The organism is Micromonospora pattaloongensis (assembly GCF_900107255.1).
Classification (GTDB): Bacteria; Actinomycetota; Actinomycetes; order Mycobacteriales; family Micromonosporaceae; genus Micromonospora_I; species Micromonospora_I pattaloongensis.
The window spans coordinates 57672-114781 of record NZ_FNPH01000007.1; the positions used below are offsets into that span (position 1 = coordinate 57672).

Consider the following 57110-nt stretch of genomic DNA (forward strand, 5'->3'; position numbering starts at 1 on the left):
TCACGTGTGGCCACGGGCCCGCCGTGCGGCGGGGTCCCTGGTGTGCGCGACTCAGGCAGCGACGGTTGGCGCCGCGGCTCCACGAGGCTGCGCCGAGGGGCTCGGCTTGCGTCCGTTGCTCAGCCGCACCCCGGCGAAGTGCACGTCGACGGGCTGGGCGTACCGGCGGCCGTTGACCGGGTCGTGCCGCATGAACTGGGCGGGTCCGACGCGGACGGTGACGTCGTAGGGGCCCGTGTCCGGCACCCGGGCGTTGGCGCCGTAGTGGTGCAGGAACGGGTGCCACAGGAAGGGCAGTTCGGCGTGGAGCACTGCACCGCCGTCGCGGGCCAGCTCCACGGACACCGACAGCCCTGGCACGAACCGGCCGTCTCCGGCGTCGGCCACCGCCACCTCGAGGTGGACGTTCGCCTCCTCGGCCGCCTCACGCCAGACGAGCCGATCGCCCTCGAGCGCGTACATGCCCTCGGCCTCCTCGTTGACGAAGGCGATGACGAGATCACCGGCGCGCGCCGTCTCGGCACCGTCCTCCTCGGCCATCGCCTGCATCGCGCGCCCGTACGCGTCGCCCTGCGATCGCGCCACCTCAAGCTGCTCGGCGGTGGCCTCGTTGCTCGGGCGCATCGGCGGTTGCTGCTGTGCGGTCATGACTCCTCCTGTCCTGACGGAGGCCGGAGCCGTGGCCGCCACCGAAGCGGCCGCCACGGAAGGGCCCTGAGTCGGACGTGCCGGCAGGGTCAGCTCGGGTTACCGGGCACGTCCTTCCACTGCTGCTGCAAGCTGGTGCCCTTGGGCTTTCGCGTGTCGCACTTACCACCGCCACGGCCGGGCGCGCCCAGCCCCTCGCGGCTCATCGCATCGGATCATCTCGTCCTTGTTCATCCGGTCGACGTTGTCGACGCCGGCCTTGCGAGCCTGCTTGGCGACCTCGCCGGTCTTCATCTGGTTGAGTTTCTGGTGTGCCATGACCGTCTCCTCGTCGTGTCGTTCCGGGCCTGGCAGCCCGCCTACCCAGGCCCGCCCGGGTGACACGTCCGTTCGCGAAGCGGATCCGTCCCACCGCGTGATGTCCGACCTGCGCCGCTTCGCCTGGTATCCGGCCACGCTGAAGCTGAACTGGGCGCTGTCGGGTCCGGTGCCGTGGACCGCCGAGGAGGTACGCGGCGCGGGCACGGTCCACCTCGGCAGCGGTCTGGACGGGTTGACCCACTACGCGGCGGACCTGGCCACCGACCGGCGGCCCCGGCAGCCGTTCCTCCTGCTCGGGCAGATGACCGCCGCCGACCCCACCCGGTCACCGGAGGGCACGGAGGTGGTGTGGGCGTACACGCACCTGCCCCGGCGGATCGCGGGCGACCCCGAAGTGGTGCGGCGGCAGGTGGCGGCCGTGGAGGAGCTGCTGGAGCAGCACGCGCCGGGCTTCGGCGGCCGGGTGCTCAACCGGGTGTGCAGGCGCCCGGTGATCTGGCGTCGGCCGACGGGACGGTGACGATCAGCCGCCGGCCGCGCGCACCTCCTCGGCCGCCGCCTCCAGTCCCACTCTTCCCCCCGCCAGCAGTGCGATGGCGACGCCCGGTCGGGCCAGCAGCCGCACGGTGGCTGGCCGACTCCCGCACTCGCCCCGGTCACCACCGCCACGTCGATCCGGTGTTCCTTCCGCATGGTCCCTCCCGTCAGGTCGCGTCCGGGGCTCTACCCGGCGCGTGACGGCCCAGTCGCCGAGGGACGGCCAGAACTGTGGCGAGCGCACGGTGTCGCGTGGGCGGGAAAGGGTAGACCGACGCCCGGGCGGCTTCACGATGCGGGAGGCAGCAGACATGGCGAACGCCGAGCGGGCGGCGATCCACCTCGGTGACGAGGCCGAGCGCACTGGCTGCGGCATGCTCACGAGGTGAGGCGGCCGTGTCCGGCGGAAGTCCCGACGTCGGCACCCCGGCGGTGCTGCGCGACTACGCGCTGCTCGCCGACGGCTACCGGGGAGCTCTGGTAGGGCCGGCCGGGGACGTGGGCTGGCTCTGCGCGCCCGGCTGGTCCGACCCCGCGGTGTTCGGCGCGCTCCTCGGCGCTCCGGGCGGCTTCCTGGTTGCTCCCGCCACCGACCGGTTCGTCTGGGGCGGGCACTACGAACCGGGCTCGCTGATCTGGCGCAGCAGGTGGGTGACCGGGGAGGGGATCATCGAGTCGCGGGAGGCTCTGGTCGCACCCGGCGAGGCGGACCGTCTGGTGCTGGTGCGCCAGATCCGGGCCGTCGACCGGCCGGCCCGGGTGCGGGTGGTCGTGGACCCTCGCGCCGGGTTCGGACGGGACCGCGTCCGCGACGCCCGCGGCGACGGCGATCAGTGGCACGCCCGCACCGGTGAGCTGTGGTTGCGTCTCGACGGCGGCGGCGAGCTCCACCGTCAGGAGGAGGGGTTCCTCGTCGGGGAGCTCACGGTGCCGGCCGGCGGACGGCACGATCTCGTCCTGGAGCTGGCGTCCCGGCCGCTGGAGCAGCCGTGCCAGCCGCCCGGTGAACTGTGGCGGACCACCGAGCACCACTGGGGCTCGGCCGTCCCGCAGCTGTCGGGGCCCGCCGCGCGTGACGCCGTCCTGGCGTACGCGGTGCTGCGCGGCATGACGCGGCCCGGAGGGGGGATGGTCGCGGCGGTGACCAGCGCCCTGCCGGAGCGGGCGATGGCCGGACGCAACTACGACTACCGGTACGCGTGGATCCGGGACCAGTCGTTCGCCGGGCACGCCGCCGCGCTGGTCGGCCGCTACGATCTGCTCGACGACGCCGTCGCCTTTCTCACCGATCGGGTGCTCGCCGACGGCGACCGCCTCGCGCCGGCGTACACCGTCTCGGGCGCCACGGTGCCTGACGAGCGTCCGCTGCGCGACCTGCCGGGGTACCCGGGGGCGCACCCGCGCACCGGCAACTGGGTACGCGGCCAGTTCCAGCTCGACGCCTTCGGCGAGGTGCTGATGGTGTTGGCCGCCGCGCAGCACCACGACCGGCTGGGCGATGACGGGCGCCGGGCGATGGAGGTGGCGGCGGCCGCCGTGGCCGGCCGCTGGTCGGAAGCGGACTCCGGGATCTGGGAGCTCCCGCGACGGCAGTGGACGCATTCCAAGCTGACCTGTGTGGCCGGCTTACGGGCCGCCGCCCGCGTCGCCTCCCCCGGTGCGGCCGCCCGCTGGTCGGGCCTGGCGGACCGGATCCTCGCCGACGCCGCCGCGCACGCGCTCGCGCCCGGGGGGCACTGGCAGCGTGCCTACGACGACGTCCGCGTAGACGCCGCGCTGCTGCTGCCCGGCATCCGCGGTGCGCTGCCCCCGCAGGACCCCCGCACCGCGTCGACCCATCGGGCGGTGCTGGCCCAGCTGGCCGAGGACGGCTATCTGTACCGGTTCCGGCCGGACCGGCGGCCGCTCGGTGACGCCGAGGGTGCGTTTCTGCTCTGCGGCTTCGCCGCGGCTCTGACGGCCTGGCAGGCCGGAGACACGGTGGGGGCCAATCGCTGGTTCGAGCGCAACCGGGCCGCGTGCGGGCCGCCGGGGCTCTACACCGAGGAGTACGACGTGCGGCAGCGGCAGCTGCGGGGCAACCTGCCGGAGGGCTTCGTGCACGCACTGATGCTGGAGACGGCGGTGACCCTCGGCCAGGTGGACCCCTGTCACTGACCGGATCAGTCGCCCGGTCCCGCGATCAGCGCCAGCCCGGTCTCCGGATCCACGCGCTTGGCCAGTTCGGGAGCGACCTCGGTGACGATCACCTCCAGCGTCGGCCACACCCGGGCGGACAGCAGGTGGCCGCCCACCGTGCTGCCGTCGCACCGACCGAGCACGGCGTGGACGTGCAGCGCCGGCTGTTCGTCGCGGGCGGCGACGTCGCCGACCAGTGACAGCACCTCCACCTGTTCCCGCACCGGGATCCGCCGGTAGTCCCGCCGCTCGCGGTCGAACCACCCGATCTCGGTCTCCTGGAAACCCCCGACCGCGGTGACCCGTCCCGCCGTCACGTGCTGCCGGCGCAGCGCCTCGCCGATCGCCGTCACCGGCTCCTCGCCCTTGTCGCAGACGAGTACGAGCATCCGGCCGGTCGTCCGGTGGATCTCCTGAACCTTCATCGATCCTCCTGGTGTGCGGCGATGACGACGCCCAGCACCGCCAGCGCGGCGGCGACGGCGGCGTCCAGCGCGGCGGACCGCCGCTGCCGCCGGTCGACAGCGGCCAGGGCGAGCGCCGCCATCGAGTGGATGCCGTCGACCGCGGCGCCGGTGGCGAAGACAACCGATCCGTGCCAGCGGATCGTGGTGGCGGCCTGCACGAGATGCCGCGCACCGAGGACGCGCAGCGTCGCCACGGCTGGGCTCGTCGGCGGCGCCACCGGCCGTGTCAGCCGGCCGGGCGTGAGCAGCAACAGGCCACCCCAGCCCAGCCGGGCAGCGACCACCAGGCCGGGTAGCAGCGGGTGGACCGGGCGGGGCATGTCAGGCCACCCGGTACCGCTGGGCACCGTCCGCGCGGAACTCCAGGCCGTTGCCGGGTCGGTCCAGGGGCACCCGCAACCGTCCGCCGTCGGCGGGGCCCGCCCCGTCGAACAGCATCGACTCGATGCGGACGTGGTCGTGGAACCACTCCAGATGCCGCAGATTGGGTGTGGTGGCGGCGACGGCCAGGTGCTGGTGCGGCGCGCAGTGACCGGAGACCTCCAGGCCGGCGGCGTCCGCGACGGCCGCCGCCCGCAGGAAGGCGCTGATCCCGCCGCACCGGGTGACGTCGGCCTGCAGGCAGTCGACGTACGGCGCCATCCGGTGGAAGTACACCAGGTCGTAGCCGTACTCGCCGGCGGCGACGTCGGGCCGGACCCGGTCGCGGACCAGACCCAGGCCCGGCAGGTCGTCGGAGCTGACCGGCTCCTCGTACCAGCGCACGTCCAGGTCCGCCGCGGCGTGCGCCACCCGGACGGCCTGCTTGCGCTGGTAGGCGCCGTTGGCGTCGACGTATAGCTCCGCGTCGTCGCCGATCGTGCGTCGGGCCGCCGACATCCGGGCGAGATCCCGCCGCACGTCGGAGCCGAACGACTCGCCGATCTTGATTTTTACGCGTGGAATGCCCTGCTCGTGCACCCAGCCGGCGAGCTGCCGGTGCTGTCGCTCGTCGTCGTAGGTGGTGAAGCCGCCGCTGCCGTAGACGGGCACCTCGTGGCGTACGGTCCCGAGCAGCCGGGACAGGGAGAGTTCGTGCCGGCGGGCCTTGAGGTCCCACAGGGCGCAGTCGGCGGCCGAGAGCGCCAGGCCGGCGATGCCGGGGCGCCCGGCGTTGCGCAGCCTGCGCCGCATCGCCGTCCATGCGGCCGGCACGTCGTCCGGATCGACGGTGGCGACCACCGGCGCCAGCAGTCCCGTCGCCACCGGCACCACCGCTGGCGGTCCGTAGGTCCAGCCGATCCCGGCACGCCCGTCGGCCTCAACCCGGACCAGCACCAGGGTGGTGCTGGTCCAGGCCAGGGTGCCGTCGGCCTCGGGCGCGTCGGTCGGCACCTCGTACGCCTCCGCGGTGAGCCGGATCCCGGTCACCGTGACCGTTCCCGGCGGGGCAGTGCCACCGCGGCGGACGGCGCGCGGGCACAGCCGCCGAGCGCGGGCAGCCCGGCCATGACCGCCACGCAGACGGCGCTCGGGCCCCGGCGTCGCCGGCCGGAGCGCGTCGTCGAGTGCCGCCTCGCGTCCATCGGGACCGACGATAGCCAGTCGCGATGCTTATGCGGCTCATAGGGCAGAAATGGCGATTACTCCCGCTTAACTGGCTAGAGTCGGGGCGACGGCCAGCGCCGACGACGCAGACGGGACGACGATGCGAACCTCCACCGTGGACCTGACCGCGAACACACCACGGGGCGCCGCCGCGCGGCGGACCACGGCCTGGGTCGCGGGCGGCCTCGCCACGGCGGCCGGCCTGGCCGGCGGCCTGCTCGCTCCCGCCGACGCCCTGCAGGGCCCGGCACAACGCCTGATGTACGTGCACGTACCCGCCGCCTGGGTGGCGTACCTGGCGTTCGCCGTCGTCCTGGCCACCAGCTGGGCCTACCTCGTCACGGGTGACGGCCAGTGGGACCGCATCGCCCTGGTCGCCACGGAGATCGGCGTGGTGCTGACCGCCCTGACCCTCGTCACCGGCTCGCTCTGGGGGCGGCTGGTGTGGGGGACCTGGTGGGATTGGGACCCGCGCCTGGTCAGCACCGCCCTGATGCTGCTGGTGTACGCCGCCGCGCTGGCACTTCGCCGGGCCCTGGCCGAGCGCTCCGGCACACCGCACCACGGTGACCGCCGCGTGGCCCACCCCGTGGCCCGCCTCGGCGTCGGCGGCTTCCTGCTCGTGCCTGTGGTGCACTTCTCCGTGGTCTGGTGGCGTTCGCTGCACCAGCAGGCGACGATCCTCGCCCCCGGGCGGCCGCCGATCGACCCGCGGATGGCGGCGGCCCTGCTGCTGGCCGTCGCAGCGGCGACCGTCACGGCGACGTGGGTGCTCGCGCACCGGGTGACCCGCCTCCAACCCCCATCCACCTCCACAGCGGAAACGCGGGAGACCGCCGCCGGGCCGGCACGGGTGCGATGATCCGCCGCCCGGGCCGCCTCGCGCTGGTCGCGGTGCTGCTAGCCGCCGGCGGGCTGCTCGTGGCCAGTGCCCTGCGTGGCACCCTCACCTACTACCGCAGCCCCACCGACATGCTCGCCCGCTCCGACGACTCCCGCGACCGCATCCGGCTCGGGGGCGAGGTCGTCCCCGGTTCCGTGCGCCACGACGGTGAGCTCGTGACGTTCCGCCTCTCCGACGACCGACGGGAGGTCACCGTCCGCCAGCGTGGCGTGCCGCCGGAGACGTTCCGGGAGGGCGTGGACGCCGTCGTCGAGGGGCGCCTCGGCACCGACGGCGTGTTCGACGCCGACCACGTGCTGGTGCGGCACGGCAACGAATACCGGCCCGCGCCGGCCGCGGAGCCCACCGGTGCTCGCTGACCTCGGTACCGCGAGTCTCGCCGCCGGACTGCTCACCGCTCCCCTGGCCGCACTGCTCTGGCTGCGGGTGGCCCTGGCCGGGCCTGCGGCACGGCCCGCCCGGCTGGCCAGTGCCGCCGCGCTGCTCGCCGCCGCCACCGCCGTCGTGGCCCTCGAGACGGCTCTGCTGACCCACGACTTCAGCGTCCGGTTCGTCGCCGAGAACGGCGGCCGCCACGTGCCCGTCTACTACACGGTCACCAGCCTGTGGTCGGCCATGGACGGCTCCCTGCTGCTGTGGCTGCTGGTCCTCGCCGCCTACGCCGCCCTGCTCGCCCGGGGACGGCCCGACCGGCTGCGGGCGTACGCGATGGTCGTCGTCAGCGTGGTCACGACGTTCTTCTTCGCGCTCTCGGTCTTCGCGGCCAACCCCTTCCGGGCCGTGACGCCCGCCCCCGCCGACGGGCCCGGCCCCAATCCCCTGCTGCAGCAGCACCCGGCGATGGGCGTGCACCCGCCCCTGCTGTACGCGGGCTACCTCGGCACGGTCGTACCCTTCGCGCTGGCGCTGGCCGCCCCGCTGGCCGGTCCGGCCGGCCGGCGGTGGCTGCGGGTGGCCCGCCCCTGGGCGCTGGTGTCGTGGTGCACGCTCACCGCCGGCATCGTGCTCGGCGCCTGGTGGTCGTACGCGGTGCTCGGCTGGGGCGGCTACTGGGCCTGGGACCCGGTGGAGAACGCCTCTCTGCTGCCCTGGCTCACGACGACCGCGTTCCTGCACACCACCCTGGGCGGCGGGCGCGGCCGGGAGCGGTGGAACAGCGTGCTGGCCTGCGCCGGGTTCCTGCTGGTGCTGCTCGGCACGTTCCTCACCCGCTCCGGGGCGGTGGCGAGCGTGCACGCCTTCACCGACTCGCCGCTGGGCCCACTGCTCCTCGGCTTCGTCCTGCTGGCCGTGCTGACGGCCACCGTCCTCACCGGCCGCCCCCGCACGGCGCCGGCGCCGGCGCCCGCGTCCCCGCTCCGCTCCCGGGGCACCGCCGTGCTCGGCAACGCCGCGCTCCTGCTCACTATCGCCGCCACCGTGCTCACCGGAACCGTCCTGCCGCTGCTCGCCGAGCCGGTCACGGGCAGCCGGGCGGCCGTCGGGGCCGGGTACTACCACCGCACCGCCGTACCACTGGCCGTGCTGGTGCTGCTGCTGGCCGGTGTCACCCCGGCGTTGCGCGTCCGCGGCCGGGCCGAGGCACTGCGTCGCCTCGTCCTGCCCGGTGCGGCGGGGCTGGCCACCGTGGCGTGCGTAGGCCTGTCGAGCCGGCCGGGCACGGCGGCCCTGACCGGGTTCGGTGCGGCCGCCTTCGTCCTCGCCGGCCTCGCCACCGCGCGGCCCCTGCTCCGGCCGGCGGTGCTCGGGCACGCCGGGCTCGCCCTGCTCGCCCTCGGCGTGGCTGCCTCCACCGCCTACGGGCGGGCGGAGGAGCGGACCCTGCGGGTCGGCGAGACGCTGCGCGTGTCGGACGTCTCTGTCCGCCTCGTGTCGGTGCAGCGCAGCGCTCCCGCCGGCCGGATGGCCGTGCGGGCGCGGCTGGCAGTGTCGTCGGCCGGCACGACACGCACGGCGGTGCCCGCCCTGCGGTACGACCCCGCGCGGGAAACCGCCGTGACCGTCCCGGCGATCGACGGCGGCGTCCGCCGCGACGTCTACCTCACTCTCCTCGCGGTCTCCGCCGACAGCGGCACCGCGACGGTACGCCTGGCCGTGAACCCCCTCGTCGGCGTCATCTGGGCCGGCGGGGCCGTGGCCACCGCCGGCGGGGTGCTCGCCCTGGCCCGGGCGGTCCGGCGGCACCGGCACCGACGGCCGGAGCCGGCGGGGGCTCGGACAGCGGTGGCCGCCGGGGCACCGGCATGAGCGCCCCGGACCGGCGTGCCTGGCGGCGGAGATCGCGGGTGGCCCCCGCCACCATCCTCCTGCTCACCCTGGGCGTCGGCGTCGTCCTCGCCGCCGGGGAGCGGCCCGGGCCGGGTGTCGCGCACCGCCCGAGGGCCGCGCCCGCTCTGGCGGGCACCACGCTGCCCGGCCAGCGGTACGACCTGGCCGCGGCGCGCGGACACGTCGTCCTGGTGAACGTCTTCGCCTCCTGGTGCGGCCCCTGCCGCGACGAACTGCCCCTGCTGGTCGGGACCGGCCGGCGCTGGGCGCCCCAGGGGCTACAGGTGGTGGGCCTCAACCTGCGCGACGGCCCGGACGCGGTCCGGGCGCTGCTGGCGGAGGCCCGCGCCGAGGACCTGACCGTGGTGCCCGACCCGGAGGGCGTCCGGGCGGTGGAGTGGGGCGTACGCGGCGTGCCCGAGACGTTCGTGGTGGACCGGGACGGCCGCATCGTCGCGCACCAACCCGGTGTCGTCACCGCGAAGTGGCTGGAACAGCACCTCGCTCCCCTGCTGGGCACGCCATGACCCGCAGGCGGCTCCTCGTCGTGCTGGGCCTGGGTGTGCTCGTCACGGCGGCGCTGGCCGGGCTGCTGCGCTCGGCCGGGCCGGCGGGCCGGGCCGACCCGGTCGCCGAGGTCGCGGCCGGGCTCCGCTGCCCGGCGTGCCAGGGCGAGTCGCTGGCCGAGTCCCGGTCCCCGATCGCGGCCTCCATGCGGCAGGTGATCGCCGACCAGGTGGCGCAGGGCCGCGAGCCCGAACAGATCCACCGGTGGTTCGTCCAGCGATACGGCGACGAGGTGCTCGCCCAGCCGCCCACACGAGGCCCGGGGCTGCTGCTGTGGGTCGTGCCGGCCGTCGCGCTGCTCGGCGGCGGCCTCGCCGCGGCGCGTACGCTGCGACCCGGACGGCGGGAGGCCGCCGGCCCCACGGTGCCCCACGGTCGCCCGCGGTCGTCGCGGATCGTCTGGTGGCTCACCGCGGCGGGCCTGGTCGCCCTGGTGGCGACGGTGGCCGTGGCCGCCGACCGGCTCACGCCGCCCGCGACGCGGCCTCCGCCCGCCGACCCCGCGGTGGTCTCCCTGCGGCTCGCTCAGGACCTCGAGGGACAGCAGCGCTACGGTGCCGCGGCGCAGCTGTACCGGGAGGCCCTGACGGCGCGTCCGGACGACGACGCGATCCGGCTGCGTCTCGCCTTCGCCCTGCTGCGAGCGGCTGACGCCCCCGGCGCCGAACGCAGCGCTCGGGAGGTCCTCGGTCACACCCCCGACTCGCCCGACGGGCTGCTGGTGCTCGGCCTGGCCCAACGCACCACCCGGCCCGCCGAGGCACCCGTCACGCTGCGGCGGTTCCTCGCCGTCGCCCCGGGGCACCCGGCCGCGACGGAGATCCGCCGGCTGCTCGGCTCGTGACTGGAATCGGCGGCGCCCCGGCGAACCGCCGGGTCCCGGCGAGCGCTCCGCCGAGATGCGCGGCGATCAGTCGGTCGGTACCGGTCACTCCCCCCGGGTCCCGTAGCGCTGGTCCCGGTCACCCGTCGCCCCGGCTGCCTGCCGCGGCGTACCAGCGTCGGCCCGGCATCGCCGTGGCCCCGTGCAGCACGATGCTCAGCACGACCACGAGGCTGCCGGCGTTCCAGAGCAAGGGATCCCGTGCGCCTTCGTCGGCGCTGAAGGTCAGGTAGAACAGCGCCGACACCCCGATGGGGCCGAACCAGCCGAGGAAGACCACCTCACGCCAGCCCAGTCTGAGCGGGGCCCTGAGTCCGGCCACCACCGGCAGCCGCCGCACCAGCAGCACCGCCACCGCGAAGAGCGGGAGCCGCCAGCCGGCGTCAAGCCAGTCACGCCACGGCAGTTCGACGCCGAGCATGAAAAACAGGGGAAGTACCAGGTAGCGGGTCAGGGCGTCGTCGAGCTTCTGCTCGGCGATCCGGGGCTGGTCGCCGATGACCCGGTTGTAGGCCAACCCGGTGACGAACACGGCCAGGATATCGTCAGTGTGGAACACCTGGCCGATCCCGAGCGCGGCGATGCCGAGCAGAATGGCGAAGACCACGAGTGAGCCCCGGTCCAGGGTTTCTCGCCGGCTGGCGGCGCGCACTGCCCGACCGGCGAGCCAGCCGAGCAGGACGCCCACGACCACCGCCCCGAGCACGCCCCAGACCGCCACGACGAGCTGATCGGCCCACGGCCTCGCGCCGACTGCGGCCAGTGCGAGGACGACGAGGGGAAAGGCGAGGCCGTCGTTGCCGCCCGACTCGCCGCTGATCACCTGCCGCAGCCGGGCAGGCAGCTGCCGCTCGGCCGGGCCCCCGGACACGATGCCGGACGCCAGAACCGGGTCGGTCGGCGACAGGCAGCTTCCCAGCAGGGCGGCCAGGCTCAGCGGTACCCCGAGCAGCAGCCAGGCCAGCCCCGCGCTGAGCACCGCCATGCCCACCATCCCTGCCGTGAGCAGCACGAGCACCGGACGGAGCACCCTCCGGTAGCCGGCCAGCGGGAAACGCAGGGCGACCGCCATCAGCGAGACCGCCAGCAGTGCACGGCTCACCTCGCGCATCAGCGCCGCGCCCAGCCGGTCGTCGAGGTCGAGGAGACCGAGCACCGGACCGGCGAGCACCCCGAGGAAAAGGGCCAACATGGGTTCCGTGAACGGGGTACGACGGATGGCACTCGATCCGAGCGCGAGCAGGACGGCCAGTGCGCCGACGAGTGCGTAGCCGAGCAGGAGGCTGTTCACCTCGACGCGCTACCCGGTACCCCCGCCGCCATGCGGAGGGACGGGCCGCACGGTCCGGACAGTGACCAGGGTGCGGTGGGCTGGAGCACGGCCTCCCGCAGGGCGACCGTGCTCCAGCCGCGTCACCCGCTGGTAGTCCGGGTCGGCGACCAGGCCGCAGACCCGCCGGCTGGGGTAGCGAACCCGTAGCACCGCGTCCCACGCCTGCACGGCACGGCTCGTCACTCGGCATCCACGCCGACGCTGCGGTACCGACAATGGCGCGGCTCGTGCAGGGGCGTGCCCGGCGACACCGTGCGAATGGACCGACACCCGTTGACGCGCGGATCGGTGGCGGTGTGAACGGCCGGGGCCTGGGTAGTCGGGGCGCGTCGACCACAACGCGACCGGAGGCTCGTTGCGGTTCTCCAACCGCAAACCGTCACCGCACGCCATGGAGAGTGAGCCGGGGCAATGAAGACCCAACAGGTGAAAGAACGGGCGACCAAGGCCGCCGGCACCCTGGCGGGAACCGCCGCCGACCCGAAGACTGGGTGGTCGCACCTGAAGTCGAAGGTGACCCCGAGCCTCGCTGTGGTGATCGGCGGGGCGCTGGTGGCCGTGTACCTGGCCGGTCGCCGGGCGGGTGGCGATTGACCGCTTGGACGTGCACGCGTTCACGATCCCCACCGACGGGCCCGACGGGTCGAGCAGGACACCACCCAGACCCGGGACTCAACCACCATGGTTCTGGTACGGGGCACGCCGGTGACGTGTGGGCGCTGGGGTAACCGTACGGCGATGTGTCGGTGGCGTCGTTTGTCGAGTCCAAGCTCGCGTCGGTGTGATTTCACCAATCTGATCGAGCACCGGACGGTAGATTGCCTGCAGGCCGATGTGACCCGCTGCGGCGGGATCACCGCGTAGTGCAGATCGGTGGGCTGGCTGCGGGCCATTGTCTGGACCTGTCCGGGCACCGCGCGCCGACGGTCTCCACGCACGCGTTCTGTGCGGTGCAGCGGCTGCGGCACCTCGAGTACTTCCACGACCACGTGCGCATCGAGCACTCGGCGTTCGACGGCCTTCCGGTGCTGCGCGACAGCGCTCTGTGGCCGGACCCGGACCGTCCCGGTCTGGGCCTGGAGGTGCGCTGGTCGGATCTGGAGCAGTACCGGGCGTATGCGCAGCGCCCCTAACCCCCCTTCGATGACGGCTTCGCCGGCCCGCTTGACAGCTGGCACAGCCGTTCATGGCGCTTCACCCGCGTAGATGGCGCGATCATCTTGCGTGACGAGTTGGGGGATTCCATGCAAGCGAAGGTTTCCGACTTTGTGCTCAGCCGGCTGCGGGAGTGGGGTGTGCACCGCGTATTCGCCTATCCCGGGGACGGGGTCAACGGCATGCTCGGCGCGTTCGAGCGGGCCAAGGGCGATCCGGAGTTCATCCAGCCGCCACACGAGGAGCTGGGTGCCTTCATGGCCTGCGCCCACGCGAAGTTCACCGGCCAGGTGGGCTGCTGCATGGCAACCTCCGGACCAGGCGCGGTCCACCTGCTCAACGGCCTCTATGACGCGAAGCTGGATCACCAGCCGGTGGTGGCGATCATCGGGCAGCAGAAGCGGATGTCGCTGGGCGCTCGTTACCAGCAGGAGATCGCGCTGGAGTGCCTGTTTTCCGATGTCTCCGCGTACTGTCACGCGATCGTGCATCCGGCGCAGGCCCGGCACGTGGTGGACTTCGCGTTCAAGCACGCGCTGACCGAGCGTTCGGTAGCGACCATCGTCATTCCCGAGGACGTCCAGGAGGAGCCGGCCGAGACGTCGCCGCCGAAAATTCACGGGGCGGTCTACAGCAGCGTCGGCTGGTGCCAGCCGCGGATCCTGCCGCGGGACGAGGACCTGCGGCGCGCCGCTGACATCCTCAACCAGAGCAGCCGGGTGGCGATTCTGATCGGCCAGGGCGCAGCCCGGGCCGGAGCCGAGGTGGTCGAGGTCGCCGAACTGCTCGGCGCGGGCGTGGCCAAGGCGCTGCTGGGACGCGACGCGGTGCCCGACGACCTGCCGTTCGTAACCGGCCCGATCGGGCTGTTGGGCAGTAAGCCCAGCGACGAGATGATGAAGAACTGCGACACCCTGTTCATGATCGGGACCAGCTTCCCGTACGGGGAGTGGCTGCCCGAGGAGGGCACGGCCCGGGGCGTCGAGATCAACATTGACGGCCGGCTGATCGGCGCCCGGTTCCCCATCGACGCCCCGCTGATCGGCGACTCCGCCGAGACGCTGCGCGCGCTGATCCCGATGCTGAAGCGCAAGTCGGACCGCAGTTGGCGCGAGAAGATCGAAGACAACGTCCGGGAATGGCACCGGATCCTGGGCGACCGCGCCGGACAGCACTTCGGCGGGAGGATCAACCCTCAGTCGGTCGCGATGGAGTTGGGGCGCCGGCTGCCCGACAACTGCATCCTGACCGCCGACTCGGGATCATCGACCAACTGGTGGGCCCGCTACGTCGGGCTGCGGGAGGGCATGCAGGCCTCACTGTCCGGGACCCTGGCGACAATGGGGCCGGCGGTGCCGTATGCGATCGCGGCCAGGTTCGCCTACCCGGACCGGCCGGTGATCGCGTTCGTCGGTGACGGCGCATTCCAGATGAACGGCATGAACGGGATGCTCACCGTCAAGCGGTACGCCGACCGCCTTGGCAGCCCTTCCCCGCTGGTGTTCTGCGTGTTCAACAACCAGGACCTCAACCAGGTGACCTGGGAGCAGCGGGCGCTCGCTGGCGACGCCCGGTTCGCCGGCTCGCAGGCCGTGCCAGACATGCCGTACGCCAAATACGCCGAACTGTTGGGGCTGCGCGGCATCTACTGCGACGACCCGACGCGGGTCGGTCAGGCCTGGGACGAGGCACTTGGCGGCTCCGGGCCGGTGCTGCTGGAGTTCCGGGTGGACAGCGAGATCCCACCCATCCCGCCGCACGTGATGTACGAGCAGGCGCAGAAGACCACCGAGGCAATGATCAAGGACCCGGAGCGGGTCAGCATCGGGATGCGCGGCTTCCGGCAGAAGCTCAGCGACTTCTACCAGGCGCTCCCCACTCGCGAGCAGGGTTGAGGAGGAGGCAGCGGTGGCGATCGGAGCCAAGACGGTGCAGCAGGTGCCGGCCAAGACCCGGCCGGACAGTTCCGGGCCACCGCGGGGGCGGCAGGCGATCCCGGTCGGCAAGCTGGAGCGGGACCTGGCGCGGGCCATCGAGGGCGAGGTGCGCTTCGACCCGGGCTCGCGGGCGATGTACGCCCATGACGCGTCGAACTTCCGGCAGGTGCCGATCGGCGTGGTGGTGCCGCGGACGCTGGAGGACGTGGTGGCCACGCACAAGGTGTGTCACCGCTACGGCGCGCCCGTCGTGAACCGGGGCGGCGGCACCAGCCTGTCCGGTGAGACGGTCAACTACGCGGTGGCGATCGACCATTCCAAGTACCTGACCGCGGTCGGCTCGGTGGACCCGCAGGCCCGCCTGGTCACCTGCCAGAACGGCATCGTCAACGAGCAGCTCAACGTGGTGACCGGACAGCACAACCTGATCTTCGGGCCGGACCCGTCGTCGCACTCGCGGTGCACCATCGGCGGCAACATCGGCAACAACTCGTGCGGCATCCACTCCGTGCAGTCCCAGCTGTACGGACCCGGGCCGCGTACCTCCGACAACGTGCACGCCCTCGAGGTGGTCACCTACGACGGGCAGCGGTTCTGGGTCGGGGTCAACGAGGAGGACCAGCTCGACGACATCATCGCCGCCGGCGGCCGCAAGGGTGAGATCTACGCGAAGCTGCGCGACCTACGCGACCGATACGCCGACGAGATCCGCGCCGGCTACCCGTCGGTGGACGCGATGCCCCGCTGGGTCTCCGGATACAACCTCGCCGAGCTGCTGCCGGAGAACGGGTTCAACGTCGCCCGAGCGGTCACCGGCACCGAGGGCACCTGCGTGACGGTGCTGCAGGCGACGCTCATGCTCACCCCGGCCATGCTGCAACGCGCCACCGTGGTAATCGCCTACCTCGACCTGCCCGACGCCGCCGAACACACCCAGGAAATCCTGGACCGGTGGCGGCCGATCGGGCTGGAGGCGATCGACCGCGTCCTCATCGAGGACCAGCAGGCGCTGCAGATGAACCTGAGCGACCTCACCGAGCTGCCGTGGCGGAAGCATGCCGGCGCCTGGCTGCTCGTGCAGTTCGGCGCCGACGAGGCCGATCAGGTAGTCGACACCGCCCGGCGGTTCACCGACTGGGCGACCGAGACGAAGGGGTACGGCCAGGATCGGGTACGCCGGCTGCTAAGTGCGCAGGATGGCGGCCAGAGCGAAACGGTGTGGACGATCCGGGAAGGCGGGCTCGGTTCGACCGCGTTCCCGCACAGCCTCGACCACTGGCCCGGCTGGGAAGACTCGGCCGTGCCACCCAACCGGGCCGGCGACTACGTGCGTGACCTGCGGGCGCTACTGAACAAGCACGGGCTACGCGGCGCCCTCTACGGCCACTTCGGACAGGGCTGCCTGCACGGCCGGTTCAGCTTCGACCTGCGCAGCGCCACCGGCATCGCCAACTACCGGGCATTCCTGGAGTCCGCGGCCGACCTGGCCGCCTCCTACGGCGGCTCCATCTCCGGCGAGCACGGCGACGGCCAGCAGCGCGCCGAACTACTGGGCAAGCAGTACAGCCCGGCGCTGATGCAGGCGATGCGCGAGTTCAAGCTGATCTGGGACCCGGACGCCAAGATGAACCCGGGCAAGGTCGTCGACGCCTACCGCTTCGACGAGGACCTCAACCTCGGCACCGACTACAACCCCGCCCGGCCGAGCACCGTCTTCGCCTACGCCGAGGACGGCAACGACTTCGCCCACGCCACCCTGCGCTGCGTCGGCGTCGGCAAGTGCCGCGAACCGGTCGCGAAGGACACCATCTGCCCCAGCTTCCAGGCCACCCACGAGGAGAAATACACCACCCGCGGCCGGGCCCGACTGCTGTTCGAAATGCTCCGCGGCGACGTGATCACCGACGGCTGGCAGTCCCGCGAGGTCGCCGACGGGCTGGACCTCTGCCTGGCCTGCAAGGGCTGCACCAAGGACTGCCCCGTCAACGTGGACATCCCCACCTACAAGGCGGAGTTCCGCTACCACCACTACAAGTCGCTGCGACGCTGGCGGCCACGCTACGCGTATTCGTTCGGCTTGATCGACCAGTTCGCCCGGCTGGCGGCGGCCGTGCCGGAGCTGGTCAACCTCGCCACGCAGACCCCCGGCCTGGCCCACCTGGTACGCGCGGTCGGCGGCATCGACCAGAACCGGCCGTTGCCCCGCTTCGCCCCGATGACGCTGCAGCAGTGGTTCAAGCGGCGCGGCGGCACCCGCAACCCGAACGGCCGGCCGGTGGTGCTGTTCCCGGACACCTTCAACAACCACCTGCACACCGACGTCGGCGTCGCCTGCGTGGAGGCGATCGAGGCTGCCGGCTGGCAGGTCATCATGCCGCAAGGACACATCTGCTGCGGCCGGCCGCTCTACGATTACGGCTTCCTCGACCTCGCCCGCCGGTACCTGCACAACGTCCTGGACATGCTGCGCGAACACATCCGGGCCGGCACTCCCGTGGTCGGCATGGAACCCAGCTGCCTGGCCGTCTTCAAGGACGAACTCACCAAGATCCTTCCGCACGACGACGACGCGGCCCGACTGCACGCCAACGCGTACCACTTCGCCGACTTCTTCCGAACCTTCGACATCGCGCCGCCGCCGCTGCACCGGCAGGCGTTGCTGTGGGGCCACTGCCACCACCGGGCCACCGGCGGGGTCGATCCCGAACTCGAACTGCTCAAGCAGATGGGCGCCACCGTTGACAACGTGGCGGGCGGCTGCTGTGGGCTCGCCGGCTCCTGGGGATTCGAGAAAGGCAAGTGGCAGATCTCGCTGGACTGCGGTGAGCAGAAGCTCCTGCCAGCGGTACGCGCGGCAGAGCCGGAGAAGCTCATCGTGGCCAACGGCTTCTCCTGTAAGACACAGATCGCCGACGCCGGCACCGGCCGCCGAGGGCTGCACATCGGGCAGGTCCTGACGATGGCCCGCCAGCACGGCCCCGACGGTTACCGGGACGGACGCCCGGAGGACGGCGTGCCGCGCCCGCCGCAGCCGCCACTGCACCGACGCGTTGCCCGGGTCGGCGCCGTCCTGCTCGCCGCCGCCCTTGCTGGCGGCGCTTCAGCGGCCGCCGCCCACCTGCTACGGCGCAGCGCGTAACCGGCCCCTGCCGTGCCCTGCACTCCGGCCACATCGCCGACTACGTGGCATGGCTGATCTTCGGGGCCGCGATCCTCGCCGCGCTGATCGGGCTGCCGGTCCTCGCCTGACGACGCCGGAACCGGGTTCGAGAGCTCCGGATCTGGCCTACTGCGCTGCCTCCGCGCGCTCGCGCTGCGGCAGCACGGTGTACTTGGGATCGGCCGCGGAAGCGGTGCCGGCATGGAAGTAGCCGAACTTGGTCAGCGCGGATTCGGCGGCGAGCGCCAGTCCGCCGGCCACGTCCAGTGCCCGGCTGTGGCGCATCGCCGACGCCGCGAGCAGAGCCGTCCCGGCACGGGCACACCAGCGGGAGGCGCGCAGCAGCCGGCCCGGTCGCCCGCCGGTCAGCGGTTCGGCCACCATCCCGAGCCGGCGGTGGATGGCCCGGTCGAACACCTGCGCCGCGACGGACCCGACGATGCCGGCCAGCCGGGCCGGCGCCGCTTCGCGCGCCGGGGTGGTGGCCGTCACCAGGCCACCAGCGGCGGCGAGGGCGCTCGCCCCGAACAGGTACGGCAACTCCCGGTGCGACTCGTGCCAGACCGGGACGGCCGTGTTGGCGATCAGGGCGCCGGTGTAGGTGGTAATCGCGGGGGCGACGGCCGTGGCGGCCAACCCGCTGGGGCGGGCCAGGAGCCCGACGAGGTCCGCCGCGCGGCGTGGCAACGCGGCCGACATCTCGCCGAGCGCCGCGACCGCCACGAGCGGGCTGAAACCGCCGAGCAGCCAGGTGCCGATCGACATCGGCGAGGTCGGCTTGACGACGCGCAGCATGTGCACGGCACGCTCCGGCCGACCGAGGTCACGGGTCAGCACGCTGAGCGACAGCCCGGTCGCGCTGGCGGAGATGAGCCGGGCGGCGCGGCGCATGCCCGGGCGGCCGGTGAGGTCGGCGCCGGCGGCCAGCAGGGCCGCGCCGCCGGCGACGCCGCCGAGAAAGAGGTATCCGGCGATGTTGTGCGCCTTCCAGACCGGCGGTTTGATGACCGCTCGGCCGTAGTACGACCGGAACTCCGCCGGTGGCACGACCTCACCGCCGCGGCTCGGTCGTCGGCCGCCCCGAGACCCGATCAGGGCCTCGCGGCCCGGTGCGACGTGGTGGAGGCCGTCCCGGCGCACCTCGCTGCCGGTTTCCTGCGCGGCGCTCACCGACGGGCTCCCGCGAACGCGGCGAGCGCGGTCGCCGCCACCGCCACGGCCGCGAACAGCGTGTGCCGCCACATGGCCGGCAGGTCGCGGGTGGTCACGACCGGGTCAGGTGGGAAGCCGTACACCTCCGGCTTGTCGAGCAGCAGGAAGAACGCGCCCGTCCCGCCGACGCCGTCGTCGGGGTCGGCCCCGTACAGCCGGGCGTCGGCCACTCCGGCGTCGTGCAGCCGCGCGACCCGGTGGGCGGCACGCTCGCGTAGCTCGTCCAGAGGGCCGTACTGGATGGACTCGGTGGGGCACGCCTTCGCGCACGCCGGCTCTTGCCCGTCGCTCATCCGGTCGTAGCAGAGCGTGCACTTCCACACGCGGCCGTCGTCCTTGCGCTGGTCGATCACCCCGTACGGGCAGGCGGGCACGCAGTAGCCGCAGCCGTTGCAGATGTCCTCCTGCACCACGACGGTGCCGAACTCGGTGCGGAACAGGCTGCCCGTGGGGCACACGTCCAGGCAGGCGGCGTGTGTGCAGTGTTTGCACACGTCACTGGCCATCAGCCAGCGCAACTCGGTGCGGCCGTCCGCGCTGACCGGCTGCCGTGGTTTTCCGTCCGTGTTCGGTTCCAGCTGGATGGCGCCGGTCTCCGTGCCGAGACGGGCCCCGTGCTCCTCGCCCAAGCCGGCTGCCACCATCAGTGCGTTGGGCGCGCTCGCGGACGGGCCGGTCGGCATAAGGGCGACGGCGTTGTTCTGCCGGCCGAGCGGGCGGTCCTGCTCGATGAACGCGACGTGTCGCCAGGTGTCGGCGCCGAGCATGCCGGTGTTGTCGTAGGACATGCCGAGCAGGGAGAAGCCGTCGTCCGGGATCAGGTTCCACTCCTTGCAGGCGACCTCGCACGCCTTGCAGCCGATGCACACGGACGTGTCGGTGAAGAATCCCATCCGCCGCGGCGGCTGCGGATAGCCGGAGTCGGGCGCGGGATCCTTTGTACCCTCCAGCAGCTTTTCGGTCATGCTGGCTCCCCGTGCCTTTCCGTGGTGCGGTGCGCGGTGCCGGTCGCGGCGACAAGCCCCGCTTGCTGCTGGTACTCCGCGATCAGGCGCCGCCGGTCCGGGCCGCGGGGACGGCGGCCGGGCCGAATGTCGCAGGTGAGCGCCTTGACCTCCTGGATGTGCACGTCCGGGTCGAGGGACATGTGGGTGAGGTCGTTGGCGGAGTCGCCGGTGGTGATGCCGTTGCGGCCCCAGTGGTAGGGCAGCCCGACCTGATGGACGATCCGGTCGTGCACCCGCACCGGCACCATCCGATCGGTGACCAGCACCCGCGCCTCGATGGCGCTGCGGGCCGTCACGATCGTCGCCCAGCCGAGGTGGTCCAGCCCGACCGCGGCGGCCAACTCCGGTGACACCTCGCAGAACATCTCCGGTTGCAGTTCGGACAGGTACGGCAGCCACCGGCTCATCCCCCCGGCCGTGTGGTGCTCGGTGAGTCGGTAGGTGGTCAGCACGTACGGGAAGACCTGGCTGCCCCGGTCGTCGCCGCTGGGCTGGTAGGGGTCGACGTCCCGCCGCCGGCTCAGCTGGCGGGCCGGGTTCTGCTGCTGGCCGTAGAGCAGGTTCGGCACCGGGGACTCCTGCGGCTCGTAATGTGTCGGCAGCGGCCCGTCGGACAACCCGGCCGGCACGTACAGCCAGCCCTTCCCGTCGGCCTGCATGATGAAGGGGTCGACGCCGGACAGGGCGTCCTGCCGCTTCGCGCCCTCAGGCGGCCGGTAGTCCGGCGGTTTGGTCGGCTGGAAGTCCGGGACGTCGTGGCCGGTCCACTTCTTCTTCTCCGCGTCCCACCACACGTACGCCTTGCGCTCGCTCCACGGCCTGCCCTGTGGGTCGGCGGAGGCGCGGTTGTAGAGCAGGCGGCGGTTCGCCGGCCAGGCCCAGCCCCACTCGTGAGCCACCCAGTTCTGCTCGGTGTGCGGTTTACGCCGCGCGGTCTGGTTCACCCCGCCGGCATAGGAGCCGCAGTAGATCCAGCACCCGCAGGCGGTCGAGCCGTCGTCGGTGAGTTCCTCGTACGTCGACAGGCAGGAACCGTCCCCCCGCCGGCCGTTGATCTCCTGCAACACCTCCTCCGCGCTCGGCTCCGAATTCGGGCCGGAGGTGGAGTAGTGCCAGTTCAGGTCGAGGATCGGGCGGTCCCGCTCGTTCGTCGAGCCGGCCAGCTTCGCCCGGATCCGCCGGCCCAGGTGGTACCAGAACCACAGGTCGCTTCGCGCGTCGCCGGGCGGCTCCACCGCCTTCTGGTGCCACTGCAGCATCCGCTGGGTGTTGGTGAAACTGCCGTCCTTCTCCGTGTGCGCGGCCGCGGGCAGGAAGAACACCTCCGTGGCGATCTCCTCGGTCCGCAGCTCGCCGGACTCGATCTCCGGGCCGTCCTTCCACCAGGTGGCGCTCTCGATCAGGGCGAAGTCCCGGACCACGAGCCAGTCAAGGTTGGCCATGCCAAGGCGTTGCGCCCGTGCGTTGGCCGAGCCGACGGCCGGGTTCTGCCCGTTGAGAAAGTAGCCCTTGCAGGTGCCGTCCAGTTGCGCCTGCACCGTTTGGTAGGTGCTGTGATCGCCGGTGATGCGGGGCAGGTAGTCGAAGCAGAAGTCGTTGTCGGCGGTCGCCGCATCTCCCCAGTACGCCTTGAGCAGGCTGACCGCGTAGGCGCGCATGTTGCCCCAGTAGCCGGTCTCGGCGGAGTCGTCGGCGACGTACTCGTCCAGACTGCCGTGGGAGTCCGGGTGCGGCATCGGCAGGTAGCCCGGCAGCAGGTTGTAGAGCGTGGGGATGTCCGTGCTGCCCTGGATGCTGGCGTGACCGCGCAGGGCGAGGATCCCCCCGCCGGGCCGCCCGATGTTGCCCAGCAGCAGTTGCAGCACCGAGGCGGCCCGGATGTACTGCACCCCGACGGTGTGCTGCGTCCACCCCACCGCGTACGCCCACGCGGTCGTGCGATTCCGGTTGGAGTTCTCGGTGACCGCGCGGGCCAGTTGCCCGAAGAGCGCCTCGGGAATACCGCAGATCCTCGCCACCATCTCCGGCGTGTAGCGGCGGTAATGCCGCTTCAACAACTGGAAGACGCACCGCGGGTGCTCGAGGGTCTCGTCCCGGCGTAGCTTGTGCAGGTCCTCCAGCGCGGCGCCGTGGCTGCCGTGCTCGTGGCCCCGCTCGGTCGCGTGCCGCTGGTACGCCCGCTGCTCAACGGCCTCCCGCGCCTGCTTCGCGCCCTGCTGCCGCTTGCCGGCGGCGCTCGCCACGCGGACGCCTTCGTACTGCCAGCTGTCGCTGGAGTAGCTGGAGGTGTCGTCGCGCCAGCCGGAGAAGAGCCCGTCGAGGTCCTCGGTGTCCTTGAACTCCTCGTTGATGATGGTCGCCGCGTTGGTGTAGTTGACCACGTACTCGCGGAATTCGAGGCCGTTGCTGAGCACGTAGTTGATCAGGCCCCCGAGCAGCGCGATGTCGGTGCCGGCCCGGATCGGCACGTGCAGGTCGGCCAGCGCCCCGGTCCGGGTCAGCCGCGGGTCGATGTGAATGAGCGTGGCACCCCGCGCCTTCGCCTCCATGACCCACTGGAAGCCCACCGGATGGCACTCGGCCATGTTCGAGCCCTGCAGGACGATGCAGTCAGAGTTCTGCAGATCCTGCTGGAACGTGGTCGCGCCGCCGCGACCGAACGATGTTCCCAGACCGGGGACCGTGGAGGAGTGTCAAATGCGCGCCTGATTCTCGATCTGCACCGCTCCCAACGCGGTGCCAAGCTTCTTGATCAGGTAGTTCTCCTCGTTGTCCAGCGTCGCACCGCCGAGCGCCGCGATGCCCATCGTCCGGCGCAGCCGCCGGCCCTGCTCGTCCCGATCGGCCCAGGTCTGCGCGCGGGTAGCGATGACCCGGTCGGCGATCATGTCCAGCGCCCTGTCGAGGTCGAGGTCCTCCCAGTCCGTCCCGTGGGGCCGGCGGTAACGCACCCGCGTCTCCCGAAGCGGGTTGGTGACGAGCTGCTTGGTCGCGGCGCCCTTCGGACACAGCCGGCCACGGCTCACCGGCGATGCCGGATCCCCCTCGATCTGGACGACCTGCTCGCCCTTGACGTAGACCAACTGCCCACAGCCCACCGCACAGTACGGGCAGACGCTGCCCACGACCCGATCCGCTGTCATGGTCCGTGGTTTGAGCTGATCGGTCCGTGATGACCGGGCCGCCGCACCCCGCGCGAGCCGGTCTCCTGCGGCGACCATCGACCGGACCTGCCGGAACACGGGCCAGGGCAGGAACGTCTCTCGAATTCCCATGGCACCCCCGGCCGGTCGCGCTTACCTACCCTGTCTACCTCCACGTGGCCCGCTGGCGTGGGAGTTTCACCATCGGCGACGAACGGGCCGAGGTCTGGCACCCCTACCCGCCCGACCTGCGGCCCGAGAGGCCATCATCTGCCCGGCCCGCAGCTGGCGGGGCCGGATGGGCCGCGCGCCGTCGGGGTACACGATGGAGTTGCGGGCTCCTGGAGGTCCTTCATCCCGCTGGTGCCCGCGCAACGATCGACAGCCGACCCTGCTGCTCCAGCACCGCGAAGTCGATCCCACCCGGGTCGGTCACCCCGTGCCCACGCAGCAACGCGTCGAGATCAGCACGGGTCAGGCCCGCGCCACGCAGCTCGTCGTCCAGAACCTGACCGCGCGCCACCAGGAGCCGGGGCGGATGGTCGACCAGACGACGACCCACCCGAGTGAACCGAACCCGAGTGACCAGGGCATGGACGAGGAGCACCGCGAGCAACGTGACCAGGCCGGCCAGATAGCTGGCGTCCGACGCGCTGGGCAACCTGCCGACAATCGCGCCCACCGCGACGGCCGCGACGAAGTCGTACGGGGACACCTCGCCCACAGTGCGACGACCGCTGATCCGGAAGCCGACCACAGCGGTTACGTACAGCAGCACCGCCTTGACCCCGACCCACACCAACTCGGGCGGATGCCCCACCAGCTCCTTCACGGCCGCCCACCCGGCCTGACATGCTCATCCGCCGTCGGCGACCCGGACTCGGCCGGATCCGACGGTTGCGGCCCCTGATCGCCGCCGCGCCGCCGGCGCTCGAGCAAGAGGCTCACCAGCAACGATGCGGCAGCGGCGGCGCGACTCCAGCGACGCAGGGCGGTGCGCATCCGGCCGGGCGGCGGGGGCGGTGGCGGGCCGGGCACCACGATCCGGTCCACGCCCGGGTAGGCCAGTCCGGCGGTCTCGACCGCCTCCTCCTCCGATGTGACGGCCCGGTTGTTGGTGAGGGTCAGCTGTCCGGCCTCGTTGCGGTAGCGCCACCGCCACAGCTCGCCCTCGGGCCACAGCTCGATCCGTTCCCCGGGGCGGTGGAGGGTGGGGGCCTCGGGTTCGTCCTCGCCGACCGGGTGCCGGGGTCCGGGGCGGGTCGCCTGGCGCAGGTCGGCTCGGGTGAGTCCGCCGAGGGAGGCGGCCTCGCTGCGGCGCAGCGCCCGCGCGATGAGGAACGCGAGGATGCCGGCAAGGATTGGCAGGACGAGCACCAGGACCCGGAACAGCGCCAACAGGTCGTAGAGCGGCACCCGGAGCAGCCGGGCGAGGATGTCGTCGCCGGCGGCCACCACGAGGGCCACGTAGAAGGTCAGTGCGCCCACGCCGATGCCGAGCCGGACCGGGTGGTTTCGGGGCCGGTCGAGCAGTTGGTGCGGCTGGTGGTCGCCCGTGCGCCATCGTTCGATGAACGGCCACAGGTAGAGGGCGGCGAAGGACAGCCCGCCGAGCACGACGCCGGGGAAGAACGGGGCCGGTACCAGGTATCCGGCGATGCGGAACTCCCACGCCGGGAACAGGCGCAGTGCCCCATCGCCCCAGGCGATGTACCAGTCGGGCTGCGCCGGCGAGGTGGACTCGGCCGGCGCGAAGGGACCGTAGAGCCAGACCGGGTTGATCTGGACCAGCCCGCCGAGGGCGAACAGCACCGCTAGTACCCAGGCGAAGAGGGCGAGCGTGCGCAGGGTGTAGCCGGGCCAGAGTCGGGAGCCGACCACGTTGTGCTCGGTCCGGCCAGGGCCCGGGAACTGACTGTGCTTCTGCCGCACCAGGATGCCCAGATGCAGCGAGACGAGGGCGACGAGGACGGCCGGGACGAGCAGCACGTGGGTGATGAACATCCGCGGGATCATGTCGTCGGAGGGGAACTCGCCGCCGAGGGCCAGGGTGACCAGCCAGGTCCCGATCACGGGGATGGACTCCACGACCGAGGTGAGGATCCGCAGGCCCAGCCCGGAGAGGAGGTCGTCGGGCATGGAGTAGCCGGTGAAGCCGTTGGCCAGGGCGAGGGCGAGCATGGTCACGCCGATCAGCCAGTTGATCTCGCGCGGCTTGCGGAAGGCTCCAGTGAAGAAGATCCGGGACAGGTGTAGGACAATCGCCGCGACGAAGGCCAGCGCGGCCCAGTGGTGGGTCTGTCGGATCAGCAGGCCGGCCCGGACGTCCCAGCTCAGCCGCACCGTCGAGGCGTACGCGGCGGAGGTGGTCGTACCGTCCAGCGGGGCGTAGGAGCCGTGGTAGACCCGGTCGGCGGAGCTGGCGTCGAAGAACAAGGTCAGGTAGACGCCGGTGAGGATCAGCGTGATGAACGAGTAGAGCGCGATCTCGCCGAGCATGAACGACCAGTGGTCGGGGAAGATCTTCGCCAGCGCCCGGCGGGTGATCGGGGAGAGCCGGAGCCGGTCGTCCAGCGCGCGGGCCAGCGGACGCATGATCATCGTCGGCTCCAGAATCCGGCGCCGGGCGGCGCGGTGAAGTCGCCGGTGGCCCGCAGGAAGCCGTCCGGGCCGACCTCGATCGGCAGCCCTGGCAGCGGACGCGCCGCAGGGCCGGCGATCGGCCGGGCGCCGGCCAGCAGGTCGAACGACGACTGGTGACAGGGGCAGAGCACCCGGGCGGCGCCCTTGAGGTAGAGCCGTACCGGGCAGCCGGCGTGGGTGCAGAGCAGCGACCACACGACCAGGCCGCCCAGGTGCCCGCCGGCGGGCTGGCGGATGAAGCGCTCCGGGTTGAGGCGGACCGCGAACGCGGGCGCGTCCCCGACGTCGATGCTGCCCTCGGGGAAGACCGCGACCATCGTGTCGGCGGGCACGCCGTCCGGGCGCAACGGCCGTCCCTGGTCGTCGACCAGCCGGACACCCGGCCCCCACGGGGTGTTCTTCAGCGACCGCGCCGGGCGTTGCCGGTCCCAGGGAAGGAGAGAACGCAGCGGGAACAGCGCGGCGACGCCGAGGGCGGTCAGCGCGAACCCGAGGGCCCCGAGCAGCCCCCACCGACGCGTCGGGCTCTCCGGCGCGCGGAACACCGCCGCGGTCATCGCCTGCTCGGCCGGCGGCGGGGTGAAGCCCTCGTGCTCCTCGACGTAGCCGCCGGTCGGTACCAGCCGCCGCGACCAGACCGCGAGCCCCACCGCCAGACCGGCGAAGGCGACCGCCAGGCACACGCCCTCCCACTGGGTGCCGCCATTCAGCCCGTACGTCACCGCGAAGCCGACCGCCCCGGCGGCGCTCACCAGGAACGCGCCCGCGATCCGGCGGCTCGCCACCCGCTCGGCCTTCGACGGAGTTCGGCGACTCATTCCCCCGCCCTCCGGCCCAGCCACCGCACGGCGCCCACCAGCAGCCCTAGCACCACTACCCAACCGACCAGTCCCTCGGCCAGCGGGCCAAGCCGGGCGAGCGATCCGCCGCCCCGGTCCAGTCGTTCGCTGCGCAACTGCCGCACGTAGCTGGTCAGGTCGTCCACCTGCCGATCGGTGAGCACCTGGCTCGGGAAGGCCGGCATCAGCCCGGGTCCGACCCGGACCGCTTCGGCAACCTGAACGGCCGTGGAGTCATACAGCGGTGGCGCGGTCCAGCCGTTGGTCAGTACCGCGCCCGAGCCGGCCGCCCCGTGGCAGGGTGCGCAGTTGGCGGCGAACAGGTCCCGGCCCGACACGACGTCGCCGGGCCTCACCTGCGGGATCTGCGGGCCACCGCCGAAGCTGGCCACGTGGCCGACCAGCGCGGAGATCTCCTCGGCGGAGAAGACCGGCGGCCGGCGCCCGGCCTGCTGCGTCTCGTGCGACAGGGGCATCCGGCCGGTGGAGAGCTGGAAGTCCACCGAGGCGGGGCCGACGTCGATCAGGGATGGGCCCTGCTGCGATCCCTGTCCCTGCGGCCCGTGGCAACTCGCGCACTGCTCCAGGTAGAGCTGCGTGCCACGGTTGGCGGTGGGGGTGCTGGCGGACGGGGTCGGGGCGGGTGTCGGGGCGGGTGCGGGTGCGAGCGCCACCGGCCCGACGGCCAGCGCCAGGACGGACCCGACCGCGAGGGCCCGGCGGGGGTGCGGGGTGGGCAGCGTCAGGGCTCGTGGTCGCCGCATCGGTCAGTCCAGTGTGTAGAGGTACGCGGCGATGTCCTGCGCGTCGATCGCGCTGACGCCCAGCTTGGGCATGGCGGTGCCCGGTTCGACGGCCTGCGGGTCGGTGATCCACCGTTGCAGGTTGTCGGCGTTGTTGGGCAGCTCACCGGCGATGTAGGAGCGGGCGCCGAAACGGGTCAGCGGCGGGCCGACCAGCCCATCAGCCCGGTCGATGCCGGGGACGGTGTGGCACGAACCGCAACCGTACTGCGCGATGAGCATCGCGCCCCGGTCCGGCCGGCCGGCGCGGGACTCGGGCGGTGGTGGTGGCGGCGCCGAAGAGCAGCCGGCCACGGCGACGACCGGCAGCGCCGCCAGCACGACTGCCAGCATCCAACGACAACCATTCATCGCACCGTTCCTTCCGTTGCGGCACCGGTCGGCGGGCTCGCGAGCCGCCCAGGCCGGGGGGCAACCAGGCGGTCGGGTCGTTCCCGGTCCAGTCGCAGCAGCCAGCCGAGGAAGACCGCCAGCGCCGCCACCAGCACCGCCAGATCCATCGGCGCCCACATGAGCAGCCCGGCGAGCTGCTGGTCGGCGACCGGGTCGGGGCCGAGAACGCGGACGGGGTAGACCGGCTCGGGGGCGAAGGTGAGGGCCGCGCCGAGCGCGGACGCGGGCAGCATGGCGCCGACCAGCAGCAGCAGGGACACCGGCGCGGGCACCCGGTGGCGCGCCGGGCCGAGCACCGGCGCCCAGAGCAGCCAGGCCGCCGCCACCAGGCTCACGTGCTCGGCGGCGTGCAGGACCGGGGCGTCCACCGCGGCCACGTACGGGCCCGGCAGGTGCCACAGCCACAGGACGAAAGTCTGCGCCGCTCCGGCGAGCAGGGCGTACCCGATCGGCTGGCGCAGCCGGCGCACCGGGGCCGCGGCCCGCGCGCGGGCCAGCAGCCGGCGCAGTGGCCGGGGTGCGGTCAGGGTCAGCGGCAGTCCGGCCGCGCCGGCCGCGAGCAGCGGGCCGGCCACCAGCAGGAGCAGCATGTGCTGGGCCATGTGGCCGGCGAAGGACGATTCCGCGAGCCGGTGCAGCGGGCCCTGGTCGGCGGCCAGCACGACCAGCAGCCCGCCGCCGAACGCGGCCACCCGCCAGGCCGGCACCACCCGGCCGGGGCCGCGGCGCGTCCACAGCTCGTGCACGCCTCGGCCGTAGCCGGCGGCGAGCAGGCAGAGCGCGGCGACGACGAGCATGGTGAGTAGGCCCTCGGCCACCTCGCTCGCGCCGGGCCCGTGTGCCCGGGAGCCGCTCAGCGCTGACATGGCGGGAACACCAGCACGGCGACTCCGCCGAGCACGATGATGGCCAGGAACAGCAGGTTCGCCCAGATGCCCACCACGGCGAGCATCCGGGAGCGGCCGAGCGCCGGGTTGTCGGTGCCGGCCGATCGTGCTCGCGCGGTGCGCTGCCACACCAGGGCGGCGACCAGCAATGAACCAAGGGCGGCCAGAGCCGGGACCAGTACGGCGACGCCGAGTGCCTGCCAGAGCGGTATGCCGGAGACGTGGTCTGACCCGGCTGCGCAGGCCAGTTCGTCGAGGCTCCAGGCGGCGAGCACGTGCACCGCCCAGGCGACGGCACCGCCGAGCACGCCGTACCAGAGCAGCAGCCCGCCGGCCAGGCGGACCCGGGGACCGGGCTGGACGCTCATCACAGCCGCGGGGAGAGGTAGATGGTGAACAGGATGGCCACCCACACCGTGTCGACGAAGTGCCAGTAGATGGCGACGTTGCGGACCCGGTCGTGGCGGTGGGCTCCGAAGCTGCCCCCGCGCAGGGAGGCGACGAGCAGCCAGCCGATCATGCTCAGGCCGACCAGCACGTGCAGCCCGTGGAATCCGGTGATGACGAAGAACAAGGAGCCGTAGGCGTTCGAGGTCAGGGTGAACATGTGCAGCTTCTCGTCGTACTCGGTGCCCTGCAGCACCAGGAAGCTGGTCCCCATCACGAAGGTGGCCGCCATACCGAGGTTCAGCCGCCAGCGTTGGCCGTGGCGGATGCCGTGCTCGGCCCACATCACGGGCAGGCTGCTGGGCAGCAGGATCGCGGTCATCACCAGCGGTTTGAGCAGCTTGGGATCCTCGATCCCGGGCGGGGGCCACTGCGGGCCGTACTGGAAGCGCAGGTAGAAATAGCTGCCGAGCAGGCAGGCGAAGAGGGTGGCCTCGGTGGCCACGAACATCACCATGCCCCACCAACTGGTGGGCCGGCCAACCGGTAGTTCCGTGCTCAGCGCCTCGGCGCCGGTGGCCGCGGCCACGGCTCCGCCCCGGTCTGTCATGACGCGACTCCGAGTTCCTCGTCAGGGCGGCGCACCGGCCAGAGCCAGGCCGCGAGGGTCGCCGCCACCGTCACCACCGCGGCGATGGCGATCGGATACCAGGCCAGCAGCATGGAGATGAAGAAGACCAACAGCGCGCCGGCGAGCACGAGTGGCTTGAACGAGGGCTCCGGCATCTCCGCCGCCCGCTCGGAGCGCGCGTCCAGCTCGCTGGTGAACAGGGTGCGCCGGCCCTCGCTGAGGATGCGGTCCTCGGTCGCGCCCGTGGTGGTCGACTCGGCGGTGCGTTCGTCCCAGGTTGGGTGCAGGCTGTGCACCCGGGGGATCACCGGGAAGTTGTACGGCTCGGGCGGTGACGCGGCGGACCACTCGAGGGTGTCGCCCTCCCACGGGTCCGCCGGGGCCGGCCTGCCCCGGCGGACGGCGTGTACCACCCCGATGAGCGTCAGCAGCAGGCTGACCGCGAGCAGGTAGGCGCCGATGGTGCTGATCAGGTTGCCCACATCCCAGCCCAGGCCGCCGCGGTACGTGTAGACCCGCCGGGGCATGCCGAACAGGCCGATGAGGTGCATGGGGAAGAACGTGACGTGCATGCCGATGAAGAACAGCCAGAACGCCCACCGCGCGAGCCCCTCGTGGTACATCCGGCCGGTGATCTTCGGCAGCCAGTAGTAGATGCCGGCGAGTATCGGGAAGAGCGCCCCGCCGAGCAGCACGTAGTGGAAGTGCGCCACCACGAAGTACGAGTCGGTGACCTGCTGGTCGAAGGGGGTCAGCGCGAACATCGCGCCGGTGAAACCGCCGAGCACGAAGGTCACGATGAACCCGATGACGAACAGCAGCGGCGTCCGCAGCACCAGCCGGCCGAGCAGCATCGTGGCCAGCCAGGCGAAGATCTGGATCCCGGACGGGATGGTGATGATGGTGCTGGCCGCGCTGAAGAAGCTGTACGACAGCTGTGGCAGGCCGGTGGCGAACATGTGGTGCACCCAGACCCCGAACGAGACGATGGAGATCGCGACGATCGCCAACACGATCAGCGGGTAACCGACGACGCCGCGGCGGGTGAACGCGGGCAGCACGGCGGAGACGATGCCCAGCCCGGGCATCACGATGATGTAGACGTCGGGGTGCCCGAAGATCCAGAACAGGTGCTGCCAGAGCAGCACGTTCCCGCCGCCACCCGGGTCGAAGAAGTGGGTGCCGAAGCGGCGGTCCAGAAAGAGCATGGCGTTGTCCGCGTTCAGCGCGGGCAGGGCGAAGACCACCATGAACGCGGTGGCTACGATCGCCCAGACGAACAATGGCACCCGGTTGAGCGACATCCCCGGCGCGCGCAGCTTGAGCGCGGTGACGATGAAGTTGATCGCGCCCGAGGTGGTGGAGATGCCGAGGAAGAGCAGGCCCAGCGCGTAGACGTCCATGTGCAGGCCCGGGTTGTGCTGCTCCTGGTTGAGCGGCGCGTACGCGAACCAGCCGTTGTTCGGCGCCGCTCCGAACGGCAGGCTTGCCCACATGAACAGCCCGGCGAAGAGGAACACCCAGTAGCCGAAGGCGTTCAACCTCGGAAATGCCATGTCCCGGGAGCCGATCATCAACGGGACGAGGAAGTTGCCGAAGCCGAACAGCATCGGCGTGGCGAACAGGAAGATCATCGCTGTGCCGTGCATGGTGAACAGCTGGTTGTACTCGTCCGGCGACAGGACGCCCGCCTCGGGCCGGGCGAGCTGGGTACGCATCACCAGGGCGCTGAGTCCGGCGAGGGCGAAGAAGAACCCGGCGGTGACCAGGTAGCGCCGGCCGATCTTCTTGTGGTCCACGGTGGTGAACCAGGCGCGCAGCGAGCGGGGCTCGTCCCAGTGCTCGGCCAGCCGGGCCAGGTCGTCCCGGTCGATGCCACCGGCCGTGCTGGTGGTTGTCGACATTGATGTCACCTACTCCAGCGACCGAAGGTAGGCGATGAGGTCGGGCAGCCGGGCGGCGTCGACCGGTTGCGGGGGCATCGCGTTGCCAGGCTTGACGGACTGCGAGTTGGCGATCCACCCGCCCAGGTGCCCGGCGTCGTTGGGCACCGCGCCGGCCCCGATGCTCCACCGCGATCCCACGTTCGACAGGTCGGGCCCGACCCGCCCCTGAGCGCCGGTGCCGCGCACTGTATGGCAGGCGGCGCAGGTGCCCTGCACGAACGCCTGCTGACCGCGCCGTTCGGCGTCGGTCTGCGGCGCCCGGGCCGGAGCGTCGAGCCGGGTCAGGAAGGCGTCGAAGTCGGCGCGCGGCTGCGCCACCACCAGAAACGCCATGTGAGCGTGCTGCGTGCCGCAGTACTCGGCACACTGGCCCCGGTAGCTACCGGCCTGCCGCGCCTCCAACCAGGTCTCCCGGGTCTCGCCGGAGATCAGGTCGGTCTTCGGCATCAGCTGCGGCACCCAGAAGCTGTGCAGCACGTCGTCGGTACGCAGGCGCACCTTGACCCGCTCCCCCACCGGGATGTGGATCTCGTTGGCAGTGGCGCCGGATCGCCCCGCGTAGCGCACCTCCCACCACCACTGATGGCCGATGACCTCCACGGTCAGCGGGTCCCGCCCGGGGCCGGCGCCGAGCGCGGCGAGGTCCCGCAGGGCGACCCCGTACACGGCCACGAGGATGACGAACGGCAGCCCGGCCCCGAGGATGACCACGAAGCGCAGCGGCTGGCCGTGCCGCACCCGGGCGGCGCCCCGCCGGAACACCAGCGCCCACGCGAGCAGCGCCATGACCTCGGCGAACACCGCCACCGAGGTCCAGAACAGCAGCCACCAGAGGCCGTTGACACGCGCCGCCCCGGTCCCCGCGGGATTCAAGGCCGACGGACTGCCGCCGGAGCAGCTCGCGAGCAGCAGCAGACCGCACAGCAGCGGCAGCACCGGCCAAGGTCGGCGCTGTCGCCGGGCCGGACACGGACTCGCCCGCACTGTCGTTTCCACCGCGGAAGACACTAGCCAGGACTGAACTACTTGGTCCGCTTTTTAACTAGTTTGCCGGTGCCGGCACTCAGCGCCTTATCGTGGGCTGCAGTTCCCACCTTCGGTCAAGCGCCTGCGGGACGCGGACAGGCAGATCATGCAAGCCTCCACGGTGGACTTTCGTCACGGAAACGGCCAGAGCGGCCGCCGCACGCCGCACGATGGCCTGGACCGCGGCGGCCTCGCCGCGGCGGCCACCGTCGCCGGCGCCTGGCTCGCCCCCCCGACGAACTGCAGCGCGACGCGCAACGTCGCGGCCGGATACGCGGGGATGTACCGGTCCGGGATCGGCAGCCCGGCCCGCCGGTCGTCCTGCCAGGCGTGCAGCTCAGTCACCCCGGCAGGAAATCCGGCGGTATTCCAGGTGACCGTGCGAGCAGGCCGTGTCCTCCACAGCCCGGGCCGGCTCAGCCGCTGGGCCGTCGCCGTGAGGACCGTGCGGGCCGCCACCGCGATTACCATCGCTGGGCTGGGACCGCCGTTGTCGGGATCGGCCACCATGCGGCCGGGATCGAGCACCAACAGCGTGTGCGGCCGCCGGTGGTAGGACAGTCCCCACAACAGTCGGCCCAACAGCCGCGCGCCGGCCAGGTCCGACCGCACCAGCGTCCAGCGGTCTTGAGCGGTGACGGCGTACCGTGCCGGATTCGCCGGCCGCAGCGCGATCACCTGATAGCGACGGCCGCCGTGGTGCCACTCCCGCCGGTGCAGGCGCAGCCGGCGGGTCATGGCCGCCGCCGACGGAGGCTCGGCGTTCACCCGGCCCGCCGTGACGTGACGACCATGCCCAGCGGGAGGTCTGGCCACTTCCGCCAGGATGCGCGTCGCCGCCCGCGGATCCGTACCTCGACGGCTTCGTCGACGTCCGGGGCGGGAACGCCGATACACGCGGTGAGGGCCTGGCGGTGGTGGCGCCGGTTGGCCCGGTGTGGGAACCGTTTGTTGCGCCGGATGCTCGTGCGCGAGCTCTTGTCGTTCTCGCCGTAGACGTTGCGGCAGTCGCGGGCGTAGCTCAACGCCTTCTTCTCCTGCGGCGACCGACGTCTCACCGGTGACTCTCGCCTTTACTTGCTGCGAATGATCGTGCCGACGCTACCTATGGCGACTGCGGCGCGTCACGGGAATTTCGGCCGGTCACCAGGCCACGGCCAGGCGCTTCCCCACCCTCACGCCTCCACGGGGCGGCCGGCGGCGATAAACCACCGGCCCCGGCCGTCAGCGAGCCGGCGCCTTTTTCGAACGGCGTCGGCTGGCGCCGTACAGGTGGACCCGGTCGTCGATGTCGCGGTCGGGTCGGGCTCGTAGGAACAGGTCCGTGGTCGCCGGGGCGTTGGCCACGTGGATGGTCCACTGCTCGTAGTACCACTGCGGCGCGCAGTGGCAGCCGGTGGCACGCAGGTTGGCCCGGTACCGCCCGACCTGACCGGCAGCCAGCGTGAACAGCCGTCCCCGGCTCTGCCACCACCGCGGGTAGGCGGCCCATCCGGGCAGCCGGTCGACGGTGACCGTTTTGTCGCCGGCGGTCGTTAGCCACAATCCGGCCTCCCGGGCACGATCGTCACCGACGACCACGCGACTGGACGGCTGGTAGTCGGCGGTTTCGTCGAGGAGGACGTCGTGCACGACCGGCGACCCGTCGAGGGGGGACGGCAGCAGGTACACGTCGGCAAGCCCGCTGCGCGCGGTCGCGGCGGCGGCCCCACGACCGGCGGAACTCCATCGCACCCGCACCCGCTGGATCACGATCATGCTCGCATGATGCCCTGACAGGTTCGTGGCCGCGACGGCGTTTCAGCCGACAACCGTGGTACGCGCGCACCTCCACGTGGCAACAACCGGCGCTGGTCGCGACCGACGTCGAGACCTTCGGCCTGTCGAACCCGCTGGCCAACCGCATCGGCGCCTGGCCCTCCGTGCTAACCGTCTCAGCGCCCACCGCTGCGGTCTCAAACGTCGCAGTCGACCGCAGCGCCCACACGGAGCGCCACCTGGGGCCCCTCGCGATGGGCGTCACACCTCAGTGGCGGCCGACGACCGCGAACGTCCTGCTGATGGCCGGTGGCTACCTCGGGCTATGGTCCGGTGACCGTACGCCAGAGGGCGGGCAGCAGCGAGCAACAGTCCTGAGTCGACCCCGAACGTGAAACCCTGCTCTACGGAACCTGCGACCCCATCGACGTCCGAGTCTCACATGAAGTTGCGGGTGTGCAGCGCGGACAGTTCGGCGGCTTCGTCGTCGGGGAAGCCGAGCCGGGACAGATGTCGTCTGCGCCCGGCATCCATGTCCGCTTGCAACTGCTGCACCTCGCGGTGACCGCGGCTGAGTGCCTCGGGGGCCCAATCGCCGGCTGCGAGCAGCAGCAGGGCGTCGAACACGTCTTGATTGAGGCCGGCGGTGTCGACGAGCACGTCGTGGCGGCGTTCGATGGCTCTCCGCAGCCGGCCGAGCATCGTCGGGTCTGTTGCCGACTGGTGTTCGAGGTGCGCCACCCCGAACGCCACGTGCCGGGCCTCATCGGCGCGGGCGAGCCGGGTCACCGCCCGGGTGACGGGGTCTGGCGCGTGTCGGTCAAGGAAGGTGAGCAGGTACACGAACGTGCCTTCGCCGAGCACCGACAGCAGGAATGAAGCCAGGGTGAAGTCCGGTTCGGCCAGCAGCGACGCCAAGGACGCCCGGCCGCCGGCAGAGGAGCTGCCCATCCGGCCACCCGTGTGCAGCGCCCGGCGGGTGAAGACGTCGACATGCCGGGCCTCGTCGGCGGCCTGCACCGCGAGCAGCCCGACCACCTCCCGGAAGTGCGGGTGGATGCGGGTTAACAGCCGGGCGGGGATGACCAGGGCGGCCTGCTCGTTCTCGACCAGGTAGGTCATGATCTGCACGACCGCGGCTTCAATGTCAGTCGGCAGCGTGAACGGCGAGTCCCACGGGACGGCGGTCGCTGGGTCCCACTGCCCAGCTGCGGCGTGGGCGTACAGGCGGGGTGCCAGGTCGGCCCAGACGACGTCCCGATCGTCGAGGTCGTAAGCCGGTTCGGGCCCGCCTGCTTCGAGTAGCGCGCCGCGGGCGGCCAGCCCCCAGTGCCCGGGCGGCCAGCGGGCCACCGTGTCGGGTTCGCCGGCCCGTTCCGCACGCACCCAGCGGTCGGCGTCCTGACGGCCCTTGACGATCTGGACCCGTCCGTCGTCGCCGACAGTCGCGCAGTGGCCGGAAGCCCGGCACCAGGCCCGCAGGTGCAGGGTCAGGAAGGGATTGCGGCCCGTGACCGTGATCGTGCTCTCCGGCGGCAGGCCGGCCAGGGTCTTCTGTACCAGCAGGCGCCCGCCGGTGTCGAAGGCCAGACCGGCCAGGTCCAGGTTCACGGCCGGTACTCGGCAGCGGTTACCGTGCCCGTCCCGTCGTAGAAGCCGGAGGCGGTGACAGCCGACTCCAGAAGGTCGTATCCGTCGGTACGGCCGTCCTCCCAGGAGGTCAGCCCCTCCAGGTCAAGCAGCGGGCGCACGGCCGGGTCGGCGTACGACATCGACCGCAGCAGCTCCTCGAAGCCCGCCACCAGGGAGGCGTCGGCTGCGCCGGTGACCGTCATGTTGCAGTGGTCGTAGAGGTCAGTGGTGGTGAGCAGCCGGGTGCTCCCGGAGGGCAGCACGCCCTCCTTGGTAAAGAGCAGGTGGTTGCCGTCGAGCACGCAGGCGGCGTCGACCTCGCCGGCGATCAGGGCCCGGGCGGCGTCGCGTTCCCCGCCCAGGTGGTCGCCGTGCAGGCCGACCCCGACGTCGAAGCGGCGGACCGTGAAGTCGGTGCCGGGCTGCAGGCGGTGGCGGCGCAGGTGCTCCAGCGGCAGCAGCGTCGCCTGCGGCGAGTCGACTGCTCCGGTCGCGACCGTTCGTCCCCGCAGGTCGTCGACCGAGGCGATGTCGCTGTCGGCGCGAACCACGACTGCGCTGGCCAGGTCGCGGTCCGTGTCCCGCATGACCAGCGCCCGGATCGGCAGGCCCCGGGCCTCGGCGAGCCGGCGGGCCCGGATCCAGGCGAGTGGGGAGTTCCAGGCCGCGTCGATGCGCCCGGCGATCAGGTCCTCGACCTGTCGCTCGTAGTGGGAGTAGAGGACGTAGTCGAACGGCAGCCCGGCGGCGGTGAGCCAGACTCGGAAGCCGTCCCAGATGGTCACGACCTTCGGGTCGTAGGTGACCGCGCCCATCGTGAAGGCGGTCATGCCGGCACCGCCGGAGCGTCGAACAGCGGCAGACCGAGGACCGCCCGGCCGGTGAAGTCGTGTAGCGCCTCGGTGGTCGGCGCCATCACCCGAGCGGCGAGCGCGTCCCGGAAGTGCCGTTCAATGCCCAGTTCCTTGCGGAACGCCGAACCGCCGGCCAGGCGCATCACCTCGTCGGCGACCGACACGGCCGTCTCCCCGGCGACCGCCTTGACCTGCAGCACCCGCAGTTGCGCTGCGGGCTCCCCGGCGGCCAGCGTGGCCAGCGTGGCGGACAGGAATGCCCGGGTGGTGTCCACGCTCGTCCTGACTCTGGCGAATGCCGCCCGGGGGATCGGCTGCTCGGCCAGGGACTGTCCCAGGTGGTCGAGGCGGGCGCGGGTGAGGTGCTCGGCTGCCAGAGTGGCCAGACGTTCCGACACACCCAGCGAGAACGCGGCGCTGAGCACGGTGAACACCGGCAGCACCACTCCCAGGGCGACGTCGAGGCCCGCGCCGTCCGTGCCGAGCAGCGCGTCGACGGGCACCACCGCATCGGTCGCGGTGATCGGGCGGGAAGCATTGCCTCGCAGGCCGACACCATCGAACGGCCCGGCTACCTCCAGCCCCGCCGTCGCCGACGGGACCAGCCACAGGCTCATCCCGTCCCCGGCCAGTGGCAGGCTCGACCAGACGTAGCTGTCGGCTTCGCCGGCGGACGTCACCCAGCTTTTGCGGGCGTTGAGGAGCACCTTGTCGCCGCTGCTGGTTGCGGAGGACTGCGGCGCCCAGAAGTGGCTGCGTGAGCCCTGTTCCGAGAACGCGAGCGTGGTCACGTGCCGGCCGGCGGCGATCGCGCGGCGGACATCCTCCGGCCCGCTCTGCTCGATGGCGGCAGTCGCCGCATAGTGCATCAATGTCACCATCGCCGTCGATCCGCACACCCCGGCTAGCGCCTCAACCACCTCAGCGGCCGCATCCAGCCCCAGACCTGCGCCGCCCACCTCGCGAGCACTCGTCAGCCCCAGCAAACCGGCGTCGCCGAGAGCGGCAATCGCGGAGCGAGGGTACTGCCCCGATCGATCGATGTCCGCCGCGTGCGGGCGGACCTCTCCGTCCAACACCGCCTGCAACGCGGCCCGATGCTCCAGCATGCTTCCCCCGTGCGGTCCCGATACCGATTGATTGCGATGGACGATGACGCGGCCGGACCGAACGAGTCCACACCGGGAAATGAGGGCTCGCGTCGTATGTCCCCTGAGGACTGACGGCTTGGTCCTAGCGTGTGGTGGCGTCGGAAGTTGATGGTTTTCATGCAGACATCGCAGGCAAAGCCGAGGCTTCTTCACTGCTGTCGCTGGGCCATGCCCGGCGCCCCGCGGTGAGCGTACCGGACGTAACACAGCCGCATCAGCTTGATCGCACACTAGGATCGCCAGCCCAACGATGCTCGGGCTATGATCTATCGACGCATGGAAGCGTTAGAGTTCCTGGTGCTCTCCCCCGCCTTCAAAGCGCGTGGGCCTGGCCCAGCCTGAACGTCTGAAATGGCTCGTCCTCGGAGGCGAGGCCGTATGACCGGCGGACCTCCAGCTTAAAGGCAGCGTGTTGAAAGTCTTCGAAGAGACGCTGAAAGGCGTCCGGGTCAGTGATGATTGCCCCCATCTCAGCTCTTCTTCTCGAACCAGGACATCAGCTCACGCGGTACCACAACGAACGTCTCGTTCGGCAGCACGTCGCGCAACTGCGCGAGCACCTCGGGGCCGGTCAGCTGGTACCCCTGCACCACGATGTCACCCCCGTCGGTCTCGTAGAGAGTGGGGCAGGACCCGGAGTTGCTCGACGTCGTCAAAAAACGAAGCTTTATCGTTCCCCCTCCAGAGGCCGGCAACTACGCATAGTAGTTGGACACATATGCGGAATAAATAGACTTCCGTCTCTGGACGTCCCGTCGTCGAGCGGCTCCCCGCGTTCAGGCAAGCTCGGGTACGCCGCGCAGTAGCGCCAGCGCCGACCGGTCGGAGCTGAGCTGGGACAGCTCGGCGTTGATGAAGTCGGTGAAGAACTCAGCCGGCAGCCCGGGGAACCCCCGGGCTCCTCGCCCGAGTGCCACTGGTGAAGCCACGGCTCGATCTCGATCAGCCCGGCCAGCAGCGGCAGCAGCCGGTGCGCCGGCCACGACTCCTGGGTCTTCCGGTCGAGATAGACGGTGGCGAGCGCCTGCGCCTGCTTCAGATGGTCCCACCCGGCCCAGCCGATCAGTTCACTGCCGTCGCAGTCCCGACCAACCTGCGGGTAGGAGATGAACCGCTCCTTCGGCACATCAAGCTTCCCGCGCGCCCGCCAGTACGACGGTCGGACGAAGTCCGCCGAGGCGTACTTCGACGGCACCTCGATCTAGACAGCCGGCAGGGCCGGCTGTCGTACTCCGCTTGATGCGTTACAGGTTGGCTCCACTTGATGGGGGACACTCCGCCGAGTAGTCCCCGGACCCAGACCTGGCGTTCGCGTCACCGACCTGGCCTTCGCGTCACCGGCGCGTCACCCGAGCCGGGACGGATCGGTCGGGGTACGCAGCCACGCGTCGAAGTCGCGGGCCACGATGCGCTCGTCGGTGACACCGTCGGCGGCCGGGGAGCACAGCCAGCGGATCGGCGCGGCCATGACAGCGGGATCGAGCATCTGCTCGCGAACCGCTTGGGGCATCCCGTCAGGGATCATGCCGGTACGGGTGGCCCCGCCGGGCAGGAGCACGTTGACCCATACCGAGTGCTCGCGCAGATCGGCGGCCATGATGCGGGACAGCGCCTCGGACCCCGCTCGTGACGGGCCGTAGGGCACGAAACCTCTACGGATCATGGTCTCCTCGTTGAGCGAGATGTTCACGATGCGTCCGCCGCCGGCGTCGAAGAAGGTCGGTACGACCGCGCGGGCGACCAGGAAGTAGCCGGTGAGGTTCGTGTCGATCACGTCCCGGAAACCGTCGGGTGTGACCTCCCAGAAGCCCCGAGGTTCGGTTAAGAACTCCGGGTTCACGGTCCGCATGCCGATCCCCGCGTTGTTGACCAGCACATCGAGTCCGCCCAGGCGGTCGACCGTCCGGCGGACACCGTCGGCCACCGAGCGCTCATCCCGGACGTCCATGGCGACGCCACCGACCCGCCCGCGATCGGCGTCGATCTGCTCGGCGACCTGGGCCGTGCGGCCCTCATCGCGGCCGGTGATGACCACCCGCGCGCCGCTGTCGGCCAGCGCCTCGGCCATCGAGCGGCCAAGGCCGCTGGTCGCCCCCGTGACCAGGACCCGTACGCCGGAAAGGGACTCGTCGGTTCTCACGTCACGTACGGTCATTAATCAATCATCCCTAATTCGTCTGGACAGAAACGGTGGCGACGGCCGTCACCACACCTACCCGGACTACCCCGCGACCGGCTCTTTCATCAACTCCCGCCAAATGTGTGAGAAAATGCTGCCATGGTGTCCGGATCAATCGGCGAACGTATTGCGGCCTATCGGCGTCGACGAGGACTGAGCCAAGCGGCGCTCGCTGGTTTGATCGGACGGTCGGAGTCCCTACGTGTTGCACCACATCGGCGCGCTTTTTTATCGGGAACAGCGCGTTCGTCGCCCGCAGCACGGCGGGCCGCACCGCCGGCGCAGCCGCGCGAACCTCTTCGAGCAGTCAGCGGCCACCGATCCCTGGCACCCTTCCACGGCCGGCGTCCTGCCCGGCGCGCCGCGCGCTAATCCGCCGCCGGGCGGGTTCGCGAGGCGTACTCGTACCTGCCGGGGTGTACCGTCACGCCGTGCAGGCAGCTACCGATCCTGACCTCCGATCGATGAGCATCCGGCAACTGCTCGGGCTCTACTCTCGGATCCTCACTGAGCTGATCCAGCGTGGCGTTGTCAGGTCGCGCAACGCCCCTGCTGGTGACCTGGCCGAGTCCGTCGTTGCACAGGCCTATCGAGGCCAACTCGCGCCGCAGTCGGAGAAGAGCTGGGACGTTCGTGCGGCAGACGGTACCTTGCTGCAGGTCAAGTGCCGCGTCATCGAGCCCGGCAGCCGACGTACCCACGTCTACTCGCCGTTTCGGAGTTGGAGCTTCGATGTCTGCGTGTTTGTCATCCTGAACAGTGTCACCTACAACATTGAGCAAGCCGTTGAGGTTCCAGCCGATCAGGTCAAGACAGCCGCCCGAGCAAGCTCGTGGGTCGCCGGTCACCGAATCACCGTGGGTCAGATCCGTGCAGGCCTCGAAGGCGCAGTCGACCTAACTGACCGGCTTCGAGAGGCCTATGTGGCACTGGACCGACTGGAGCAGACGCAGGTTGTTGACCTCTCCCAGCGCGCGTACTGATCTGCCGCTGTCGCGTCCCGGCGGAGGCCCGACGGCCTCTGTGGTTGGAATATGCCGGTCCCGCGGGCCGGCGACTCCGCTTTGCTACTGATTGCTGCGTTTGGTTGGCGGCCAGCTTGTGAGTAGTGGGACTAAAGAGGACACCAGCGGCTCACCGAACACGCAGAGCGTCTTCTCCCATGGATGGCCGAACGTACCCGTGCTCATGTCCTCGGTGAGAAAGATGTAGTAGTCGCCGGTCGGGAAGACCTCCGTCTGCCACTGCGGATCCGGTAGACAGGCGAACCGATGCGGCCAAAACCGGTACATCTGGTGCTGCCAGTCGAGCACGACGAGGCTGGTGTCTGGTTCGAGCGTACGGACCAGCGACAGCAGGGTGAGGCTGTTGACGGCGTTGGCCCCGGCGGCGAACCCCAGATGGCTGCGCGCAGCGAAGATCGGGCGCAGATCGACCGTGACCGACGGCACGGGCTCGGTGATGGCGGGTCGCCCGGAATACTTCTATTTGACTTCTCTATGGATGGCGAGCAACCCTGATCGGAAGTAGCTCGAACGTCAGGGGGATCACTGATGGGGCGTAGCGATCGGCACAGCGACGATGGAAGCATGTCAATCGAAAGCGTGTCGACCTGTCGACCTCGCGAGCTGGGGTCATAGTGACGAGTCCGCAGGCACCGACTCGGCGGTGGCCCGCGCTGGCCGCCGCCGCCTATATCGGCCTGTTCTGTCTGATCGCTGGAACGACGGTGTTGTGGAACGTGGCCCACGGCACCTCGTGGAACGACAACGGGGTGGTCATCCTGGCGGTCTGCTTGCGGATGCTCACCGTCGCGCTGGCGTTGGCGTCGGTGCAAGCATGGGGTAAGCGGATCCCGTCGTGGATAGTTCTTGCTGGACTATGGGGCGCCGCAGCCGTTCAGTTGGTGTACCCGGTCGCCGAGACCGTGGTGAAGGGCCTGATCCTGACCGGCGCGATGCACCCCCTTGACAAGGGCATCAGCAATATGAGCCCCGAAGGCTGGTTCAACTTCGGCGCCATGTGGGCCATCTGGGGAGTTCCCGGGGTACTGTTCCTGCTCGCCGCGCTGTCTTATCGCGCTCGGACCCCGGTACGAGCGTGGTGGATCCTGCTGGGAGTGATAGGCGGAACCGCGCTACTGGGCGGCCTGGGCATACTTATCGGGTGACCCGCTGGGTCGGCCGCATGTCCGAATCCTCGCTGCGACCCGCGGTCCGGTCTGCAAAACGAACGGTGCGTCGCCGGGCTCACCGCCCATCACGAGCGACACGGCCGCCCGGCCAGCGACCAGCTCGTGTTCACCAGCTCCGCCGGCACCGCCGCAATCCGCTCGGCCAAGAACCTGACACCCGCAGGGCGATCGTTGTAGATCCATCTCGTCACGGCGACGATCTTTACACGAGCCTGTGACAGCCTGAGCCGGATCATGACGGCGTGCGGCAACACCACCAGCCGCACCGTTGCCTGAGTCCGGTAGCCCGACAGCACGGTCTGAGCGCTCCGGTTACCCAGTCTCTACCAGCCCTGGGGTCGTTCGCCCAGCGAGGCTCAGCGGCCTGCGCCGGAAGGTCGGGGCGCTGGCCAGACCGGCGGCAGGTCGGGCAATGACAGTTCGGCAGCTCTGCGCTGACCGAGCCAGGGCTCGGTCACCACCGGAATTACTTTCGGCCCGCAACGCCCTCATTCGTCCGACAATGCCTCCCCGACCAGCAGGGACGCGGCCTTCCATGCGGCGTCGAAGCTGTCCCGGTCGTCGGCTGGGGCGAGGAACCACCCGAGTAGAAGACACCGTTGCGCCATGGCACCTCCCGGCCGTACGCGGCGACTTCCGCCAGCCGAACGGGCAACATCGGCGCCGCAGCACCCGACAGGCGGCGGGAGACGTAGGCGTCGGCTGCGAGGCTGGCGCCACCGGTCAGGGCCGCCGGTATAGGTGTCAGATGCTCAACCCCGAGCACCGCGTACGCCGGGTCGAGCATGTCGCACAGCGTCTTCAGGCATTGCATGACCCGTTGCTGCCGCTGCTCCGCCCTCATATGGTCGTCGGCGGACCACACCTCGCGTGGCATGCCGAATTCGTCGGCCTCCAGCACGAGCAGGACCGGATGAGCGGCGGCCGGTAACTCGGCGCGGGGTGTCCCGTCGTACGTCACGGCGACGGGACCCAGCCCCGGCATGTGCATGCCTACCCGGTACAGAGCACCGTCGTGCAGCTGGTTCCGGACCAGTGACGGCGGCAGTCCTTCGGTGAACCCGAAGTTGTGCACCTCGAACACCCAGGAAAAGCGGGCTTCCCGCGGGCCGGACGCGACGGCCCCGTTGAAACCGGCGCCCTGGGACTCGAGGACGTCGCAAACTTGGGCCAGCGCGCAGGGGGCCGACGGACGGTCGAACCAGAGGCCGACCGTGAGGTGGGCCCCCTCCGGCCACACGTTCATTTCATGCCTGCCAGCCGTTTCATCGCCTTCAATTGCCCATCGTTCGGTACGAACGCGGTCCGCCAGATAGCCCTTCATGTCTCATGGAGCTCACCCGGCTGCTGATCTAGCCGGCGAGGATCCGGGCGACGGCGGTGCTCAGCACGCGTACGCCGCGGGTCGAGCCCGGCTCCAGCCCGGTCAGGTCGCGCACCCGGGTCAGCCGGTAGTCGAGCGTGCGCGGGTGGATGCACAGCGCGGCCGCGGTGTCGAGCCGGTTCATGTCGTGCTGGTAGTAGGCGTCCAGCGTGGCGACCAGGTCAGGGCCGGCGTCGAGTTGCGCCGCCACCACCTGGAGCCACTGCCCGACCTCCGCCAGCCGGGCGGCGCCCAGCTCGGCGAAGACGTCGGTGACCGTGTACGCGTGGCGCGGCACGGCCCGCACCGGTGCGACCTCGCTGACCTGCCGGGCCAGCGCCACGGCGTCGCCGAACGCGCGCACCCGCCCAGGCGCGGTGCCGGCCGCGCACGGCCGGCCGGTCATCGAGGCCACGTCGCGGGCCAGCGCGAGCCCGCGCTCGACCGCCGGCTGCCGGCCGCCCGGCGAGCTGGGGATCATCGCGACCACCTCGTGCGGCTCCGGCCAGCTCAGCGGCATCCAGTGCGTCTTCAGCAGCGCGCCGGCGAACTCGTCCCGCGCCGCCTGGTCCGGCCCAGGCGACCCGCCGGCCACCCGGACCACCGTCGCGACGACGTGGTCGGGGACCGGCATGTGCAGGCCGCGCGCCAGATCGGTCGCGCTGTCGTCGCCGGCCAGCAGCATCACCGTCAGCAGCCGCACCTGGGCGACGGTCGCCAGCGTGCGCCGCTGCCCCTCGATCCAGCCCCGGGTGTACGCGCCCTGGGCGGCCAGTCCCGCGGGAGCCAGCCAGGCGAGCGTGTGCATCGTCGCGGCGATGTCGTTCGGGCCGGCCGCCTCGTACACCTCGCGCAGCGTCAGCCGGGTGTGCACGAGCAGCACCTGCCGCTGCGCGGTCAGGGTGAGTCCCTTCTCGCCGCGCTGGCGGCCCATCGCGGCCATCAGGTCCAGATCCTGCACGTGGAACGGCGCGCTGTCCGCCGCGAGGTCGACCGTGCGCTGACGGAGGAAGACCGCGAAATCGAGCATCTCCGACCGCACCCGCGGCATGGCCGCGAGGTTGCGGTATTCCAGCAGCTCCTCCTGGTAGGCGTCCACCGCCCGGCGGGCGTTGTCGGCCACTCGCTGCCGCCAGAGGCTGAACAGACCGCCCATGCCGTTCGACGGTAATCGATGCGTTCCGGCCGCGCCGCCCGGTTGACGCGGACCGGACAGCCTTGCGGACATTCGCAAGAACCGGGGTACGCCGGCGACCCGGTTCTCGCCCTGTCACGAAGACCCGGCCACCGGCACCCTGAAACGCTTCGCCATGGACGTCGGACGACGGCCCGGCCGGATCGGGCGCGACCAGGTACGCGCCCCGGCATCCGCAGATCGCACAGCACTCGAGAGGTGGTTCTGGTTATGACATGGCGTAGTCGACCCTCCGCCGGAGCACGATCCGGCATTCTCCGCGCATCCAGTCTGCTGTTGGCCGCGACGGCGATGCTCGCCGCGTTCATGGCCGCACCGTCCGCGGCGGTCGCGGCACCCGCGCCGAGCGGAGACCCGGCTGTCGCCGCCATCGGAGCCGAGCGGGCATCGGCGAGCTCCGCCGGCACGTTGAGCGTCAAGAAGTCGACGGCGGCCGCCGCCTCACCGGCGAAGGGCGGCGGTTTCTCGGTGATGTCGGGCTCCTGCCCGTACGCCGGGCAGTACATCGACCCGTGGCTGATCGTGTTCCAGGGCTGCACCCTCACCGGCCAGCCGACGACCGCGGTCAGCGCCCGGTGCTCCAACGGGGCCACCCTGGGCCCCGTGCACGTGCCGCCCGGCGTCTACGACATCTATGTCGACTGCTACCCGGCGTTCTTCAGCTCGCTCTCGTTCATCTGATCGGCCCACCCGGCACGGATCCCGTTGCGGGATCCGTGCCGGCCGGTCGGTCTGCTCTCTGTGGACGGCGTCGCCAAGCTGCTGGCCCGACAGACGGACGGCCTGATCGACGCCGCCCTGGCCAGCGAGCACCACCGGCTCAGCGGGGGTAATCCGCTGCTGGTCAAGGCGCTCATCGAGGACGGCCCAACGCGGGCGGCGGCCGGTCCGGCGCGACGGTGGTCGGGGACGCCTTCACCGAGGCGCTGCTGGACTGCCTCTACCGGGGCACGCCCACCACGCTGCGGGTCGCCCGGGCGCTCGCCGTGCTCGGCGACGCCGGCCGGCCCACCACGCTGGGCCGGCTCGCCGACGTCGACACCGCGGCGGTGCGCTCCGCGCTCGACCTGCTCACCGCGTCCGGTCTGCTGCACCAGGACCGGTTCCGCCACCCGGCCGCCCCGGCGGCGATGCTGCGCCACCTCATCGCCGAGGAGGGACCCGAGCAGCACCGCCGGGCGGCCGAACTGCTGCACCGGCACGGCGCCGCCCCGACCGAGGTGGCCCGGCAGCTGATCGCCGCCGGGACACCCCCGGAGAGCTGGGCGGTACCGGTGCTGCGGCAGGCCGCGCGGCGGACGGTCGCGGCCGGCGACCTGCCGTACGCGATCGAACTGCTGAAGCTGGCCCACTCGGCGGCGACCGAGGCGCCCGGACCGGACCGGCCTCAAGGTCATGCTGGCCAGCGTCGAGTGGCAGCTCGACCCGTCGCTCGGCCGGCCGGCACCTCGCCGCGTTGACCGCGGTGGCCCGCGACGGCGGCCTCGGGCCGCGCGCCGGGGTGGTCACGGCGCAGCAACTGCTCTGGCACGGCCGGGTGGATGAGGCCATGGAGGTGCTGCGGCACGCCCGCTTCACCGCCGACGACGCGCAGAGCGCCCGCCTGCTCGCTGCGGGAGGCTCAGGACGAAGTCCGAACTCCACGCCCGGCTCGACCGGGTCGCGGCGCAGCCGCCGTCGGAGGACCCGGCGCGGGAGAGGTCGACCTGCTCGGGGCGGTCGAGCGCGGTGCCGATCCGCCGCTACGCCGTGGCCGAGCCGGCGCGGCGCGTGTACCCGTTGAGCAGGGCGAAGTCCCGGCACTGACCGCCCCCGCCGCCAGCGCCGTCCAGGGTGGTGCCGGCCCGCCGGCAGGTGGCCCGCAGGCTGATCACCCGGCCGGCGGGGACCTCGATCGGGGTGACCATGTGGTAGTCCAGGTCGCGGAAGTTGTTCAGCGCCACGGTGAGCACCGTCGTGCCGTCGACCACCAGGTCGAGCCGCCCCTCGTCGCCCTGCGGGTTCTGCAGGAAGATGTCGGTCAGCACGAGGATCCGCCGGGACGCCACCGCGTACTGGTCGGTGCGGGTGCTGCCGGTGCCCGCGGAGACGGAGAGCCGCCGGTTGAAGGACTGGGCGCCCGGCGGGACGGCCGGTACGCCTCTGCTCGGGGTGGGCGAGGGGTTGCCCGCTGTCGGGGGCCGGCCTCCCCCGACCGCGTCGACCGCCTGCTGGGCCTTGTCGTCCGCCTGTTGGGCGCGGTCGCCGGCGGCACTGGCCTGCTGGGCCACCGGGGCGACCTGCTCCTGGGCGGCCTCCTCGGCCAGCGACTTCACGGTCGGGCGCAGCAGCGCGTACCAGAGGCCCGCGCCGACCAGGGCGAGCACCAGCAACGCGGCCACCACCCGGGCCAGACCGCGCGGGAGCACCGGCTCCTGCACGGTGGCGGCGTCGAGGGCCGTCGGGGGCGTCTCGTCGGAGGCGACGCCGACCTGGAAGGGCAACGTGACCGGGTGGCCGCGCCAGAGCAGACGACGGGGGCGCACGCGGACCTGGACGAAGGCGGCCTCGCCGGGCGCCACCACGACCTGCGGCGGGCGGATCGCGACGGCGAGCCGGTTGTCCGGGTCGCTGCCGGTCAACGCCAGGCCGAGCGGGACGTTGCCCAGGTTGGCCACGGACACCTCGTGCCGGCCGCCCCGCCGGCCCCGGGAGGTGCGGGGCAGGATCTCCGGCGCCAGCTCCACGAAGGGCAGCACCCGCACCGTCGCCTCCGGAACGACCTGGGTGTCCGGGGTCTCGGCCGGGGTGACCCGCACGGCGAACGGCCGTTCACCGGCGACCACCTGCGCCGAGCGGGGCGGGTGGAACCGGACGGCGACGGACTCGGCGGAGCCGGGATAGACCGACACGGTGGGCGGATCCACGCTGGCCCAGCCGGCCGGTTCACCGAGCACCTCGATCACGTACGACTCGACGATCGGCCCGGCGTTGCGGATCTCGAGCCGGCAGCTCGACTCGCTGCCCGGGCTGACCTCGACGAGATCGGTGTCCAGGTTGGCGTCCGTGGTCATGGTCGCGACTCTAGGAACGTCCGGGCCGGTTCAATCAGGCGGAGAGGAAGACCTTCGGGCAACGCGGGAGGGTCGTTGAGCCCACGTTGACTGCACGATTGGTGCCCACGGTGATACTCGGCGCGACGTGTCGTACCGACCGCGCACTGCTGGGGGAGCCAATGCGACGTCTGCCCGTCCACCTCTGTTCCACCGACGTCATCTCGCGCGCTGGCGTGGTCAGCCAGCTCCGGCCGCGGCCGGAGGTGCTGCTGCTCGACGAGTCCGAGGCGGACCAGGCCGTCGTCTCGGTGGTCGTCAGCGACGGCATCGACGAGCCCACCCTGCGTACGCTGCGCGCGCTGCGCAGCCGGAACCGCTCCGCGCTGGTCCTGGTGGTCACTCAGGCCGACGACGCCGGTCTGGTTGCCGCCGTGGAGCAGGGGGTGGCGGGGATCGTGCGCCGCTCGGAGGCGAGCGCCGACCGGCTGGTCGCGGTGATCCGAACCGCGGCTGCCGGCGAGGGCGCGGTGCCGCCGGACCTGCTCGGTCGACTGTTGCAGCAGGTCGGGGCGCTGCAACGAGAGGTGCTCGGGCCGCGCGGGCTGACCTTCTCCGGCCTGGCCGAGCGGGAGGTGGAGGTGCTGCGCCTGGTGGCGGAGGGCTTCGACACCGCCGAGATCGCGGCCAAGCTCTCCTACTCGCAGCGGACCATCAAGAACATCCTGCACGACGTGACGAACCGGCTGCACCTGCGCAACCGCTGCCACGCGGTGGCTTACGCGCTGCGCAACGGTCTGATCTGAGCGGGGCTGCCCCTTCGGGCAGCCCGCCCTGCCCGCAGGCCGGCACAGACTGTCACGACCTTCCCGCGTCCCACCGGCCACGGTGGTGGCGACACGCGTGACCACGGGAGGTGTCGTGCGCTGGGGCAGCCGCCGCTGGGGAGTCGTGGTGCTCGGGTTGCTGGCCGGGCCGGCGCTGGCCGCGCCCGAACCGCCCGGCCCGCCGCCGGCCCCGCCCACGCCACCGGCCGCGGCGGCCGACTACCGGCTGGGCTACACCAGCCCCGAACGGCCGACCCTGATGGTGGCCCGGGGCGGCACCGGCACCCCGCAGCCGCTGCTCTCCGAGGCCGAGCGCGGCGCCGCCGAGCAGGACGCCGACGGGCGCGCCGGCCAGCTGGTCTGGGTCGGCCGGCGGGCGGCCGGCGGGGGCGCGGACCTGACCGGCGGGCTCTACCTGCGCCAGCCCGGGGCCGCGCCGCGGCGGCTGGTCGGCGCCCCCGGCACGGTCACCCACCCCGCCCTCTCCCCCGACGGCCGGCGGGTCGCCTTCACCAGCGACCGGGCCGGCAACGCCGACGTCTGGGTGGTGGGCACCGACGGCACCGGGCTGCGCCGGCTCACCGACCATCCGGCCGAGGACACCTGGCCCACCTGGTCGCCCGACGGCGCCCGGATCGCGTACGCCAGCACCCGCGACGACCTCGCCGGTGACCTCTGGATCGTGCCGTCGGCGGGCGGCGCCCCGGTACGGCTGACCGACGGCCCGGCCGCCGACGGGCAGCCCGCGTGGTCGCCGGACGGCCGGCGGATCGCCTTCACCACCGATCGGTTCGCGCCGGGCAGCGCCCCGGGCCTGCGTACCGTGGCGACCGTGGCCCCGACCGGCGGCCCGGTGACCCGGGCGGTGCCCGGCCCCGGGGACGCCACCGAGCCGGCCTGGTCGGCCGACGGCGCTCGGCTCGCGTTCACCACCACCCGCGACGATCCCGCCGGCGACGTCCAGCTGCTCCGGGACGGCCGGACGGTCCCGGTCGCCACCGGCCCGCTGCCGCAGCACGAGCCCGCCTGGCGGGGCGCCGACCTGCTGTGGACGGACACCGACGAGGACGCCAGCACCGACGTGTGGAGCGCGGACGCCACCGGCGCCGACCGGCGGGACCACACCGCCCGGCCGGAGCTGTCCGAGCACGGGCCGGCGTTCAGCCCCGACGGCACCCGGCTGGCCTACAGCGCCGAGCAGCCGGACGGCGGCGCCCGGATCGTGGTCGCCGACGCAACCGGCGCGAACCCGCAGGTCCTGGCCCCGCCGGGCACCGCCGGCGGGGACCGCGACACCGACCCGACGTGGTCGCCGGCCGGCGACGCGATCGCGTTCAGCCGGCAACCGGCGGACGGCGACGAGCCGTCCCGGATCGTGGCCGCCTCGGTCGCCGACGCCCGGCTGCTCGCCGAGGTGCCGATGCCCGCGTACCTGACCGGTCGGGACAGCGAGCCGTCCTGGTCGCCGGACGGCCGGCAGCTGGCCTTCGCCCGGGACGCCCGGCCGCGGGACAGCGACCTGGAGACCCCCGTGGTGGACCGGCCGGCGCGGCCCGGCAGCACGTTCACGGTGACCCAGTCAGTGCGTACGCCGGAGATCCCGCCCCGCCCGGACATCGTCTTCCTGGTCGACGACACCGCCTCGATGTCCCAGCCGGGCGAGGGCGGTGCGAGCGTGATCGGGCAGCTCAAGGCCCGGCTGCCCGAGGTGATCAGGAACGTCCGGAGCAGCCGGCCGGACGCCCGCTTCGGCCTCGCCACGTTCAGCGGGGTCGACGGCGAGGGGGGCTACGACGAGCACATGTACTTCCCCCGGCAGGCGGTCACCGACGACGAGGCGGCCGTGTACCGCGCGGTCGACGCGCTGACCGCGCAGAACCCGTACGGCGTGGAGAACTGGTTCTACGCGCTGCGGCAGCTGGCCCGCAACGACCGGATCGGTTTCCGGCCGGACGGCAGCCGGGTGGTGGTGTTGATCAGCGACACCGACAGTGTGGATAAGAGCGTCCCGCCGCCGGAGGAGGGCGTGATCGCCGAGGCCGACCTGACCCGGGAGCTGCAGGCGGCCGGGATCGCGCTGATCGGCGTGCCCATCGTCGGGGCCGACTTCGAGCGCGGGCTCAACTACGACGGGGCGGCCGGGCGGATGACCGCGGCCACCGGCGGCCGGCTCACCGGCGACAGCGACCCCGGGCAGATGATCGACGCGGTGCAGCAGGCGATCCGCGACCTCACCGTCACGGTGCGCCCCGCCGCGACCTGCGACGACGGGCTCTCCGTCGGGTTCGACCCCGATCCGGCCCGGGTGCCCGCCGGCGACCCGGCGGTCTTCCGGGAGAACGTCACGGTCGCCCCGGGCGCCAGCCCCGGCACGGTGCTGCACTGCACGGTCCGCTTCGACCTCGACCCGCCGGAGGCGGGCGCCGACGCCGTGCAGGACCTCACCGTCCGGATCGCCCGGCCGGACGTCCCCCTGGTCCGCGTTGACGACGTGCGCGCCACGGCCACCGGCGTCGACGGCGCTCGGGTGAACTACACGGCGTCGGCGGTGGACAGCGCCGACCGGCCGCTGCCGGTACGCTGCCAGCCGCCCTCCGGTTCCCTCTTCCCGATCGGGCAGACCGTGGTGACCTGTACGGCCACCGACGGCGGCGGCCGCACCGGCTCCGACACGGCGCTGATCGTGGTGGCGGACCCGACGGCCCGGGGCAGCCGGATCTGGCTCGCCCGGCTCGACGGCAGCGTCACCGGCACGCTGACCGTCACCGACCAGCGCGACCTGAGCGCGCGGGTGGGCCCGGCCTGCCCGAGCCGGTCCGTGGACCGCGCGCCGGCCTGGTCGCCGAACGGTGCCGCGATCGCGTTCGCCGACAGCGGCGGCGATGTGTGCGTCGTCGCCCCGGACGGCGCCGCCGCCCGGCATCCGCTGTCGACGGCCGACCGGGCGGGCCGTAGGGCCGACGACCCGGCCTGGTCCCCCGACGGACGCCGGCTGGCGGTGGCGCTGAGCCGTACCGAGGATCCCGAACTGCGCTCGGCCGGCGCTGCGGACATCGTAGTGCTGCCGAGCGCCGGCGGGCCGGCCACCACGGTGATCCGGGAGGTGGGCTACCAGCCGGCGTTCCAGCGGCTGCCGGTGCCGGACATCAGCCTCACCGTCTCGGTGGCCGGCCAGCCCGGCTACGTCGGCGGTGACCCGGTCACGGTCACCTTCACCGTCCGTAACGCCACCCGGCTGCCGGCCGACAACGTTTGGCTGGACGTCGCCCCGCCGACCCCGCTGCTGCCGCTGACCAGCCCCGACAGCCGGTGCGACGCCGGCCTGCGGCGCTGCCTGTTCGGCACCCTCGGCCCCGGCGGGCAGCAGGTGGTGACCGTGGTGCTGCCCGCGCGGGCGGCGGTCGCCGCCCCGGTCACCGGCCGGCTCAGCGCGACCGTACGGCAGGTGGCGGCGACGCGTACCGCGCAGGCGTCGGTCCGGGTGCTGGCCCCCCGGGTACGCCTCGACCCGGCGATCGGCCCGCCCGGTTTCGTCACGGCCGCGGTGGGCGCCGACTTCCCGCCGGGAGCGCGGGTACGGCTGCGCTGGTCGCCGGGGATCACCACCGTCCCGGACACCGCCGTCGTGGGCCCGGACGGCAGCTTCCGCGCCCAGGTCCTGGTGCTGCGCAAGGACACGCTGGGCCCACGCGACCTGACCGCCGGCCCGGTCACCGGGCCCGCCTTCGGGCCGGTCCGCGCGCCCGTTCCGTTCCTGGTGGTGCCGCGGGAGCTGGGTCCGCCCGTCTTCAGCGGCCGGGGGTGAGCCGGTGATCCACGAGATCGACGACGCGCTGCGCCGGCTGGTACGCGAGCAGGCGCTGCCCAGTTCCAGCGTGGACATCGTGCTGGAGGCGCCGACGAAGGAGTGGGCGGCCCGCCGCAACGCCCCCACCGTCAACCTCTACCTCTACGACATCCGCGAGGACCTGCGCCGCCGCTCCCGGGGCCTGGTCAACGAGTACGACGAGCGCGGGCAGGTCGCCCGCCGGGTCGCCCCACCGCGCTACGTGAAGCTGTCCTACCTGGTCACGGCGTGGACGCAACGCCCGGAGGACGAGCACCGGCTGCTCTCCTCGCTGCTGCTGTGCTTCCTGCGCCTCGACGCCGTACCGCCGGCGGTGCTGACCGGCGCGGTGGCCACGATCGGCATGCCGGTGCCGATGACGGTCGCGCTGCCGCCCCCGGAGGACCGGGCGTTCGCCGACGTCTGGACCGCGCTCGGCGGGGAGCTGAAGCCGTCGCTGGACCTGGTGGTCAGTGTCCCGGTCGACAGCGGCCGCGAGGTGCCCGTCGGGCCGCCGGCCCGCGAGGGCATGGTCGCCGAGGTCGCCGACCGGAGCGCCGACGGCGACGGCGACCGGGTCGGGCACCGCCGGGCCCGGGCCGGAGGCTGACCGGTGGAAGCGCCCGCCCGCCCGCTGCTGCGCCGCCTGCAACGGCTGGAACTGGCGGTACGCGCGGCGGTGGCGCAGCGCCGGGAGGGCGACCCGCAACCGGACGACCCCTTCCGCGGCCTCTACCTGTCCGACGAGGCGGTCGACGCGGCCCTCGCGGCGGCCCGCGAACCGTTCGCCCCCTGGCCCGCCGGCCCACCGGACCGCACGGCGGAGTCCGGTGACCGGCTGGCCACGCTGGCCGCCGCGGCCGGGCTGACCGCGCTGGACGAGGCGCTGCTGCTGGTGGCCCTCGCCCCTGACGTGGACAGCCGGTTCGAGCAGTTCTACGGCTACCTGAACGACGACGTGACCCGCCGTCGCCCGTCGATCGGCCTGGCCCTGCGGCTGTGCGGGCTGTCGGAGGCCGTCGCGTCGGCCCGGCTCCGGCTGACCGCCGGCGCGCCACTGATCGACCTCGCGTTGCTGTGCGTGGACTCCCCCGACCGACCGGTGCTGAGTCGGGGGCTGTGGGTGCCGGACCGGGTGGGGGGCTGGCTGCTCGGCGCTGACGCGCCCGAGCCGCTGCTGCTCGGCCTCGCCGGGCCGGTCGCCCCGGCCGGACCGCCGCCGCCCGGCGCGGCACCGCTGGGCCGGGCGCTGGCCCGGGCCGGGGCCCGCCTGGCGTACCTGCGGGAGCGGCCCGGCGGCAGCGCGGCGGCGCTGGCGGTGGCCGCGCTCGACGACGCCGGCCGGCGCGCCCTCGCCGTCGACCTGCCCCGCCTCGCGGCCGACCCACGACCGGCCGACCTGGCCACCGCGCTGGTCCGGGAGGCCCTGCTCACCGGGGCGGGCCTGGTGGTCGGGCCGGTGCGCGGCGACGAGCCGTGGGCGGTCTGGTCGCGGTTGACCGCCGGCGAGGTGCCGGTCCTGGCGTACGGGACGCAGCCGTGGGACCCGGCCTGGACGGCGCTCGCGCCGTTGCAGGTGGACGTCGTGCCGCTGACCGCCGACGAGCGGGCGGCGGTGTGGCGGTCCGCCCTGCCCGGCGGGCTGGCCGACGGGCTCGACCCGGCGGCCGCCACCGCCCAGTTCGTGCTGGGCGAGCCGGCGATCCGGCGGGCCGCCTCGGTGGCCGTGCAACTCGCCACGGCCGCCGGCGAGCCGGTCGGTGAGGCGCACCTGCGCGCGGGCGCGCGTACGCAGAACGCGGCCGGCCTGGAGCGGCTGGCCCGGCGGATCGTGCCGGAGGTCGGCTGGGACGACCTGGTGCTGCCGGCGCCGACGCTGTCGCTGCTGCACGAGCTGGCCGGGCGGGCCCGGCACCGGGACCGGGTGCTGCGCGAGTGGCGGATGCGCCCCGGCGGTGGGCGCGGCCACGGGGTGACGGCGCTGTTCGCCGGGGACTCCGGGACCGGCAAGACGATGTCGGCGGAGGTGGTGGCCGGGAGCCTGGGGCTCGACCTGTACACGGTCAACCTGGCCACCGTGGTGGACAAGTACGTCGGGGAGACCGAGAAGAACCTGGAGCGGATCTTCGGCGAGGCGGCCGGGGTGAACGGCGTGCTGCTCTTCGACGAGGCGGACGCGATCTTCGGCAAACGCTCGGAGGTCCGCGACGCCCACGACCGGTACGCCAACATCGAGAGCGCCTACCTGCTGCAACGGATGGAGACCTTCGACGGGCTGGCGGTGCTGGCCACCAACCTGCGCGCCAACCTGGACGAGGCGTTCACCCGGCGACTGGACGTGGTGGTGGACTTCCCGGTGCCCGACGAGACGGCCCGCCGGGCGCTGTGGGACCGCTGCCTCGGCGACCGGGTGCCACGCGCGCCCGACATGGACCTGGACTTCCTGGCCGCCGCCTTCGAGCTGGCCGGCGGGCACATCCGCTCCGCCGCGGTGACCGCCGGCTACCTGGCTGCCGGGGCCGGCCGACCGGTGGGGATGGCGGAGCTGATCGGCGCGGTCGGGCGGGAGTACCGCAAGCTCGGCCGGTTGACGTTGGAGAGCGAGTTCGGCCGGTGGCTGCCGTTGGCGGTGGGATGACCGCGCCTCTGCCCTTTCGGGCAGCCGCTGTTGCCCTCGCGTCGGGTCTGGCGGGGCTGGCCCGGTCCTCCGCCCAGGGTGGACGGTCGAGGCAGGCCCGGCCCGAGGGGGTAGACCATGCGCGGACACCGTGAGTTCGACGCCGAGTCGGCGGTACGCCCGGCCGGCGACCGTCCCACCGGTGCCGAACGGGACAACGACGCCCTGACGTACGCCGCCGCCACCGCCGGCCGACCCGACGTGCTCGGCGCGTCCGGCCTGCTGGGCCTGCAACGGGCGGTGGGCAACCAGGCCGTCGGGGAACTGCTGGAGCCGACCGCCCCGCGCTCCCCCGTACACGACGTGATCAGCTCCGGCGGCGGCGCCCCGCTCACACCGGACGTCCGATCCGACATGGAGGCCCGCTTCGGCGGCCAGGACTTCGGCGACGTCCGGGTGCACACCGACGGGGCGGCGCACGAGTCGGCGAAGTCGGTCAACGCGCAGGCGTACACGGTCGGCTCGAACATCGTCTTCCAACGCGACAGCTACGACCCGTCGTCGGCGGCCGGTCAGCACGTGCTGGCCCACGAGCTGACCCACGTGGTGCAGCAGCGCAGCGGGCCGGTCGACGGCACCGACCACGGCGCCGGGGTGAAGGTCAGTGACCCGTCCGACCGGTTCGAGCGGGAGGCCGTCGCCACCGCCGACCGGTTGATGTCCAGCCCGGCCGCGGCGTCGCCCGCGCCAGCCGCCCCCGTCCAGCGGGCGGCGGCGCACGACGGGACCGACCACCCGCCCGTGCAGCGCGCCGAGGAGATGTCCGAGGAGGACGAGTCGGCGCAGACGTACGTGCAGCGGCAGGCGGCCGGCGAGGAGGAGGAGTCCGCCGAGGAGTAGGGCGACCTGTGACCTGGCCGCCGGCGAGTCGTTGAGCCACTGATGAGCCCGCCTGAGCGGGGAGGTGTGAGGTGAGGGCACCGGCCGAGGAGCGGGGTGGGCCGCCGCGCCGCGCCACGCCGGCCCCACCGCCGCGCACGGCCGCCGAGCCGGAACCCTCCGCCGGGGTACGCGAGCCCGCCGACCGTCCGCTGAGCCGGGCGGCCGTGCAGCGGTTGCAGTCCGGGGCGGGCAACCGGGCGGTGGCGGCGCTGGTCGCCCAGCGGCGCGCCGCGTCGGCGCGTACGCCCGGCGGGAAGCGGTCCGGCGCGGGGGGCGCGTCACGCGGCGCGGGCCTGCCGGCGCAGCGCTCGACCGCCTCGGCGACGGCCGGCTCGGCCACCGCCGCCGCAGGCCCCGGCTCGACCACGGCCTCCACCGGCCCGGCCACGGACGTGCCCGGGCCGACGGTGCAGCGGCTGGCGACCGACGCGGGGCCGGTGCACCGCCCGGGGCCGCACGCGGACCCGAAGTTCGCCGCGCTCACGGCCGACGTGCGGGGCAAGCAGAAGCTGCTCGCCGCCCATCCGCCCGCGAAGGCGGAGGCGGCGAAGGCGCAGGGCGCGGCGAAACCCCCGCAGGACGACAAGGAGGCTCAGGGCAAGGCGGCCAACGCGGAGAAGATGAATGCCGCCAAGCCGGGCGAGTTCGACAAGGCCGCGTTCGTCCGGGCGGTCAACG

55 protein-coding genes and 3 pseudogenes (1 of these 58 only partly in view) are annotated in these 57110 nt (G+C 72.4%); 21 read left to right on the forward strand and 37 right to left on the reverse strand.

Features of this window, described 5'->3' with window-relative positions; genetic code table 11:
* Positions 1-51 precede the first annotated feature (51 nt).
* A complete protein-coding gene (locus tag BLW47_RS18165; RefSeq protein ID WP_091558977.1) occupies positions 52-648 on the reverse strand; it encodes an iron transporter in 597 nt (198 codons plus the stop codon).
* A 162-nt stretch (positions 649-810) separates the two neighbouring features.
* A complete protein-coding gene (locus tag BLW47_RS25200) occupies positions 811-966 on the reverse strand; it encodes a hypothetical protein (RefSeq protein WP_175543694.1) in 156 nt (51 codons plus the stop codon).
* 100 nt (positions 967-1066) lie between these two features.
* On the opposite strand from BLW47_RS25200, the gene BLW47_RS18170 reads away from it, so the two are divergent.
* Positions 1067-1489: a phytoene desaturase family protein gene (locus BLW47_RS18170; RefSeq protein ID WP_091558978.1), complete on the forward strand. Its 423-nt coding sequence runs from the start codon at positions 1067-1069 to the stop codon at positions 1487-1489.
* A gap of 6 nt (positions 1490-1495) precedes the next feature.
* Here BLW47_RS18170 and BLW47_RS25940 read toward each other — a convergent pair.
* Positions 1496-1662 (reverse strand): annotated as a pseudogene (locus BLW47_RS25940) (SDR family oxidoreductase); the annotation flags it as partial.
* Positions 1663-1902: 240 nt separating this feature from the next.
* Here BLW47_RS25940 and BLW47_RS18180 point away from each other — a divergent pair.
* A complete protein-coding gene (locus tag BLW47_RS18180) occupies positions 1903-3663 on the forward strand; it encodes a glycoside hydrolase family 15 protein (RefSeq protein ID WP_245736736.1) in 1761 nt (586 codons plus the stop codon).
* A gap of 5 nt (positions 3664-3668) precedes the next feature.
* Here BLW47_RS18180 and BLW47_RS18185 read toward each other — a convergent pair whose 3' ends face one another.
* Genes BLW47_RS18185 through BLW47_RS25205 form a run of 4 tightly spaced genes read right to left on the reverse strand, consistent with a single transcriptional unit; the run spans position 3669 to position 5716 of the window.
* A complete protein-coding gene (locus BLW47_RS18185; protein ID WP_091558983.1) occupies positions 3669-4109 on the reverse strand; it encodes a PPC domain-containing DNA-binding protein in 441 nt (146 codons plus the stop codon).
* Positions 4106-4471, reverse strand: a complete 366-nt coding sequence (locus tag BLW47_RS18190; RefSeq protein WP_091558986.1) for a hypothetical protein — start codon at positions 4469-4471, stop codon at positions 4106-4108. Before BLW47_RS18190 ends, BLW47_RS18185 begins: the two co-directional genes overlap by 4 nt.
* Position 4472: 1 nt before the next feature.
* The gene (locus tag BLW47_RS18195) at positions 4473-5561 is read right to left on the reverse strand and encodes an enolase C-terminal domain-like protein (RefSeq protein WP_091558989.1); all 1089 of its coding nucleotides are present in this window, start codon (positions 5559-5561) and stop codon (positions 4473-4475) included.
* The gene (locus BLW47_RS25205) at positions 5558-5716 is read right to left on the reverse strand and encodes a hypothetical protein (RefSeq protein ID WP_175543695.1); all 159 of its coding nucleotides are present in this window, start codon (positions 5714-5716) and stop codon (positions 5558-5560) included. The genes BLW47_RS18195 and BLW47_RS25205 overlap by 4 nt, the downstream gene beginning before the upstream one ends.
* Positions 5717-5838: 122 nt before the next feature.
* Here BLW47_RS25205 and ccsA (BLW47_RS18200) point away from each other — a divergent pair, with 122 nt between their 5' ends.
* Genes ccsA (BLW47_RS18200) through BLW47_RS18220 form a run of 5 tightly spaced genes read left to right on the forward strand, consistent with a single transcriptional unit; the run spans position 5839 to position 10321 of the window.
* Complete coding sequence (gene ccsA / locus BLW47_RS18200) at positions 5839-6600, forward strand: cytochrome c biogenesis protein CcsA (RefSeq protein ID WP_091558993.1); 762 nt, start codon at positions 5839-5841, stop codon at positions 6598-6600.
* Positions 6597-7001 carry a cytochrome c maturation protein CcmE gene (locus BLW47_RS18205; protein WP_091558996.1) on the forward strand — a complete coding sequence of 135 codons (405 nt, stop codon included), beginning with the start codon at positions 6597-6599 and terminating at the stop codon, positions 6999-7001. Before ccsA (BLW47_RS18200) ends, BLW47_RS18205 begins: the two co-directional genes overlap by 4 nt.
* Entirely contained in the window at positions 6991-8889 is a 1899-nt protein-coding gene (gene ccsA / locus BLW47_RS18210; RefSeq protein ID WP_091558999.1) for a cytochrome c biogenesis protein CcsA, read from the forward strand. The genes BLW47_RS18205 and ccsA (BLW47_RS18210) overlap by 11 nt, the downstream gene beginning before the upstream one ends.
* A 38-nt stretch (positions 8890-8927) precedes the next feature.
* Complete coding sequence (locus BLW47_RS18215) at positions 8928-9437, forward strand: TlpA family protein disulfide reductase (protein ID WP_175543696.1); 510 nt, start codon at positions 8928-8930, stop codon at positions 9435-9437.
* Positions 9434-10321, forward strand: a complete 888-nt coding sequence (locus tag BLW47_RS18220; RefSeq protein WP_091559005.1) for a cytochrome c-type biogenesis protein CcmH — start codon at positions 9434-9436, stop codon at positions 10319-10321. The genes BLW47_RS18215 and BLW47_RS18220 overlap by 4 nt, the downstream gene beginning before the upstream one ends.
* Positions 10322-10439: 118 nt before the next feature.
* On the opposite strand, the gene BLW47_RS18225 is transcribed toward BLW47_RS18220, so the two are convergent.
* Positions 10440-11651, reverse strand: coding sequence for a cation:proton antiporter domain-containing protein (locus tag BLW47_RS18225; RefSeq protein WP_091559007.1), 1212 nt, complete (start codon positions 11649-11651; stop codon positions 10440-10442).
* Between the two features lie 453 nt (positions 11652-12104).
* Between BLW47_RS18225 and BLW47_RS18230 the strand changes: the two genes are divergently transcribed.
* The 4 genes from BLW47_RS18230 to BLW47_RS18245 all read left to right on the forward strand — a co-directional run bounded on the left by BLW47_RS18230 (position 12105) and on the right by BLW47_RS18245 (position 17924).
* Positions 12105-12287, forward strand: coding sequence for a hypothetical protein (locus tag BLW47_RS18230; RefSeq protein WP_091559011.1), 183 nt, complete (start codon positions 12105-12107; stop codon positions 12285-12287).
* Between the two features lie 269 nt (positions 12288-12556).
* Positions 12557-12826 (forward strand): enolase C-terminal domain-like protein, encoded by a 270-nt coding sequence (locus tag BLW47_RS25410; RefSeq protein ID WP_217634891.1) that lies wholly within the window; start codon positions 12557-12559, stop codon positions 12824-12826.
* 111 nt (positions 12827-12937) lie between these two features.
* Positions 12938-14743 carry a thiamine pyrophosphate-requiring protein gene (locus tag BLW47_RS18240; RefSeq protein WP_091559014.1) on the forward strand — a complete coding sequence of 602 codons (1806 nt, stop codon included), beginning with the start codon at positions 12938-12940 and terminating at the stop codon, positions 14741-14743.
* A gap of 13 nt (positions 14744-14756) precedes the next feature.
* A complete protein-coding gene (locus tag BLW47_RS18245) occupies positions 14757-17924 on the forward strand; it encodes an FAD-binding and (Fe-S)-binding domain-containing protein (protein ID WP_175543697.1) in 3168 nt (1055 codons plus the stop codon).
* 147 nt (positions 17925-18071) lie between these two features.
* Here BLW47_RS18245 and nrfD read toward each other — a convergent pair whose 3' ends face one another.
* The 24 genes and pseudogenes from nrfD to BLW47_RS18365 form a co-directional block, all read right to left on the reverse strand.
* Positions 18072-19115 (reverse strand): NrfD/PsrC family molybdoenzyme membrane anchor subunit, encoded by a 1044-nt coding sequence (gene nrfD, locus BLW47_RS18250; RefSeq protein ID WP_091559019.1) that lies wholly within the window; start codon positions 19113-19115, stop codon positions 18072-18074.
* Positions 19112-20122 carry a 4Fe-4S dicluster domain-containing protein gene (locus BLW47_RS18255; protein WP_091559023.1) on the reverse strand — a complete coding sequence of 337 codons (1011 nt, stop codon included), beginning with the start codon at positions 20120-20122 and terminating at the stop codon, positions 19112-19114. Before BLW47_RS18255 ends, nrfD begins: the two co-directional genes overlap by 4 nt.
* 8 nt (positions 20123-20130) lie before the next feature.
* Positions 20131-23439: pseudogene (gene fdh, locus BLW47_RS18260) on the reverse strand (formate dehydrogenase); the annotation flags it as partial.
* 220 nt (positions 23440-23659) lie between these two features.
* Positions 23660-24139: a YetF domain-containing protein gene (locus tag BLW47_RS18270; protein WP_091559036.1), complete on the reverse strand. Its 480-nt coding sequence runs from the start codon at positions 24137-24139 to the stop codon at positions 23660-23662.
* Complete coding sequence (qcrB, locus tag BLW47_RS18275) at positions 24136-25908, reverse strand: cytochrome bc1 complex cytochrome b subunit (protein WP_091559039.1); 1773 nt, start codon at positions 25906-25908, stop codon at positions 24136-24138. The genes BLW47_RS18270 and qcrB overlap by 4 nt, the downstream gene beginning before the upstream one ends.
* A complete protein-coding gene (locus BLW47_RS18280; RefSeq protein ID WP_091559043.1) occupies positions 25905-26768 on the reverse strand; it encodes a ubiquinol-cytochrome c reductase iron-sulfur subunit in 864 nt (287 codons plus the stop codon). The genes qcrB and BLW47_RS18280 overlap by 4 nt, the downstream gene beginning before the upstream one ends.
* Positions 26765-27553, reverse strand: coding sequence for a cytochrome bc1 complex diheme cytochrome c subunit (gene qcrC, locus BLW47_RS18285; RefSeq protein ID WP_091559047.1), 789 nt, complete (start codon positions 27551-27553; stop codon positions 26765-26767). The genes BLW47_RS18280 and qcrC overlap by 4 nt, the downstream gene beginning before the upstream one ends.
* 3 nt (positions 27554-27556) lie before the next feature.
* Positions 27557-27925: a c-type cytochrome gene (locus tag BLW47_RS18290; protein WP_091559050.1), complete on the reverse strand. Its 369-nt coding sequence runs from the start codon at positions 27923-27925 to the stop codon at positions 27557-27559.
* 14 nt (positions 27926-27939) lie between these two features.
* Entirely contained in the window at positions 27940-28851 is a 912-nt protein-coding gene (locus tag BLW47_RS18295; protein WP_091559054.1) for a cytochrome c oxidase assembly protein, read from the reverse strand.
* Positions 28839-29240, reverse strand: a complete 402-nt coding sequence (locus BLW47_RS18300; protein ID WP_091559058.1) for a hypothetical protein — start codon at positions 29238-29240, stop codon at positions 28839-28841. The genes BLW47_RS18295 and BLW47_RS18300 overlap by 13 nt, the downstream gene beginning before the upstream one ends.
* A complete protein-coding gene (locus tag BLW47_RS18305; RefSeq protein ID WP_091559061.1) occupies positions 29240-29869 on the reverse strand; it encodes a cytochrome c oxidase subunit 3 in 630 nt (209 codons plus the stop codon). The genes BLW47_RS18300 and BLW47_RS18305 overlap by 1 nt, the downstream gene beginning before the upstream one ends.
* Positions 29866-31794 carry a cytochrome c oxidase subunit I gene (gene ctaD / locus BLW47_RS18310; protein WP_091559064.1) on the reverse strand — a complete coding sequence of 643 codons (1929 nt, stop codon included), beginning with the start codon at positions 31792-31794 and terminating at the stop codon, positions 29866-29868. The genes BLW47_RS18305 and ctaD overlap by 4 nt, the downstream gene beginning before the upstream one ends.
* Before the next feature lie 9 nt (positions 31795-31803).
* Entirely contained in the window at positions 31804-32772 is a 969-nt protein-coding gene (coxB, locus tag BLW47_RS18315) for a cytochrome c oxidase subunit II (protein ID WP_175543699.1), read from the reverse strand.
* Positions 32773-32994: 222 nt separating this feature from the next.
* Positions 32995-33630 (reverse strand): hypothetical protein, encoded by a 636-nt coding sequence (locus tag BLW47_RS18320; protein WP_091559072.1) that lies wholly within the window; start codon positions 33628-33630, stop codon positions 32995-32997.
* Positions 33627-33920: a hypothetical protein gene (locus BLW47_RS18325; RefSeq protein WP_091559077.1), complete on the reverse strand. Its 294-nt coding sequence runs from the start codon at positions 33918-33920 to the stop codon at positions 33627-33629. The genes BLW47_RS18320 and BLW47_RS18325 overlap by 4 nt, the downstream gene beginning before the upstream one ends.
* Positions 33921-34086: 166 nt before the next feature.
* The gene (locus tag BLW47_RS18330) at positions 34087-34620 is read right to left on the reverse strand and encodes a hypothetical protein (RefSeq protein WP_245736739.1); all 534 of its coding nucleotides are present in this window, start codon (positions 34618-34620) and stop codon (positions 34087-34089) included.
* Between the two features lie 438 nt (positions 34621-35058).
* Positions 35059-36231 (reverse strand): ferritin-like domain-containing protein, encoded by a 1173-nt coding sequence (locus BLW47_RS18340; RefSeq protein WP_091559085.1) that lies wholly within the window; start codon positions 36229-36231, stop codon positions 35059-35061.
* Positions 36228-37082 carry a phosphate/phosphite/phosphonate ABC transporter substrate-binding protein gene (locus BLW47_RS18345; protein ID WP_217634892.1) on the reverse strand — a complete coding sequence of 285 codons (855 nt, stop codon included), beginning with the start codon at positions 37080-37082 and terminating at the stop codon, positions 36228-36230. Before BLW47_RS18345 ends, BLW47_RS18340 begins: the two co-directional genes overlap by 4 nt.
* A complete protein-coding gene (locus tag BLW47_RS18350; RefSeq protein WP_091559088.1) occupies positions 37079-38215 on the reverse strand; it encodes an acyl-CoA dehydrogenase family protein in 1137 nt (378 codons plus the stop codon). The genes BLW47_RS18345 and BLW47_RS18350 overlap by 4 nt, the downstream gene beginning before the upstream one ends.
* A gap of 355 nt (positions 38216-38570) precedes the next feature.
* A complete protein-coding gene (locus BLW47_RS26080; RefSeq protein ID WP_425435414.1) occupies positions 38571-38726 on the reverse strand; it encodes a DUF6879 family protein in 156 nt (51 codons plus the stop codon).
* 1 nt (position 38727) lies between these two features.
* The gene (locus BLW47_RS18355; RefSeq protein WP_217634893.1) at positions 38728-38913 is read right to left on the reverse strand and encodes a hypothetical protein; all 186 of its coding nucleotides are present in this window, start codon (positions 38911-38913) and stop codon (positions 38728-38730) included.
* 120 nt (positions 38914-39033) lie between these two features.
* Positions 39034-39186 carry a hypothetical protein gene (locus BLW47_RS25210; protein WP_175543690.1) on the reverse strand — a complete coding sequence of 51 codons (153 nt, stop codon included), beginning with the start codon at positions 39184-39186 and terminating at the stop codon, positions 39034-39036.
* Between the two features lie 26 nt (positions 39187-39212).
* Positions 39213-39452 (reverse strand): annotated as a pseudogene (locus BLW47_RS26085) (DUF7008 domain-containing protein); the annotation flags it as partial.
* A 150-nt stretch (positions 39453-39602) separates the two neighbouring features.
* Positions 39603-40397, reverse strand: coding sequence for an SDR family NAD(P)-dependent oxidoreductase (locus BLW47_RS18365; protein ID WP_245736740.1), 795 nt, complete (start codon positions 40395-40397; stop codon positions 39603-39605).
* Between the two features lie 470 nt (positions 40398-40867).
* Between BLW47_RS18365 and BLW47_RS18370 the strand changes: the two genes are divergently transcribed.
* On the forward strand, positions 40868-41419 hold the full coding sequence (locus tag BLW47_RS18370) for a hypothetical protein (protein WP_245736741.1): 552 nt from the start codon (positions 40868-40870) through the stop codon (positions 41417-41419).
* Between the two features lie 84 nt (positions 41420-41503).
* On the opposite strand, the gene BLW47_RS18375 is transcribed toward BLW47_RS18370, so the two are convergent.
* The gene (locus BLW47_RS18375; protein ID WP_091559098.1) at positions 41504-41899 is read right to left on the reverse strand and encodes a DUF2716 domain-containing protein; all 396 of its coding nucleotides are present in this window, start codon (positions 41897-41899) and stop codon (positions 41504-41506) included.
* 176 nt (positions 41900-42075) lie between these two features.
* Between BLW47_RS18375 and BLW47_RS18380 the strand changes: the two genes are divergently transcribed.
* The gene (locus BLW47_RS18380) at positions 42076-42606 is read left to right on the forward strand and encodes a hypothetical protein (protein WP_091559102.1); all 531 of its coding nucleotides are present in this window, start codon (positions 42076-42078) and stop codon (positions 42604-42606) included.
* Positions 42607-42695: 89 nt separating this feature from the next.
* Here the strand turns inward: BLW47_RS18380 and BLW47_RS18385 are convergent, their stop codons facing one another.
* The 3 genes from BLW47_RS18385 to BLW47_RS18395 all read right to left on the reverse strand — a co-directional run bounded on the left by BLW47_RS18385 (position 42696) and on the right by BLW47_RS18395 (position 45149).
* Positions 42696-42926 (reverse strand): hypothetical protein, encoded by a 231-nt coding sequence (locus BLW47_RS18385; protein ID WP_091559106.1) that lies wholly within the window; start codon positions 42924-42926, stop codon positions 42696-42698.
* Between the two features lie 170 nt (positions 42927-43096).
* Positions 43097-43954, reverse strand: coding sequence for a hypothetical protein (locus BLW47_RS18390; protein WP_139307354.1), 858 nt, complete (start codon positions 43952-43954; stop codon positions 43097-43099).
* A 28-nt stretch (positions 43955-43982) separates the two neighbouring features.
* Positions 43983-45149: a PucR family transcriptional regulator gene (locus BLW47_RS18395; protein ID WP_091559111.1), complete on the reverse strand. Its 1167-nt coding sequence runs from the start codon at positions 45147-45149 to the stop codon at positions 43983-43985.
* A 315-nt stretch (positions 45150-45464) separates the two neighbouring features.
* On the opposite strand from BLW47_RS18395, the gene BLW47_RS18400 reads away from it, so the two are divergent.
* The gene (locus BLW47_RS18400) at positions 45465-45869 is read left to right on the forward strand and encodes a hypothetical protein (RefSeq protein ID WP_091559115.1); all 405 of its coding nucleotides are present in this window, start codon (positions 45465-45467) and stop codon (positions 45867-45869) included.
* 218 nt (positions 45870-46087) lie between these two features.
* Positions 46088-46648 carry a hypothetical protein gene (locus BLW47_RS18405; RefSeq protein WP_091559119.1) on the forward strand — a complete coding sequence of 187 codons (561 nt, stop codon included), beginning with the start codon at positions 46088-46090 and terminating at the stop codon, positions 46646-46648.
* Positions 46649-46930: 282 nt separating this feature from the next.
* Here the strand turns inward: BLW47_RS18405 and BLW47_RS18410 are convergent, their stop codons facing one another.
* Positions 46931-48241 carry a COG1470 family protein gene (locus BLW47_RS18410; RefSeq protein WP_091559121.1) on the reverse strand — a complete coding sequence of 437 codons (1311 nt, stop codon included), beginning with the start codon at positions 48239-48241 and terminating at the stop codon, positions 46931-46933.
* A gap of 161 nt (positions 48242-48402) precedes the next feature.
* Here BLW47_RS18410 and BLW47_RS18415 point away from each other — a divergent pair, with 161 nt between their 5' ends.
* The 6 genes from BLW47_RS18415 to BLW47_RS18440 form a co-directional block, all read left to right on the forward strand.
* Positions 48403-49026 (forward strand): response regulator transcription factor, encoded by a 624-nt coding sequence (locus tag BLW47_RS18415; protein WP_091559124.1) that lies wholly within the window; start codon positions 48403-48405, stop codon positions 49024-49026.
* Positions 49027-49123: 97 nt separating this feature from the next.
* Positions 49124-52852: a VWA domain-containing protein gene (locus tag BLW47_RS18420; protein WP_139307355.1), complete on the forward strand. Its 3729-nt coding sequence runs from the start codon at positions 49124-49126 to the stop codon at positions 52850-52852.
* A gap of 4 nt (positions 52853-52856) precedes the next feature.
* On the forward strand, positions 52857-53483 hold the full coding sequence (locus BLW47_RS18425) for a Pvc16 family protein (protein WP_091559131.1): 627 nt from the start codon (positions 52857-52859) through the stop codon (positions 53481-53483).
* A gap of 3 nt (positions 53484-53486) precedes the next feature.
* Positions 53487-55511, forward strand: a complete 2025-nt coding sequence (locus BLW47_RS18430; RefSeq protein WP_091559134.1) for an ATP-binding protein — start codon at positions 53487-53489, stop codon at positions 55509-55511.
* 117 nt (positions 55512-55628) lie between these two features.
* On the forward strand, positions 55629-56390 hold the full coding sequence (locus tag BLW47_RS18435) for an eCIS core domain-containing protein (RefSeq protein ID WP_091559137.1): 762 nt from the start codon (positions 55629-55631) through the stop codon (positions 56388-56390).
* Positions 56391-56596: 206 nt separating this feature from the next.
* Positions 56597-57110: the start of a phage tail protein gene (locus BLW47_RS18440; protein ID WP_139307356.1), read on the forward strand. Its footprint extends 2969 nt past the window's final position; the window shows 514 of its 3483 coding nt (coding positions 1-514); it begins with the start codon at positions 56597-56599; its stop codon lies beyond the right edge, outside the window.

Excerpts from the sequence above, each read along its gene's own strand:
- BLW47_RS18165 (WP_091558977.1), bottom strand. The coding sequence starts at position 648 with ATGACCGCACAGCAGCAACCGCCGATGCGCCCGAGCAACGAGGCCACC.
- BLW47_RS25200 (WP_175543694.1), bottom strand. The coding sequence starts at position 966 with ATGGCACACCAGAAACTCAACCAGATGAAGACCGGCGAGGTCGCCAAG.
- BLW47_RS18170 (WP_091558978.1), top strand. The coding sequence starts at position 1,067 with ATGTCCGACCTGCGCCGCTTCGCCTGGTATCCGGCCACGCTGAAGCTG.
- BLW47_RS18185 (WP_091558983.1), bottom strand. The coding sequence starts at position 4,109 with ATGAAGGTTCAGGAGATCCACCGGACGACCGGCCGGATGCTCGTACTC.
- BLW47_RS18190 (WP_091558986.1), bottom strand. The coding sequence starts at position 4,471 with ATGCCCCGCCCGGTCCACCCGCTGCTACCCGGCCTGGTGGTCGCTGCC.
- BLW47_RS25205 (WP_175543695.1), bottom strand. The coding sequence starts at position 5,716 with ATGGACGCGAGGCGGCACTCGACGACGCGCTCCGGCCGGCGACGCCGG.
- ccsA (WP_091558993.1), top strand. The coding sequence starts at position 5,839 with ATGCGAACCTCCACCGTGGACCTGACCGCGAACACACCACGGGGCGCC.
- BLW47_RS18205 (WP_091558996.1), top strand. The coding sequence starts at position 6,597 with ATGATCCGCCGCCCGGGCCGCCTCGCGCTGGTCGCGGTGCTGCTAGCC.
- BLW47_RS18220 (WP_091559005.1), top strand. The coding sequence starts at position 9,434 with ATGACCCGCAGGCGGCTCCTCGTCGTGCTGGGCCTGGGTGTGCTCGTC.
- BLW47_RS18230 (WP_091559011.1), top strand. The coding sequence starts at position 12,105 with ATGAAGACCCAACAGGTGAAAGAACGGGCGACCAAGGCCGCCGGCACC.
- BLW47_RS18240 (WP_091559014.1), top strand. The coding sequence starts at position 12,938 with ATGCAAGCGAAGGTTTCCGACTTTGTGCTCAGCCGGCTGCGGGAGTGG.
- BLW47_RS18255 (WP_091559023.1), bottom strand. The coding sequence starts at position 20,122 with ATGACCGAAAAGCTGCTGGAGGGTACAAAGGATCCCGCGCCCGACTCC.
- qcrB (WP_091559039.1), bottom strand. The coding sequence starts at position 25,908 with ATGATCATGCGTCCGCTGGCCCGCGCGCTGGACGACCGGCTCCGGCTC.
- BLW47_RS18280 (WP_091559043.1), bottom strand. The coding sequence starts at position 26,768 with ATGAGTCGCCGAACTCCGTCGAAGGCCGAGCGGGTGGCGAGCCGCCGG.
- qcrC (WP_091559047.1), bottom strand. The coding sequence starts at position 27,553 with ATGCGGCGACCACGAGCCCTGACGCTGCCCACCCCGCACCCCCGCCGG.
- BLW47_RS18290 (WP_091559050.1), bottom strand. The coding sequence starts at position 27,925 with ATGCTGGCAGTCGTGCTGGCGGCGCTGCCGGTCGTCGCCGTGGCCGGC.
- BLW47_RS18295 (WP_091559054.1), bottom strand. The coding sequence starts at position 28,851 with ATGTCAGCGCTGAGCGGCTCCCGGGCACACGGGCCCGGCGCGAGCGAG.
- BLW47_RS18300 (WP_091559058.1), bottom strand. The coding sequence starts at position 29,240 with ATGAGCGTCCAGCCCGGTCCCCGGGTCCGCCTGGCCGGCGGGCTGCTG.
- BLW47_RS18305 (WP_091559061.1), bottom strand. The coding sequence starts at position 29,869 with ATGACAGACCGGGGCGGAGCCGTGGCCGCGGCCACCGGCGCCGAGGCG.
- ctaD (WP_091559064.1), bottom strand. The coding sequence starts at position 31,794 with ATGTCGACAACCACCAGCACGGCCGGTGGCATCGACCGGGACGACCTG.
- BLW47_RS18330 (WP_245736739.1), bottom strand. The coding sequence starts at position 34,620 with ATGATCGTGATCCAGCGGGTGCGGGTGCGATGGAGTTCCGCCGGTCGT.
- BLW47_RS18345 (WP_217634892.1), bottom strand. The coding sequence starts at position 37,082 with ATGACCGCCTTCACGATGGGCGCGGTCACCTACGACCCGAAGGTCGTG.
- BLW47_RS18350 (WP_091559088.1), bottom strand. The coding sequence starts at position 38,215 with ATGCTGGAGCATCGGGCCGCGTTGCAGGCGGTGTTGGACGGAGAGGTC.
- BLW47_RS26080 (WP_425435414.1), bottom strand. The coding sequence starts at position 38,726 with ATGGGGGCAATCATCACTGACCCGGACGCCTTTCAGCGTCTCTTCGAA.
- BLW47_RS18390 (WP_139307354.1), bottom strand. The coding sequence starts at position 43,954 with ATGAAGGGCTATCTGGCGGACCGCGTTCGTACCGAACGATGGGCAATT.
- BLW47_RS18395 (WP_091559111.1), bottom strand. The coding sequence starts at position 45,149 with ATGGGCGGTCTGTTCAGCCTCTGGCGGCAGCGAGTGGCCGACAACGCC.
- BLW47_RS18410 (WP_091559121.1), bottom strand. The coding sequence starts at position 48,241 with ATGACCACGGACGCCAACCTGGACACCGATCTCGTCGAGGTCAGCCCG.
- BLW47_RS18415 (WP_091559124.1), top strand. The coding sequence starts at position 48,403 with ATGCGACGTCTGCCCGTCCACCTCTGTTCCACCGACGTCATCTCGCGC.
- BLW47_RS18435 (WP_091559137.1), top strand. The coding sequence starts at position 55,629 with ATGCGCGGACACCGTGAGTTCGACGCCGAGTCGGCGGTACGCCCGGCC.